The 57,671-nt window shown below is 63.1% G+C and carries 46 protein-coding genes and 1 other RNA gene (1 of these 47 only partly in view); 8 read left to right on the top strand and 39 right to left on the bottom strand.

The features are described 5' to 3' along the window. Positions 1–222: 222 nt before the first annotated feature. Both pip and K9B37_RS02850 read left to right on the top strand, forming a co-directional pair. On the top strand, positions 223–1,176 hold the full coding sequence (pip, locus tag K9B37_RS02855) for a prolyl aminopeptidase (protein ID WP_224311295.1): 954 nt from the start codon (positions 223–225) through the stop codon (positions 1,174–1,176). A 122-nt stretch (positions 1,177–1,298) separates the two neighbouring features. Further along, positions 1,299–3,119: an aminopeptidase P family protein gene (locus tag K9B37_RS02850; protein WP_224311294.1), complete on the top strand. Its 1,821-nt coding sequence runs from the start codon at positions 1,299–1,301 to the stop codon at positions 3,117–3,119. 169 nt (positions 3,120–3,288) lie between these two features. Here K9B37_RS02850 and K9B37_RS02845 read toward each other — a convergent pair whose 3' ends face one another. From K9B37_RS02845 to K9B37_RS02725, 25 genes are all read right to left on the bottom strand, one after another. Beyond that, complete coding sequence (locus tag K9B37_RS02845) at positions 3,289–3,588, bottom strand: AzlD family protein (protein WP_224311293.1); 300 nt, start codon at positions 3,586–3,588, stop codon at positions 3,289–3,291. Beyond that, positions 3,585–4,295 (bottom strand): AzlC family ABC transporter permease, encoded by a 711-nt coding sequence (locus K9B37_RS02840; protein ID WP_224311292.1) that lies wholly within the window; start codon positions 4,293–4,295, stop codon positions 3,585–3,587. Before K9B37_RS02840 ends, K9B37_RS02845 begins: the two co-directional genes overlap by 4 nt. A gap of 63 nt (positions 4,296–4,358) precedes the next feature. Beyond that, entirely contained in the window at positions 4,359–5,225 is an 867-nt protein-coding gene (locus K9B37_RS02835) for an AraC family transcriptional regulator (RefSeq protein ID WP_224311291.1), read from the bottom strand. 47 nt (positions 5,226–5,272) lie between these two features. Continuing rightward, entirely contained in the window at positions 5,273–7,429 is a 2,157-nt protein-coding gene (gene ligA, locus K9B37_RS02830; RefSeq protein ID WP_224311290.1) for an NAD-dependent DNA ligase LigA, read from the bottom strand. A 77-nt stretch (positions 7,430–7,506) separates the two neighbouring features. Next, complete coding sequence (recN, locus tag K9B37_RS02825) at positions 7,507–9,180, bottom strand: DNA repair protein RecN (RefSeq protein WP_224311289.1); 1,674 nt, start codon at positions 9,178–9,180, stop codon at positions 7,507–7,509. Between the two features lie 12 nt (positions 9,181–9,192). Further along, complete coding sequence (locus K9B37_RS02820; RefSeq protein WP_439651679.1) at positions 9,193–10,035, bottom strand: outer membrane protein assembly factor BamD; 843 nt, start codon at positions 10,033–10,035, stop codon at positions 9,193–9,195. Positions 10,036–10,281: 246 nt separating this feature from the next. Further along, on the bottom strand, positions 10,282–11,229 hold the full coding sequence (lpxC, locus tag K9B37_RS02815) for a UDP-3-O-acyl-N-acetylglucosamine deacetylase (protein WP_224311287.1): 948 nt from the start codon (positions 11,227–11,229) through the stop codon (positions 10,282–10,284). 272 nt (positions 11,230–11,501) lie between these two features. Then, complete coding sequence (gene ftsZ, locus K9B37_RS02810; RefSeq protein ID WP_224311286.1) at positions 11,502–13,229, bottom strand: cell division protein FtsZ; 1,728 nt, start codon at positions 13,227–13,229, stop codon at positions 11,502–11,504. Positions 13,230–13,334: 105 nt separating this feature from the next. Then, positions 13,335–14,657, bottom strand: a complete 1,323-nt coding sequence (gene ftsA, locus K9B37_RS02805; RefSeq protein WP_224311285.1) for a cell division protein FtsA — start codon at positions 14,655–14,657, stop codon at positions 13,335–13,337. Next, entirely contained in the window at positions 14,654–15,634 is a 981-nt protein-coding gene (locus K9B37_RS02800; RefSeq protein ID WP_224311284.1) for a cell division protein FtsQ/DivIB, read from the bottom strand. Before K9B37_RS02800 ends, ftsA begins: the two co-directional genes overlap by 4 nt. After that, positions 15,601–16,524 carry a D-alanine--D-alanine ligase gene (locus K9B37_RS02795; RefSeq protein WP_224311283.1) on the bottom strand — a complete coding sequence of 308 codons (924 nt, stop codon included), beginning with the start codon at positions 16,522–16,524 and terminating at the stop codon, positions 15,601–15,603. The genes K9B37_RS02800 and K9B37_RS02795 overlap by 34 nt, the downstream gene beginning before the upstream one ends. Positions 16,525–16,583: 59 nt before the next feature. Beyond that, positions 16,584–17,498, bottom strand: coding sequence for a UDP-N-acetylmuramate dehydrogenase (murB, locus tag K9B37_RS02790; RefSeq protein WP_439651671.1), 915 nt, complete (start codon positions 17,496–17,498; stop codon positions 16,584–16,586). Then, a complete protein-coding gene (gene murC, locus K9B37_RS02785; protein ID WP_224311282.1) occupies positions 17,498–18,913 on the bottom strand; it encodes a UDP-N-acetylmuramate--L-alanine ligase in 1,416 nt (471 codons plus the stop codon). The genes murB and murC overlap by 1 nt, the downstream gene beginning before the upstream one ends. Continuing rightward, positions 18,910–20,025 carry an undecaprenyldiphospho-muramoylpentapeptide beta-N-acetylglucosaminyltransferase gene (murG, locus tag K9B37_RS02780; RefSeq protein WP_224311281.1) on the bottom strand — a complete coding sequence of 372 codons (1,116 nt, stop codon included), beginning with the start codon at positions 20,023–20,025 and terminating at the stop codon, positions 18,910–18,912. Before murG ends, murC begins: the two co-directional genes overlap by 4 nt. After that, on the bottom strand, positions 20,022–21,167 hold the full coding sequence (locus tag K9B37_RS02775) for an FtsW/RodA/SpoVE family cell cycle protein (protein ID WP_224311280.1): 1,146 nt from the start codon (positions 21,165–21,167) through the stop codon (positions 20,022–20,024). Before K9B37_RS02775 ends, murG begins: the two co-directional genes overlap by 4 nt. Positions 21,168–21,169: 2 nt before the next feature. Next, complete coding sequence (murD, locus tag K9B37_RS02770; RefSeq protein ID WP_224311279.1) at positions 21,170–22,564, bottom strand: UDP-N-acetylmuramoyl-L-alanine--D-glutamate ligase; 1,395 nt, start codon at positions 22,562–22,564, stop codon at positions 21,170–21,172. Between the two features lie 4 nt (positions 22,565–22,568). Further along, complete coding sequence (mraY, locus tag K9B37_RS02765) at positions 22,569–23,654, bottom strand: phospho-N-acetylmuramoyl-pentapeptide-transferase (protein WP_224311278.1); 1,086 nt, start codon at positions 23,652–23,654, stop codon at positions 22,569–22,571. Positions 23,655–23,657: 3 nt separating this feature from the next. After that, complete coding sequence (locus K9B37_RS02760; RefSeq protein WP_224311277.1) at positions 23,658–25,091, bottom strand: UDP-N-acetylmuramoylalanyl-D-glutamyl-2,6-diaminopimelate--D-alanyl-D-alanine ligase; 1,434 nt, start codon at positions 25,089–25,091, stop codon at positions 23,658–23,660. Beyond that, on the bottom strand, positions 25,088–26,560 hold the full coding sequence (locus tag K9B37_RS02755) for a UDP-N-acetylmuramoyl-L-alanyl-D-glutamate--2,6-diaminopimelate ligase (RefSeq protein ID WP_224311276.1): 1,473 nt from the start codon (positions 26,558–26,560) through the stop codon (positions 25,088–25,090). The genes K9B37_RS02760 and K9B37_RS02755 overlap by 4 nt, the downstream gene beginning before the upstream one ends. Further along, positions 26,557–28,320 (bottom strand): peptidoglycan D,D-transpeptidase FtsI family protein, encoded by a 1,764-nt coding sequence (locus K9B37_RS02750; RefSeq protein WP_224311275.1) that lies wholly within the window; start codon positions 28,318–28,320, stop codon positions 26,557–26,559. Before K9B37_RS02750 ends, K9B37_RS02755 begins: the two co-directional genes overlap by 4 nt. A gap of 4 nt (positions 28,321–28,324) precedes the next feature. Beyond that, positions 28,325–28,720 (bottom strand): cell division protein FtsL, encoded by a 396-nt coding sequence (ftsL, locus tag K9B37_RS02745; RefSeq protein WP_224311274.1) that lies wholly within the window; start codon positions 28,718–28,720, stop codon positions 28,325–28,327. Next, complete coding sequence (gene rsmH / locus K9B37_RS02740) at positions 28,717–29,766, bottom strand: 16S rRNA (cytosine(1402)-N(4))-methyltransferase RsmH (protein ID WP_224311273.1); 1,050 nt, start codon at positions 29,764–29,766, stop codon at positions 28,717–28,719. The genes ftsL and rsmH overlap by 4 nt, the downstream gene beginning before the upstream one ends. Continuing rightward, positions 29,763–30,260, bottom strand: a complete 498-nt coding sequence (gene mraZ / locus K9B37_RS02735; RefSeq protein ID WP_224311272.1) for a division/cell wall cluster transcriptional repressor MraZ — start codon at positions 30,258–30,260, stop codon at positions 29,763–29,765. Before mraZ ends, rsmH begins: the two co-directional genes overlap by 4 nt. Positions 30,261–30,571: 311 nt before the next feature. Next, positions 30,572–30,947, bottom strand: an RNA gene (gene rnpB / locus K9B37_RS02730) — RNase P RNA component class A. Between the two features lie 128 nt (positions 30,948–31,075). Beyond that, positions 31,076–31,696, bottom strand: a complete 621-nt coding sequence (locus K9B37_RS02725) for a lytic transglycosylase domain-containing protein (RefSeq protein ID WP_224311271.1) — start codon at positions 31,694–31,696, stop codon at positions 31,076–31,078. Positions 31,697–31,990: 294 nt separating this feature from the next. On the opposite strand from K9B37_RS02725, the gene K9B37_RS02720 reads away from it, so the two are divergent. From K9B37_RS02720 to K9B37_RS02695, 6 genes are all read left to right on the top strand, one after another. Beyond that, the gene (locus K9B37_RS02720) at positions 31,991–32,269 is read left to right on the top strand and encodes a YMGG-like glycine zipper-containing protein (protein ID WP_224311270.1); all 279 of its coding nucleotides are present in this window, start codon (positions 31,991–31,993) and stop codon (positions 32,267–32,269) included. A gap of 82 nt (positions 32,270–32,351) precedes the next feature. Further along, a complete protein-coding gene (locus K9B37_RS02715) occupies positions 32,352–33,077 on the top strand; it encodes a molecular chaperone DjiA (protein ID WP_224311269.1) in 726 nt (241 codons plus the stop codon). Between the two features lie 4 nt (positions 33,078–33,081). Then, on the top strand, positions 33,082–33,852 hold the full coding sequence (locus tag K9B37_RS02710; protein WP_224311268.1) for an N-acetylmuramoyl-L-alanine amidase: 771 nt from the start codon (positions 33,082–33,084) through the stop codon (positions 33,850–33,852). Positions 33,853–33,891: 39 nt separating this feature from the next. Further along, positions 33,892–35,361 carry an RND family efflux transporter gene (locus K9B37_RS02705; RefSeq protein WP_224311267.1) on the top strand — a complete coding sequence of 490 codons (1,470 nt, stop codon included), beginning with the start codon at positions 33,892–33,894 and terminating at the stop codon, positions 35,359–35,361. A gap of 10 nt (positions 35,362–35,371) precedes the next feature. Further along, positions 35,372–36,088, top strand: a complete 717-nt coding sequence (locus K9B37_RS02700; RefSeq protein ID WP_224311266.1) for an ABC transporter ATP-binding protein — start codon at positions 35,372–35,374, stop codon at positions 36,086–36,088. Further along, complete coding sequence (locus tag K9B37_RS02695; protein ID WP_224311265.1) at positions 36,085–37,317, top strand: ABC transporter permease; 1,233 nt, start codon at positions 36,085–36,087, stop codon at positions 37,315–37,317. Before K9B37_RS02700 ends, K9B37_RS02695 begins: the two co-directional genes overlap by 4 nt. Before the next feature lie 59 nt (positions 37,318–37,376). On the opposite strand, the gene K9B37_RS02690 is transcribed toward K9B37_RS02695, so the two are convergent. The 14 genes from K9B37_RS02690 to K9B37_RS02625 form a co-directional block, all read right to left on the bottom strand. Next, positions 37,377–37,916: an ATP-binding protein gene (locus K9B37_RS02690; protein ID WP_224311264.1), complete on the bottom strand. Its 540-nt coding sequence runs from the start codon at positions 37,914–37,916 to the stop codon at positions 37,377–37,379. 64 nt (positions 37,917–37,980) lie between these two features. Further along, positions 37,981–41,736: a methionine synthase gene (gene metH / locus K9B37_RS02685; protein ID WP_224311263.1), complete on the bottom strand. Its 3,756-nt coding sequence runs from the start codon at positions 41,734–41,736 to the stop codon at positions 37,981–37,983. Positions 41,737–41,832: 96 nt separating this feature from the next. Further along, positions 41,833–42,738 carry a methylenetetrahydrofolate reductase [NAD(P)H] gene (metF, locus tag K9B37_RS02680; protein WP_224311262.1) on the bottom strand — a complete coding sequence of 302 codons (906 nt, stop codon included), beginning with the start codon at positions 42,736–42,738 and terminating at the stop codon, positions 41,833–41,835. Further along, a complete protein-coding gene (locus K9B37_RS02675) occupies positions 42,738–43,751 on the bottom strand; it encodes an ArsR/SmtB family transcription factor (RefSeq protein WP_224311261.1) in 1,014 nt (337 codons plus the stop codon). Before K9B37_RS02675 ends, metF begins: the two co-directional genes overlap by 1 nt. A 289-nt stretch (positions 43,752–44,040) precedes the next feature. Further along, positions 44,041–45,519 (bottom strand): AMP nucleosidase, encoded by a 1,479-nt coding sequence (locus K9B37_RS02670; RefSeq protein WP_439651670.1) that lies wholly within the window; start codon positions 45,517–45,519, stop codon positions 44,041–44,043. Between the two features lie 107 nt (positions 45,520–45,626). Continuing rightward, on the bottom strand, positions 45,627–46,313 hold the full coding sequence (locus K9B37_RS02665) for an SDR family oxidoreductase (protein ID WP_224311260.1): 687 nt from the start codon (positions 46,311–46,313) through the stop codon (positions 45,627–45,629). 5 nt (positions 46,314–46,318) lie between these two features. Beyond that, positions 46,319–47,971 carry an energy-dependent translational throttle protein EttA gene (gene ettA / locus K9B37_RS02660; protein WP_224311259.1) on the bottom strand — a complete coding sequence of 551 codons (1,653 nt, stop codon included), beginning with the start codon at positions 47,969–47,971 and terminating at the stop codon, positions 46,319–46,321. Between the two features lie 254 nt (positions 47,972–48,225). Continuing rightward, the gene (locus tag K9B37_RS02655) at positions 48,226–49,572 is read right to left on the bottom strand and encodes an erythromycin esterase family protein (protein ID WP_224311258.1); all 1,347 of its coding nucleotides are present in this window, start codon (positions 49,570–49,572) and stop codon (positions 48,226–48,228) included. 112 nt (positions 49,573–49,684) lie between these two features. Next, the gene (locus tag K9B37_RS02650; protein ID WP_224311257.1) at positions 49,685–51,430 is read right to left on the bottom strand and encodes a M14 family zinc carboxypeptidase; all 1,746 of its coding nucleotides are present in this window, start codon (positions 51,428–51,430) and stop codon (positions 49,685–49,687) included. Beyond that, complete coding sequence (locus K9B37_RS02645; RefSeq protein ID WP_224311256.1) at positions 51,427–52,284, bottom strand: ABC transporter permease; 858 nt, start codon at positions 52,282–52,284, stop codon at positions 51,427–51,429. Before K9B37_RS02645 ends, K9B37_RS02650 begins: the two co-directional genes overlap by 4 nt. Before the next feature lie 5 nt (positions 52,285–52,289). Continuing rightward, positions 52,290–53,210, bottom strand: coding sequence for an ABC transporter permease (locus tag K9B37_RS02640; RefSeq protein WP_224311255.1), 921 nt, complete (start codon positions 53,208–53,210; stop codon positions 52,290–52,292). 106 nt (positions 53,211–53,316) lie between these two features. Then, positions 53,317–54,840, bottom strand: coding sequence for an ABC transporter substrate-binding protein (locus K9B37_RS02635; protein ID WP_224311254.1), 1,524 nt, complete (start codon positions 54,838–54,840; stop codon positions 53,317–53,319). Positions 54,841–54,867: 27 nt separating this feature from the next. Then, positions 54,868–56,748, bottom strand: a complete 1,881-nt coding sequence (locus K9B37_RS02630) for an ABC transporter ATP-binding protein (RefSeq protein ID WP_224311253.1) — start codon at positions 56,746–56,748, stop codon at positions 54,868–54,870. 167 nt (positions 56,749–56,915) lie between these two features. Beyond that, positions 56,916–57,671, bottom strand: partial view of an aminopeptidase gene (locus K9B37_RS02625; RefSeq protein WP_224311252.1) — the 3' portion only. Its footprint extends 510 nt past the window's final position; 756 of the gene's 1,266 nt are visible here — the last part of the coding sequence; its start codon lies beyond the right edge, outside the window; its stop codon occupies positions 56,916–56,918.

Raw genomic sequence — 57,671 nt, 5'->3', positions numbered from 1 at the left:
TGACGTTTTTGCAGTTCAAAATAAGTAAAAGCCACCCTGTATGCATCACGTGCGCAAATCGGGTGCAATTCGCGTCATGTTTAGGCATTCCCGACAGAGGATTGCCTTAAAGACTTCCACGCAGACCGGGACTTGGTTTTTCTTGAGAATGCCTGCATTGCGCTGAGCATCACGAAATCTCCCGTTCACGAGCCGGTAGAGAGGCTTCCGAGGTTCTAGACCATGCCCTATCTATATCCGCCCATCGAACCTCACGAATCAGGCATGCTCGATGTCGGGGATGGCCATCGCATCTACTGGGAGACGTGCGGAAACCCAGGTGGAAAGCCGGCCCTCGTCCTCCATGGCGGACCTGGCTCCGGCTGCACCGTCAATGCACGCCGGTACTTCGATCCAGAATCCTACCGCATCGTTCTGTTCGACCAGCGCGGGTGCGGACGCAGCACGCCTCATGCAAGCCTTCCGAACGCCGACCTCAGCGCCAACACCACGCCTCACCTTCTCGCCGATATCGAACGGCTGCGGCAGAGCCTCGGCATCGAACGATGGCTGGTGTTGGGCGGATCCTGGGGCTCGACCCTCGCCCTCGCTTATGCCGAACGCCATCCAGACCAAGTGAGCGAGCTGATCCTCTTCAGCGTCGCCACCACCACCGCCTGGGAGATCGACTGGATTACCCGCGGGGTTGGAGTCTTCTTTCCAGGGGCCTGGGCGCGCTTTCGTGACAACCTGCCCGAGGCAGAACGCACAGGCAGTCTCGTCGAAGCCTATCACCGCCTCCTCATGCATCCGGCCCCCAACATCCACGAAAAGGCGGCACGGGATTGGTGCGATTGGGAGATGGCGCTCGTCGCGGTGCATCCCGATCACAAACCTCACCCCCGATACGAGGATCCGGCCTTTCGGCTCGGCTTCGCGCGGCTGGTGACCCATTACTGGCGCCACAAGGGATGGCTCGAGGATGGAATCCTGTTGCGGGAGACAAACCGCCTGGCAGGGATCCCGGGATTTCTGATCCATGGCCGGCTGGACATCGGCGGCCCCCTCATCGTGCCCTGGCAGCTTCAGCAACACTGGCCCGGCAGCGAATTGATCGTCGTCGGCGAAGCCGGACATGATGCACGAGACCCTGGCATGACCGAGTGCATCGTTGCCGCGACGAGCCGCTTTGCGTGAAACGGCCCCACCGACCAGCCGAAAAAATCCGTGATGCGGCAACCGCGACCAGTTCCGTTGCGGTTGAAACCGCTCTAGCGTGTCGCCCGCCTGTATTCTCCAGAGATCGGTTTTCGTATCGTATGGCCCGCTTCCAGAGTTTTGACGATTCCACCTCTCCCGCCCAAGGTCCCGAGCGGATCGCGAAGTTGCGCACGGAGCTGTCGCGCCGCGGCTATGACGGCTTCATCGTTCCACGCGCCGACGAGCACCAGGGCGAGTATGTGCCGAAAAGTGCCGAGCGGTTGGCCTGGCTCACCGGCTTCACGGGCTCTGCCGGCACGGCGATCATTCTCCAGGACAAGGCGGCGCTCGTGATCGACGGCCGCTATACCGTGCAGGCGGCGGAGCAAGTCGATACCACGGTCATCACACCCGTTCCCTTGGCTGAGACCTCGCCCGAGGACTGGCTGGCCGAGAACCTACCGGCGGGTGCCGTTTTTGCCTACGATCCGTGGCTTCACACCAGCGACGGCCTAAAGCGGCTAAAGCAGGCCGTTGCCCGTGCTGGCGCCAAGCTCGCCCCGGTCGAGATGAATCTCGTGGACGTGATCTGGATCGATCGCCCTGCCCCGCCGCAGGCGCACGTCCGGCCGCACCCCCTCGCCTATGCCGGCGAAACCGCCGAGGCGAAACTTGAGCGCGTGCGTGCCAAGATGGCGGAAGCCAAGCTCGACGCCCTCGTCATTTCCGACCCTCACAACCTCGCCTGGACGTTCAATCTCCGCGGCGGCGATGTCGGCCATACGCCTCTCCCGCTCGGCTACGCCATTCTGCCGAAGAAGGGCCGCGCCCAGCTCTTCTTCGATCCGGCCAAGATGACGAACGAGGCTGGCGCGGCCGTCGGCGATCTTGCCGATTTCGTCGACATCAAGGATTTTCTCGGAGCCCTCGATACGCTCGGCACGGACAAGGAAAAAGTCCGCATCGATGCCGCAACGGGCGCGGTTGCGCTGATCAGGCGGATCGAAGCCGCAGGCGGCACGGTCGATGTCGGTGCCGACCCGATCAGCCTCATGAAGGCCGTGAAGAATCAGGCGGAAATTGCCGGTTCACGCTCGGCGCATCTTCGCGACGGTGTCGCGGTGGCACATTTCCTCGCCTGGCTCGACCGGGAGGCCCCGAAGGGGAAGCTGACAGAAATCGACGCCGTCGAGGCGCTCGAAGCCTTCAGGGCCGAGACGGGCGCTTTGAAGAACGTCTCCTTTCCGTCAATTTCCGGAGCAGGGCCGAACGCCGCCCTGCCTCATTACCGGGTGACGAAGTCGAGCAATCGCCCGATCGCGATCAACCAGATCTTCCTGATCGATTCCGGCGCGCAATACGAAGACGGCACGACGGACATCACCCGCACGATCATCGTCGGCGAGCCTACCGCCGAAATGAAGGACCGCTTTACGCGTGTCCTGAAGGGCCATATCGCCATCGCCCGCTGCGTCTTCCCGAAAGGGACGAGCGGTGCGCAGATCGACTCGTTCGCCCGTCAGCCTCTTTGGGAGGCGGGCCTCGATTTCGACCACGGGACCGGCCACGGCATCGGCAGCTATCTGTCGGTGCACGAGGGCCCGCAGCGCATCGCCAAGACGGGAACCACGGCTCTCGAGGCCGGCATGATGTTGTCCAACGAACCGGGCTTCTACAAGAAGGGCGATTACGGTATCCGCATCGAGAACCTGATCCTCGTGGAGCCACGCACGATTCCGGGCGGCGACCGGGAGATGTTCGGCTTCGAGACGCTGACCTTCTCGCCCATCGACCTGCGCCTCATCGAACCGTCGCTGCTGACCGCCGATGAGGTCGCGTGGCTCGACAACTATCATGCGCAGGTCCGCGAGAAGATCGGCCCGCAGCTCTCGGGCGAGACGCGGGATTGGTTCGAGCAGGCGACGAGGCCTCTGAACTGAGGCTTATCCCGACACTACCGTCATTCCGGGTTGCCTTTAGGCAAGCCCGGAACCCATAACCACTGGCTTAGCTGGATAGAATGCAGCGGTTACCGTTGCGATCTATTCTGGACGGCTGGCGATTATGGGTTCCGGGGGCCGCTACGCGGCCCCGGAATGACACGCTGCATCACATGAAATGTCGCAGCACCACGACGGACACGACGCCCACGATGATTGTCGCGAGAAGCGGCAGGCGGAAGGCTACGAAGGCCGTGATCGCTGCAGCCAGGGCCTCCGCCCATCCGGTCGTGAGCGCGGTCGGCGCAATCACGGCGACGAGCACGGCCGGTGGAATGGCATCGAAAGCGGCCTTGGCACGACCGGTCAGCGCCAGTCGATCCGCAACCAGCAGACCTGCGACACGGGTGAAGTAAGTCACCACCGCCATGGCGAGGATGGCGAGAAGGGTGGTCGTATCCATGCTCATGACCGAGCATCCTTCCCGGCCGCCAGATAGGCGGCGGCAATTCCCGCAAGCGCACCGGAGGCCACATGCCAGGGTGCGCCGATGAAATGATGGACAAGGGCCGAGACCGCGGCGCTGACGCCCACCGTCACCAGCGTGACCCGGCTGCGCCCGAAGCCCGCGACGAGGCCGATAAAGAGCGCCGTGAAGGCGAAATCCGCTCCGAACCGCGCTGGATCGCCCAGGAAAGAGCCGAGGACGGCTCCAAGCGTCGTCGAGACGACCCAGTTCGCATAGAGCGTGACCGCCATCGCTGCCCAATAGGCGCCGGTCACCGGCCGGTCGAGGGCTCGACGCTCCGACAGAGCCCACGACTCGTCCGTCATGAAGAAGAAGCCGACGAATTTCTCGGTTCTACTCAGCCCTATCTTGGGAGACAGCGAGGCTCCCATCAGCACGTGCCGCACGTTGATGAGGAACGTGCCGAAGGCAAGCGCAAGAATCGGCGCCGGACTGACCCAGCTCTCGATGGCAGCGAATTGCGCCCCGCCCGCGAAGACAAGCGCGGACATCAGCGCCACCTCGGCCGGAGAAAGCCCCTTGGTGATAGCGACGGCGCCGAAGAGAAGGCCGATCGGGATGGCGGCGATCGCTGCGGGCGCAATGTCGCGCAGCCCCGCCCTGGCGTCGCGTCGATAGGAGGTCTTGAGAGGATTGGGTTGATCCATGGTCGTATCCGTTTCGGCCCTTATGCCGGAAAGGACACGGCGCGTCTTGGATGAAAGTCTCGTTCAGGCGGCCCGGTAGGCGCCCGGCGTGATGCCCATGCGGGCCTTGAAGACCCGATTGAGATGACTCTGGTCGAAAAAGCCGCAGGTGGCTGCAACGGCGCTCGGGATCTCGCCCCGCTCCAGCAGACGCCGCGCCGCGCGGAATCGCCGGTCGAGAAGATAGGCGTGCGGCGTCAACCCGGTTTCCTTCTGGAAGGCACGGATGAAATGACTGCGCGACAGCCCCGCCATGACCGCCAGGTCCGAGAGCTCCGCCTCCTGCCCAAGGTGGGCGTCGAGATAGTCCCGAACCCGGGCAATACCCTTCGGCCCATAGCGGGCCGGCCGAGGCGCATCGACATCCGCCCATCGGGCGATGAGGACGGAGAGGTATTCCACGAGCCGGACGTCCTGCTCCATCTCCGACGTCCGCACATCGTCGTGACACAGGCAGGCATGAAGCTGCGCATGGGCCTGGGCCAATTCCGGATCCGGAATAACTGCCCGGGCGAACCAAGGCGGGGAGAAGATCGGTCGGCCGGTCACGTCCTCGGCAATCTCTCGCATCAGCTCCGCGGACGGATAGAACGTCCTGTATTCGAAACCGTCGCCGTAGGGCGCACCATCGTGGATCTCGTCGGGGCAAACCACCGCGACCGTGCCGGGGGCGGCATAGTGTTGCTCGCCCCGGTAGTAGAACGTCTCGCAGCCGGACGAAACCGCCGCGATCGCATAGGTCTCGTGGCTGTGGCGGGCATAGGCATGGCGCCGGAAGATCGCGCGCAGGCATTCGAGGCCGCGATGGCGCGGCACCCGCCAGAAATGCGTCACGTCGCCTGCGGCACGCTGATCAGGATCGAGCGAATACTCCGGACTGATGACCGTCATGGCTCATATTCTGCCACAGGTAGCCCGTCCCGTCTTGTACAGGAGTCTCAAGGACGTCCGACCAGTTCAAACCAGCCGTCCTCGTCGAGGACCTGGACGTCGAACTCCTTGGCCTTGTCGAGCTTCGACCCAGCCCCGGGCCCAGCCACCACGATGTCGGTCTTCTTGGACACCGAGCCTGCAACCTTGGCCCCCAGGCGCTCCGCCATGGCCTTCGCCTCCTCGCGGGTCATCTGCTCGAGCGAGCCGGTGAAGACCACGGTCTTGCCGGCCACGGGAGAGCTGGTCGCCGCCGCCTCGATCGGCACCGTCGTGACCTGCGCAAGAAGGGCGTCGAGCATCTCCTCGTTATGCTTTTCCTTGAAGAACTCGACGATGGCTTCGGCCACCACCGGGCCGATTCCGCCGATGGCGGTCAGTTCCGCATGCGCCTCCGAGGTCGGGTCGGCGGCAGCCTTCGCGGTTTCGCGCAGCGCCTCGAAGGTTCCGAAATGGCGAGCCAGGATGCGGGCCGATGTTTCGCCGATATGCGGCATGCCGAGAGCGAAGATGAAGCGGTTAAGCGGAATCGTCCGCCGCGCCTCGATGGCTGCGAAGAGGTTCCTGACGCTGGTCGCGCCCCACCCTTCCCGGTTCTCCAGCCTCTGAAGGCTGCGGGCATTGCGGGCTTCCAGGGTGAAGATATCCTGCGGCCCCCGGATCAGGCCCTCGTCGTAGAACTCCTCGATCCGCTGCCCGCCCAATCCCTCGATATCGAAGGCATTGCGGGAAACGAAATGCTTGAGCCGCTCCCGCGCCTGCGCCGGGCAGATGAGGCCGCCGGTGCAGCGGCGAACCGAATCCTCCTTGCCGGTCCGCGGGTTGACCTCGCGCACGGCATGGCTGCCGCAGGCGGGACAGATCGTCGGGAAATGGTAGGGCTTGGCGTTCGGCGGGCGCTTGTCGAGCACCACGTCGAGCACCTTCGGGATCACGTCGCCAGCGCGCAGCACCACGACCGTGTCGCCGATACGGATATCGACCCCGTTGCGGATCGGCTGGCCGTCGCCACCGATGCCCTTGATGTAATCCTCGTTGTGGAGGGTGGCGTTCGAGACGACGACGCCGCCGACGGTGACCGGCTTCAGCTTGGCGATAGGGTTGAGGGAACCGGTGCGCCCGACATTGATCTCGATATCCTCCAGCACCGTCACGGCCTGCTGTGCCGGGAACTTATGGGCCAGCGCCCAGCGGGGCGAGCGCGACACGAAGCCGAGCCGCGTCTGAAGCCCGAGGTCGTTCACCTTGTAGACGACGCCGTCGATGTCGTAGCCGAGATTGGCGCGGTCCGTCTCGATGGCGTGATAATGCGCCAGCAATTCCTCGACGCTCGCGCACAGGCGCGTCAGTGGATTGGTCTTGAACCCGAAATGCTGGAACGCCTGGATCATGCCATACTGCGTGTTTGCCGGCATGGCGCTGATCTCGCCCCATGCATAGGCAAAAAACCTGAGCGGGCGTGACGCGGTGATCGCCGGATCGAGCTGACGCAGGCTGCCAGCAGCCGCGTTGCGGGGATTGGCGAAAAGCGGCTTGCCGGCAGCTTCCTGGCGCTCGTTGATCGCCGCGAAATCCTTGTGAGAGAGATAGGCCTCCCCCCGGACCTCGAAGACATCCGGCACCTTTCCGTCCTTCAGGATGTGCGGGATATCGTGAACCGTGCGGGCATTGGCCGTCACGTCCTCACCGACGGTGCCGTCGCCGCGAGTGGCCGCGCTGACAAGCCGCCCTTCCTCGTAGCGCAGGCTCAAGGACAGGCCATCGATCTTCGGCTCTGCGGTGAACAGCAATTCCGAATCGGGCTTGAGATGGAGAAAGCGCCGGATCCGCTCGACGAACTCGACAATCACTTCGTCTTCAAAGGCATTGGCCAGCGACAGCATCGGCGCGCGGTGCCGCACCTTGGCGAATTTCTCCGATGCTTTCGCGCCGACCTTCTGCGTCAGGCTCTCGGTGGTCGTCAGCTCCGGGAACTGCGCTTCGAGGGCCTCGTAGCGCTTGCGCAGCGCATCGTACTCCGCGTCCGAAACCGTCGGTGCGTCCTCCTCATAATAGCGCCTGTCGTGCTCGGCGATTTCGCGCCCGAGTTCCTCGTGCTCGGCCTGAGCCTTCACGAAGGAGAGTTGATCGACGGGGGTGTCCGAGGAGGTTTTTTGCCAGGCCATGTTCGAATCGACGTGAGAGACGATGAAACCATAGCGCCCCCGGCGAGAGTCTCCAGGGGAAGCGCGATGTGAAGAGGCTAATGCACCGCCGCTGCGAGCAGGCGGGCTGCCGCCGCGCGGGCTTCCTCGGTGATGGTGGCGCCGGCGAGCATGCGGGCGATCTCCTCGCGGCGGGGACCATCGTCGAGGGGAATGACCCGCGTCGCGACACGATCGGAGCCGCGCACGCCTTCCTTCGCAATCAGGAAGTGGCTGCCCGCCCGGGCGGCGACCTGGGGCGCGTGCGTGACTGCCATGACTTGAACGCCCTGTGCCAGCCGGGCAAGGCGTTGCCCGATCGCATCGGCGACGGCGCCGCCGACACCCGTGTCGATTTCGTCAAAGACCAGGGTCGGAGCCGATCCCTTGTCGGCAAGGACGACCTTGAGGGCCAGCATGAAACGGGACAGCTCACCGCCTGACGCGACCTTCATGAGGGGACCGGGCTTGGTACCCGGATTGGTCTGCGCCCAGAATTCGACCCGATCGAAGCCGTTCGGATCACGGCTTTCCTCGTCTGTCTGAATTTCGGTGATGAAGCGGGCCCGCTCCAGCTTCAGGGGCGGCAATTCTGCCTGGACTGCGGCATCGAGAGCTTTGGCGGCCTTGCGACGGCCGGCTGTGAGAACTTTTGCAGCCGCCACATAAGCCTGCTCGGCCGCCTTGAGGACGGCCTCAAGATCCACGAGTTTTTCCTCGCCCGCATCGATGGCCGCCACATCCTCTACGAAACGGGCGCGCAAGGCGGCGAGATCATCGGCAGGGACGTCGTATTTGCGGGCAGCGGCGCGCAGGGCGAAAAGGCGCTCTTCCGTCTGCTCCAATTCGCGCGGATCGAACTCGGCGGCGCGGATCGCCTCCTCCAGGGCCGCACGTGCCTCGTCGATGGCCACGAGGGCGGCATCCAGGGCGCGGACGCTCGGGTCGACTAGGGACGGAGCCTGGGCGCTGCGCCGCTCCAACTTGCGCACGGCGGCCGAAAGCGTCGGCACGGGCGACGACGATCCGGCAACGGCGTCGAACGCCTCGTTGAGGTCGGTCGCCACCTTTTCTGCCTGCATCATGAGGATACGCCGCTCCGACAGCGCCTCCTCCTCCCCTGCCTGCGGTGCGAGCTTGCTCAGCTCCTCGACAGCGTGACGTAGGAAGTCGGCCTCCTTGCGGGCCTTGTCGATCCGGGCGCGATGCTCCTGCAATGCCTGCCGGGCATCGCGAACCCGGCGGGCAGCTTCGGTGACGGCCTGAGCCTCGCCCGAAAGGTTGCCGAAAGCGTCCAGAATGGCCCGATGGGTCACCGGATCGACGAGCGCCCGGTCATCATGTTGGCCATGAATTTCGACCAGGGCGGTCCCGATGGCTTTGAGCACCTGCACGCTGACCGGCTGATCATTGACGAAGGCGCGTGTCCGGCCATCCGCCACCTGGACCCGACGAAGAATCAGATCCCCGTCGATATCGATATCCGCCTGGGCAGCGATCCGACGCGCTGGATGATCCATGGGGCAGTCGAAGACTGCCGTGACTTGGCCTTGCGCCTCGCCGTGCCGGACGAGGCTGCCATCGCCTCTCCCGCCGAGCGCCAGCGCAAAGGCATCGAGCAGGATGGATTTTCCTGCTCCGGTCTCACCCGTGAGGACGCTGAGGCCCTCACGGAAGTGGAGCTCGAGCTTGTCGATGAGGACGATGTCGCGAATCGCCAGCTGGATGAGCATGGAAGATGAGGCTTACCCCGCCCGCTGACCGACCTGGGGAACGCCGCGGAAGGCCTTGCTGATCCAGGATTCGGAATTCTCGCGCGGCTCGACGCCGCCCTTGGTCAGCAATGCGTAGGCGTCCTTGTACCAGGGACTGTCAGGGAAGTTGTGTCCAAGAACCGCAGCGGCTGTCTGCGCTTCGTCGACGATACCCATGGCCATATAGGCCTCGGCGAGACGTTCGAGCGCCTCCTCCACATGGCGAGTGGTCTGATATTGCCCCACGACCGTGCGGAAACGGTTGATGGCGCCGGAATAATTACGCTTCTGGAGATAGAAGCGGCCGATCTCGACCTCCTTGCCGGCCAGCTGATCGCTGGCGACCTGGATCTTCTTCTTCGCGTCCGCCACATATTCCGACGTCGGATAACGCTGGATCAGCTCCTGCAGAGCGAGCAGAGCGCGCTGCGACTTCTCCTGATCGCGGGTGATATCCGGAATTTGGTCATAATACGACGATGCCAGGAGATACTGCGCATAGGCCGCATCCGGTGTGGCCGGATGCATTTGCAGATAGCGCTTCGAGGCCGTGATGGATTCCTCGTAGAGGCCGCCCTCGTAATTGGCATAGGCCTCCATGATCAGCCCTTTGCGGGCCCAATCGGAGAATGGGTACTGCTTGTCAAGGCTCGAGAACTTCTTAGCCGCGCCCTCATAGTCCTTCTTCTGAACGCGGGCGAGACCGTCGTTGTAGATCTGCTCGGCGGGCGCCGTGGCCACAACTTCCGGCTTGTATTTTTCGCTGTTGTCGAACGGATTGAACGACGAGAGGGTATCGCAGCCCGCAACGGCCAAGCCGCAGACGCCGAACATCAGCGCGCGAACAGCGCCATCTTTCAATCCTGAATAAGCCTTCGCGAAAGACATGCCTCGCGGTCCTCCGAAAATAGTGCCCGGGTTGTAACGGTGCATCGAAGGCTCTTTAACCTATGAGCAGGCAAAGCGCCAACCCTTCCGTCAGGCTTTACCCAGGCGGCTTGGGGAACATGCACTAAAATCCTGCGGCCAAAGGGCGCCGTTCGCCGGAACGACGCCAAGATCGCAGGAGCAACTTTAAGCTTAGTGAACGTCGGGAGCGAAAGCCGGCATAGCAACGCCACTGCCAAGCTCGGCATACCCCGTCTCCCGCCGCACTCCGCCATCCACGATGGCGTAGTTGGAGCGGCTCGAGAACAGAGCCTCCAGAACGGAGAAGTTCAGGCGGTGACCGCCGCAATAGGAGCGATAGGTGCCGAGCAGCGGGAAACCGGCGAGGGAGAGGTCCCCGACCGCATCGAGGATCTTGTGGCGCACGAACTCGTCGCCATAACGCAGCCCCTCGGGATTCATCACGCCGTCATCGCCGATGGCGACCGTATTCTCCAACGAAGCGCCGAGGGCGAAGCCTGCGCTCCACAGCTTCTCCACGTCCCGCATGAAACCGAAGGTGCGGGCGCGGGAGATGTCCTTCCGGAAGACCGCTGGCGACAGATCGACAGCCTTGCGCTGACGGCCGATGACCGGCGTCGGGAAATCGATCTCGACGTCGAGACGGAAGACCCGGTCATTGGGAAGGAGCTCGGCAAAGGCCTTGCCCTGATTGACGCGGACCGGCTTGAGAACCTTGAGATATCGACGGGCCGAGGACTGGACCACGAGGCCGACCTGATCGATGGCATCGATGAAGGGAGCGGAGCTGCCATCGAGAATCGGCACTTCCGGACCATCGATCTCGACCAGGACATTGTCCACCCCGAGGCCGGACAGGGCGGCCATCAGGTGCTCGATCGTCGCCACGGCGCCACTTTCACGATCACCGATCACCGTGCAGAGCTCGGTGGCGGTCACCGCCAGATGGCGCGCATCGATCAGACGCTCTAGCCCTCCGGGAAGGCCGGTACGCAGGAAAGCGATGCCATGATTCACCTCCGCCGGATGGAGAACGATCTTAACTTCGTCTCCGGAATGGACACCGGCTCCGGTGAGAGCGACGGCGGCACGCAGCGTGGTTTGTTGGCTCTGCTTCATCTTCACTCAACCTCGAGCGTCTCGACGTCGGCGGTGTTCCGCCTTGGCGTCGAGCGCCCGCTGTTACTGTTTCTGACCCCCGCAGGCTTCTGACGAATCCCGCTTTGAACTGAAGGGAACATAGGTCGCAGGCTAGGCTAGGCCAAATCACGCTTTTTTACCGTCTGTTACAAACTCGACAATTCGCAAGTCTTTGAAAAGTAAACAAATTATTAAAAAGCCCCCGGCCGCTGTCGGCCGGGGGCTCCGATTTGTTAACAGTAATGCGCTGGCTAGTTCGCCTGGCGGCGGAGGAAGGCCGGAATTTCCAGCTGATCGTCCTCGGCGCTCCGCGGCGCGGCCGGCATACGCGGCTGGTCCGGATGCCCCTGGGCCGTGCGGTAGCCCTGCGGCGCGGCAGGCCGTTTGGCATATTCCGCGTGAACCGGCGACATCTGCTGCCGTGGCCCTTCCGGTGCCTGCCGCTGAGGAGCAGGCTCTGCGACCGGCGCGGAATGCTCGTCCCGACGGCCGAATCCCACCGTGGCCAGGCGCTGGAGCAGGGACATCCGCTTCGTGTCGTGCGGAGCCTCCTCGCCACGGCTGGCGCGGATCTGATTCTGGGCCGGAATCGGCAGCTCGTCGATGCGCGGCATCCGGGCAGGACGCATGGCCCGCTCGGGCTGCGGCGGAATGAAGGCGCCCTGCGCGATCGGTTCGTCGTGATAGGCCGGTTCAACCGCGACAGGTGCCTCGTAGGCCATCGCCTGCTTCGGCTGAGTCGGCGTCAGGACCACGTCGTCGCGGACGACCGGCTGGGGAGCGGGCTCCACGACCGGGGTCGCGAGGGAGGCGTAGGTCGGGGCGGCGACCGGAGCGGGAGCGGTCTCGATGGCAGAGGGAACCGCCTTCACCGTTTCGGCTGGGGCGGTGGCGCGAAAGGTCGGGACGGCTTGGGTCTGCGAAGCCCGGGCGCGGGCCTCGGCGCGCAGGCGCTCGGCCACTTCCGAAATCCGCTGCTCCGTCGATGTCAGATCGACAGCCGTGGGGGCCTGGACCTGGTCGATGCCGGTCGCGACCACCGACACGCGGATGATGCCCTCGAGGCTTTCGTCGAACGTCGCGCCCAGGATGATGTTGGCGTCCTGATCCACTTCCTCGCGGATGCGCGTCGCCGCCTCGTCGAGTTCATAGAGGGTCAGGTCGTTGCCGCCCGTGATGGAGATCAGCAGGCCGCGGGCGCCCTTCATCGACACGTCGTCGAGGAGCGGGTTGGCGATCGCCGCCTCCGCCGCCCGGATGGCGCGCTTCTCACCGGACGATTCGCCCGTGCCCATCATCGCCTTGCCCATGCCGCGCATGACCGAGCGGACGTCGGCGAAGTCGAGATTGATCAGGCCTTCCTTCACCATCAGGTCGGTGATGCAGGCAACGCCCGAATAGAGCACCTGGTCCGCCATCGCGAAAGCATCCGCGAAGGTCGTCTTCTCCGTCGCGACGCGGAAGAGATTCTGGTTGGGAATGACGATGAGCGTGTCGACCGATTGCTGCAGCTCGTTGATGCCGGCCTCTGCGAGACGCATGCGGCGAACGCCTTCGAACTGGAAGGGCTTCGTGACGACGCCGACGGTCAGGATGCCGAGTTCGCGGGCAGCACGCGCCACGACCGGAGCAGCACCGGTGCCGGTGCCGCCGCCCATGCCGGCGGTGATGAACACCATGTGCGAGCCGGCGAGCTGATCGCGGATTTCGTCCATCACCTCTTCGGCGGCCGCGCGTCCGACTTCCGGTTGCGAGCCGGCGCCCAGGCCTTCCGTTACCTGAATGCCCATCTGAACGATGCGGTCGGCCTTCGACGAGGCGAGAGCCTGCGCATCGGTGTTCGCAACCACGAACTCGACGCCCTGGAGCCCAGACTCGATCATGTTGTTCACAGCATTGCCGCCAGCGCCGCCGACGCCGAACACCGTGATGTGTGGCTTGAGTTCCCGGATATCCGGAGCTTGCAGATTGATAGCCATGACCTGTTTGCCTCTTTGGCCTTATTTACCACAGCGTTCGGCCGACGCTTACCCTTGGTTAACTTGAACTCTAGGCGATGGCCGCCGCGCCACCGCCTTACGCATCTAAAAACTATCGCGAATCCAGCGGCCCACGCGGGAGATGTAGCCGTCGGTTCCCGTACTCTGAAACAAGCCGCCGGAGCGCGGCTCGAAATACTCGATATGTGCCACCTGCGGATAAACCAGCAGGCCGACCACCGCCGAAAAGGCAGGCCCCTTGGCAGCTTCGGGCAACCCCTTGATGCCGAGCGGACGCCCGACACGGACCTGACCCTGAAGGATGCGCCGCGCCGTTTCCGGCAATCCGACGAGCTGGCTCGCGCCACCTGTCAGCACGACGCGCCGACCGGCCTGCGCGGCGAACCCCGCCGATTTAAGCCGGTCACGGGCGAGTTCGAGGATCTCCTCGACCCGCGGCTTGATGATCCTGACCAAATGCGACTTCGGCAGATGGTTGGGAACATCACGTTCGTCTTCATCGACCTGCGGAACGGCGATCATGTCGCGATCGTCCGCGCTCGATGTGATCGCCGAACCATAGAGCGTCTTCAGTCGCTCCGCGGCCGACACGCGCGTCGTCAAGCCGCGCGCGAGATCCATGGTCACATGGTGTCCGCCGACTGCGATCGCGTCGGTATGCACCAGATGGCCGTTCATGAAAATACCGACGCTGGTCGTTCCGCCGCCCATGTCGACGACGGCGCAGCCCATATCGGCTTCATCGTCGACGAGAGCCGACAGACCGGCCGCATAGGGCGTTGCGATGACGGCTTCAACACTGAGATGGCAACGCTCGACAGCGAGCATCAGGTTGCGCGCCGCAGCAGCCTCGGACGAAACCACGTGCAGATCGACGCCCAGACGCTCACCGATCATGCCGGCCGGATCGACGATATGATTCTGCGCATCGAGCGAGAATCCCGTCGGAAGGGCATGCAGGACCGCCCTGCCCCGCCGCGGATCATAGCTGCTTGCAATGTCGAGAACCCGATGCACATCGCCGGGGCCAACTGCACCGCGCACCGGAACGTGCGCTTCGAAATGCTCCGAGGCGAGCCGGCCGCCCGTGAGATTGACGATCACGGACTGAATCTCGACTTTCGCCATGCGCTCGGCTGCATGCACCGCCTGGCGGATCGAGGTCTCGGCAGCCTCCAGATCGACGATCACGCCACCCTTGAGTCCAACGGAGCGCTGGTGTCCGATTCCGAGAATGCGCGCCACATGGGTGCGGCTGCGCAAGGCCTCAATCTCGTCGGCGGGCTTCAGCTCCGCCACGACGCACACGACCTTGCTGGTCCCGATATCGAGGACCGACAGAATGGCACTCTTGCGCGCGGACAACGGCTTCATGCGCGGTGTCAGACCATGACCCGAGCGACTCATGTTTCGACTCCCTTGCCGCGCACCGGCTTCTTCTTCAAGGCTTCGGCCCGTGCCGAAGCCGCCTCCTCGGTCAGACGGACGACAACCCGATCGGCCATGCGCAGATCGACCGCCAGCACATCCTTTTCCAGGATCCTCTGCTCACGCTCGAGCTTCACGAGCCGCGCCACCGCGTCCGCCGCGCCGAGTTCCGGCAGGCTCACGTCCATGCCGTTGTCCATCTTCAAATTCCACCGGCGCCCGGCCACCATCATGCCCGCGCGGATGCGGCCCTTCAGGGGACCTGCGGCTTCGAGCAGCGCCACATAGTCTTTGCTCCGCTTGTTCGCCTCTTCGCCGACGACGAAGGGAAGATCGGCGTAGCGCGCATCCTGCATGAGGTCGATGACCGTCCCGTCCGCCGCGATGACGAAGAGCTCGCCCTTGAGCTGCCAGATCGCATACGGCTCGCGCTCGGTCAGTCCAATCACGAGCTCGTTCGGGTAAAGCTTGCGCACGGTGGCGCTCTTGACCATCGGTACGCGCTCGAGACGCTCGCGCACTCCGTTAACGTCGAGGAAGACCAGGGACAGCTTGGAGTCGAGACCGGCCGCCGCAAGCACTTCCGACTCCCGCATCTGCGAGATTCCAGAGATGGTGATCTGCTCGAGGCCAAGCCCGAAGAAGCGTGCGAGGGCATGATGCGGCTCGCCGTTCTGGCGAATGAAGTCGTTGAGGTGGCCGCCTTGCCAGAGACCGGTCACGGCCACGGCACCAAAGAATCCCAACGTCAGCACGGTGCCGAGATACCGTGGGATGCGGCGCTCGATCGGCTGACGACTGCCGCGGCGCCTGACGCTGCGGCTAGGGCGAAACTTGCTGAAGAAACCGAATCGCGAGGCGCCCGGCCTGCGCGATTCGGCGGCTGTCGCGCGCGCAACCGGAGAGCCGGCCCGGTAGGCCGTCATCGGTTGCAGGTAGCGTCCTCCACCATCCATTGCACAAGCTCGCCAAACGAATAGCCCGCGTGGGCTGCCAGTTCTGGCACCAAGCTCGTCTCGGTCATTCCGGGTTGCGTGTTGACCTCAAGGACAACGAGTTCCCCGGTTCCACCGGGTGTATCGTCATACCGTAAGTCGGCGCGACTGATTCCCCGACAGCCGAGCGCTTGATGCGCCGTTAACGCCAACTCTTGAACCTTTTGGTAAATATTCGGTTTAATTTCTGCCGGGAGGACGTGAATGGAGCCCCCCTTCGCGTACTTTGCGTCATAGTCATAGAAGACGCCCGTAGCCGGCCGGATATCGATGACGCCGAGGGGTCTGTCGCCCATGACGGCGCAGGTGAGTTCGCGGCCCGCAACGTATGATTCGACAAGGACTTTCTCGCCGAACGCCCAGTCCTCCCGAAGCAGCTCCTGAGGCGGGTGGCTGCGCTCCTCGCGCACGATGATGACCCCGACCGAGGAGCCCTCGTTGACCGGTTTGATCACATAGGGAGCCGGGAGCACGTGGCTCCGCGCCGCATCCAAACGGTTAACGACGACACCGTGCGGAACCGGCACGCCGGCAGCAGCCATGACGACCTTTGCGCGATCCTTCTGCATGGCGAGCGCAGAGGCGAGGACTCCAGAGTGACTATAGGGAATACGAAGGATTTCGAGCAGGCCCTGGATCGTCCCATCCTCGCCGACGCGCCCGTGAAGCGCATTGAAGACCACATCCGGCGCCGTTGCCTGCAGAACGGTGGCGATGTCCGGCTGCACGTCGATGGGGGTGACCTTGTAACCTCGCTCCTCGAGCGCCTTGGCGCAGGCGCGCCCGGAGGCCAGGCTGACCTCCCGCTCCGCCGACCAGCCGCCATAGAGAACCGCAACGTGCTTGGCCATGACATGCTCCCCTCGCCGCCGCTGATCTCCAGCAGGCCCGACGATGATTCGGCCTGACGCTAAGGACGCCCGACCCGTTTGATTTCCCATTCCAGCGTGACGCCAGAGGTCGCAAGCACCCGCTTGCGCACCTCTTCGCCCAGCGCCTCGATGTCGGCGGCGGATGCCGAGCCATGGTTGATCAGGAAATTGCAATGCATCTCGGACACTTGTGCATCGCCGATGCGCAACCCCCGGCACCCGGCTGCATCGATCAGCTCCCACGCCTTGCGGCCTTCCGGATTCTTGAAGGTCGAGCCGCCCGTCCGGGTATTGACCGGCTGCGTCGAGGATCGCGCCTCGGTGATGTTGTTCATCTCCGCCAGGATCGCATCGCGGTCGCCGGCGCGGCCCTCGAACAGAGCCTCGGTGAAGATAACATCATCAGGCACGGCCGAATGGCGATAGGTGAAGCCCATATCGGCGTTGGAATAGACCACCTTCTCGCCAGACCGGGTGATGGCCCTCGCTTCGACGAGAACGTCTTTCGTCTCGCCCCCATACGCGCCGCCGTTCATCCTCAATGCGCCGCCGATCGTGCCGGGAATGCCACGCAGAAAGGACAATCCCGCGATTCCAGCCTCCGCCGCCGCGCGTGCGACCTTCACGTCGGGTGCGGCCGCACCGGCGCGGATCCGGTGGTTTTCCTCGACCGAGATCTCGGCAAAGGATTTGCCGAGCCGGATCACGATCCCTTCCCAGCCCTGGTCGCGAATCAAAAGGTTCGAACCGAGCCCGACGACCAGGATCGGAAACGCGCGGTCCAGCCTCGCGAGAAAATAGGCAAGATCATCCTCGTCCGCAGGCGTGAAGAGCACCTTAGCCGGGCCGCCGGTGCGGAACCACGACAGCGGCGCCGTCGGCGCATTCGCTTCGAGCTTGCCACGCAGATCCGGCATCTGCGCCTTCAGGGCGGGCGTCAGATCGGCAAACATCAGGCTGCCTTTTCGCCGAGGGTCTCAAGTTCACCGGGAAGCGCATAGGCCCATTGCGTGATGTTGCCGGCGCCGAGGCAGATCACATAATCGCCGGGCTTCGCAAAGCCCTTGATCAGACCGGCGAGGTCTTCCGACTTCTCGAGGGCCATCACGTTCCGGTGCCCACGTGCCTTGAGGCCGGACACGAGACTGTCGCGGTCCGCGCCCGGGATCGGCTGCTCACCCGCCGCATAAACCGGCGCGACGATCACTGCGTCCGCGTCGTTGAAGCAGGTGCAGAACTGATCGAACAGGGAGGAAAGACGCGTATAGCGATGAGGCTGCACGACGGCGATGACCTGTCCCTCCGTCGAGGACCGCGCGGCCTTGAGCACGGCGGCGATTTCGATGGGATGGTGGCCGTAATCGTCGAAGATCGTCACGCCGTTCCACTCGCCCGTGCGCGTGAAGCGGCGCTTCACGCCACCAAAGCCGGCAAGGGCCTTGCGGATCGCATCCTGCGAGACACCAAGCTCGTGCGCGACGGCGATGGCAGCCGTCGCATTCAACGCGTTGTGCGCTCCGGGCATCGGCAGCACGAGATCTTCCAGCTCGAGGCGGAAGCCCGGACGGCGGTCACGGATCATGACGCGGAAACGGCTCTGGCCGCCGCGGGGATCGACATCCATCAGACGCACGTCGGCCTGCGGGTTTTCACCATAGGTGATGATGCGCCGATCCTCGATTCGCCCGACGAGGTCCTGAACCGTCGGATGATCGATGCACATCACCGCGAAGCCGTAGAACGGAATCGAATCGATGAAGGACCGGAAGGCGTCCTTGATGGCGTCATAGTCGCCGAAATGATCGAGATGCTCCGCATCGATATTCGTGACGATGGCGACGTCAGCGGGCAGCTTGAGGAAGGTGCCGTCGGACTCGTCGGCCTCCACCACCATCCACTGGCCTTCGCCCATGCGGGCATTGGTGCCATAGGCGTTGATGATGCCACCGTTGATGACCGTCGGATCGAGACCGCCCGCATCGAGCAGGGTCGCAACGAGCGAGGTGGTCGTGGTCTTGCCATGGGTGCCAGCAACAGCGACGCAGGACTTGAAGCGCATCAGTTCGGCCAGCATCTCGGCCCGCCGCACGACGGGCAGCCGCTTTTCGCGCGCGGTCGTGAGTTCCGGGTTGTCGCGCTTGATGGCCGTCGACACCACGACGATTTCCGCTCCGTCGACGTTCTCGGCCTTGTGGCCGATGAAGGTCTTGATGCCTTTCTCGGCAAGGCGCTTGACGTTGTAATTGTCGGCAGCGTCCGACCCTTGCACGGTGTAGCCGAGATTGTGCATCACCTCGGCGATGCCCGACATGCCGATGCCACCGATGCCGATGAAATGAATAGGGCCGAGTTTCGGCGGCAACTTCATAGGTTTTTTTCCTTCTTGTCGGGGGACGCGAGCTGGAGGACGGCCTGCGCGAGGCGCTCCGCAGCGTCGGTGATGCTGGCGCTATGTGCAGCGGCGGCGGCCCGCGTCAAGCGGTCCGGCTCGCGCAGATATGCACCGATTTCGGCAGCGAGCCGCTCAGGAGTGAACTCGGACTGTGGAAGCACGATGGCAGCCCCGAGGTCTCCGAGGGTTCGTGCATTGGCGGCCTGATCCTGATCGATGGCCCCCGGGAGCGGGACGAGGATCGACGGACGGCCGATGACCGCGAGTTCCGCAACCGTCGAGGCCCCGGAGCGGGCAACGACCAGATGGGCTTCAGCCATGCGCCTCGGTAGGTCCTTGAAGAAGGGCTCGGCCTCGAACGAGATCCCGAGACGTCCATACTGGGCGCGTACGCGCTCGAGATCTTCCCCACGCGCCTGTTGGCAGACCGCGATCCGGGACCGCTCGCCGGGCGACAGACATTCAATGGTGGGCGGCACGACATCGCTCATCACCCGCGCGCCCTGGCTGCCGCCGACGACGAGAAGGCGGAGGGTTCCATTTACCGGCAGCGACGGGTAGGCAACCTTCGACGCCTCCAGAACAGCAGGCCGGATCGGATTTCCCGTGTGAAGCGTCCTGCCGGCGCTGTTCGGGATTCCCTTGATGGCTTTGAAGCCCGTCGCGACCATGGACGCGCGGCGCGCCAGAAGCCTGTTGGCGCGCCCCATCACTGCATTGGCCTCGTGGATGACGGTCGGAATACCGAGCAGGGATGCAGCCATGACGGGCGGGACGGTCGGATAACCGCCGAAACCGACCACAGCTGCAGGCCTCAGGCGGCGGAGACTGCGCATGGCCGAAAGCGTCCCGCGTCCGAGCACGAACGCGGCTTTCGCCATCTGCAGCGGCGAACGTCCCGATGGTGTCGCAGAGAGAATCTCGATGATCTCATCGGCCGGAAACGAGCCGGCATAGGCATTGGCGCGCTTGTCGGTCGCCAGCACGACGCGTGCACCCGCCGCCTTCAAGACATTGGCGAGCGCTTCGGCGGGAAAGAGGTGTCCGCCTGTGCCGCCGGCTGTCAGAACAATGAGCGGCCCCGTCATGAGTGCTGCGCACCCTGTACAAAATAATCCATCGTCTCGGCACGGGGGCGCCGTCGCGTCAATGCGATGAGGAAGCCCATGCTGAGCGCAAGCGAGAGAAGCGACGAGCCGCCATAGGAGATGAATGGCAGAGTCATGCCCTTGGCAGGCATGAGGTGCACGTTCACCATCATGTTGATGGCGGCCTGGAGGCCGAACATCATGATGAGCCCGGTCGCCGCCAGCCGGCAGAATGTGTCCTCGTTGCGCCGGGCCAGCGTCAGACCGCGCAGAACGATGAACGCGAAGAGCACGAGCAGACCGATGCAGACAACAACGCCGAACTCTTCCGCGGTGACCGCGAAGATGAAGTCCGTATGAGCATCCGGCAGGATGCGCTTGACCGACCCCTCGCCCGGACCACGCCCGAGCCAGCCTCCGCGCGCGAAGGATTCCATCGCCATATCGACCTGGAACGTGTCTCCCGACGACTTGTCCATGAAGCGTTCGATGCGGGCGCGCACGTGCGGCAGGAATTCATAGGCCGCCACGACGCCGATCAGACCTGCCCCTCCGAGCCCCATCACCCAGAACCAGTGCAGGCCTGCGACGAAGAACAGGCCGCACCAAACGGTGGTGATCAGCATCGTCTGCCCAAAATCCGGTTGGAGAATGAGCGGAACGATGGTGGCGGGAAGGATGAGGAACGCAAGCAACGCACCGGGCATATCCTTCCGCTTGGCGCCTTCGGAGAAGGCCCAGGCCGCGAGAATGACGAATGCGGGCTTCACGAACTCCGATGGCTGAATCCCTAATGGACCGATCATGATCCAGCGATGCGCTCCCTTGATCTCGGGTCCGAACTGGAACGCGAGCAGGATGAGCCCCATGCCGACGAAATAGATCAGCAGAGCGAGACGCCGTATGTGTCTCAGCGACAGGAACGAAACCGGCAGGAGGATAGCCAGAGCCGGGATGAGGAACAGGACCTGCCTGTTTACGAAATGAAATGTCGAAAGGCCGAGACGCTCAGCCACCGGCGGACCGCCCGCCATGAGAAAGACGAGCCCGGCCAGCGATAGGATCGCCAGGGACGCAAGCAGCAAGCGATCGACGGTCCACCACCAGTCGCCGAAAGCCGAACGTTCTGCGCGTGACACCATCGTCAGGCTCCCATGGTCGGATTGATGCCGGGCAAGGCTTTAACGAGTTCGCGGAAGTGATTTCCGCGCACTTCGTAATTCGGAAACTGGTCGTAGGACGCGCAGGCCGGAGACAGCAGCACGACCGCCGGCGCATTCATAGCCGCCGCATCGCGTGCAGCCTGCTCGACGGCGCGATCGAGCGTCGTCGCTCGGACGGAAGGGACGTCGTCGCCGAGAGTCGCGGCAAATTCGTCGGAAGCGGCACCGATCAGGTAGGCCTTTCGGATCTTTGGGAAGTACGGCCGCAGGGATGTGATGCCACCCTCCTTCTGCTTCCCCCCCAGGATCCATAGAATGTTATCGAAGGACTTGAGCGCTTTCTCGGTGGAATCCGCGTTGGTCGCCTTCGAATCGTTGATGAAGAGCGTCGCGCCGATGCGGCCGACTCCCTCCATTCGATGCGGCAGTCCCGAGAAGGTCCTCAGACTCGACTGGATGTCGTCGGCAGAGACACCCATGGCGAATGCCACGGCAATGGCAGCTGCCGCATTCTGAGCATTGTGTTCGCCCCGGAGGGAAGGAATGTCGGACAAGTCGGCAACTGGTATGCTGCCGGACGACGTCACATGCAACACGCGCGGTCCCTCTGTCAGGAAGCCGAAACCGTTCAAGCGCCTGGTCGAGACGGGCGTGACATCGATTCCTTTCGCGATGCAGGCCTCCGCGATGGAGCGGCTCCATGCGTCATCGACGCCGACGATGGCCTTCTCGGATTGGGCGACGAGCCTCTCCTTGATGGCCGCGTAATTCTCCATCGTCCCATGCCGGTCGAGATGATCCGGCGAAACGTTTAGATGAACACCGATCGTCGGCGCCAAGGACGGCGCCAGATCGATCTGGAAGGACGAGCATTCGACTACGTGGACGCGGCTGTCCGAAGGCGGCTGGAGCAAGAGAATGGCCGTGCCGATATTCCCGCCCAACTGCACGTCGTAACCGGCCTGCCGCAGGATATGGGCAATGAGAGCGGTAGTGGTGGATTTGCCGTTGGTTCCCGTGATCGCAATGAAGGGAGCCTTCGGAGCGATCTTTGCGCGCTCGCGGCAGAACAGCTCGATATCGCCGAAGATCTCGACGCCCGCGTCTTTCGCACTCTTCGCCGACCAGTGCGGCTCCGGATGTGTCAGCGGCACGCCCGGCGACAGCACGAGGGACGAAAAGCGCGACCAATCGGCCTTGCGCAGGTCTGCCGTCTCGACGCCCTTGGCCTCGGCTTCCGCCATCTTCGCCGGGTTGTCATCGCAAGCAATGACATAGGCCCCACCCTCTTTCAGAGCGAGCGCGGTCGCCAGCCCCGATCCGCCGAGACCGAAGAGTGCGACTGTCTGACCGGCGAAGGTGGTGACGGGTGTCATGCCTTCACCGGAGCTTGAGGGTCGAGAGGCCGACGAGGGCCAGAACCACGGCGACGATCCAGAACCGGATCACCACCTGGGGTTCGGTCCATCCGAGCTGTTCGAAATGATGGTGGATCGGCGCCATCTTGAACACGCGCTTGCCGGTGAGCTTGAAGGAGGTGACCTGGATGATCACCGACATGATTTCGAGAACGAAAAGACCACCGACGATGGCGAGCACGATCTCGTGCTTCGTTGCCACCGCAATCGTTCCCAGCAAGCCTCCGAGCGCGAGCGACCCGGTATCACCCATGAAGATCTGAGCCGGCGGCGCGTTAAACCAGAGGAAGCCGAGACCTGCTCCCATCAGGGCACCGCAAATCACGGCGAGCTCGCCTGTGCCGGGCACGAAATGAATCTGGAGATAGTTGGCGAAGACCGCATTGCCCGCGAGATACGCGATGAAGCCGAATGTGCCTGCGGCAATCATCACCGGCACGATGGCCAGACCATCGAGGCCATCCGTGATGTTCACGGCATTGCCGGCGCCGACGATAACGAAGCCGCCGAAGATGATGTAGAACCAGCCGAGATTGAGGATCAATTCCTTCGAGAACGGCAGCGCCAGTTTGTTGGCGAGGCCGGGCGTCGCCATGTAGGAGATAGCAATGCAGGCGACCGCCGCGATCAGCGCCTCGATGGCGAGGCGCGAGCGACCGGAGAATCCCTTATGGGACTGCTTCGTCACCTTGAGATAATCGTCATAGAACCCGATAGCGCCGAAGCCCACGGTCACGAACAGCACGACCCAAACGTAGTGGTTCGCAAGATTCGCCCAGAGCAACGTGGAGACCAGCACGCCGGCCATGATCATCAGCCCGCCCATGGTGGGCGTGCCGCGTTTGGTCAGAAGGTGTGACTGCGGCCCATCCTCACGGATCGGCTGCCCCTTGCCCTGGCGGACGCGCAGGAGGGAGATGATCGCAGGACCGAACAGGAAGACGAAAAGCAATGCCGTCGCGGTCGCACCGCCGGTGCGAAACGTGATGTATCGGAAAATATTGAGGGGAGTGAAATAGGGGCTGAGATCAGCCAGCCAGGTCAACATCGATTATCCTTTCAGCGCTTGGCCGGTCTGGCCAGCGCCGTAACGATCTTTCAGGGCTTTGACAACCAAAGCCATCTTCATGCTCAGCGAGCCCTTGACCATGACGGCGTCACCCGGCCGCACGCCGGCACAGACCGCCTCGACGAGATCGGCCGAAGTCGGCACATGGACGGAAATCTTGGCCTTGGGCAGTTTTCGGACCAGATTTTCCATGAGTGGCCCGGCCGCGAAGATATGGTCGACCCGGTTCGCTTCGATGGCCTCCGCCAGCCCCTCGTGGAGTGCGGGCCCGGTCTCTCCCAGCTCCTTCATGTCGCCGAGCACCGCAATCCGGCGGCCCTGGCGGGAGAGTTCCACCGCGCCCAGATTGGCCAGCGCCGCCCGCATGGAGGCGGGGTTCGCGTTGTAGCTCTCGTCGATCAACAGGGCCTCCCCGTCCTTCAAGGACAGGACGGTCCGCTCTCCCCGGCCGACAGGCGGCTTGAGCTCGGACAGGGCGAGGGCCGTGAGGGCAAGGTCAGCGCCGATCGCATGAGCGGCGGCAAGGACGCTCAGGGAATTGAGGGCGATATGCCGCCCCGGGGTACCGATCCTATAGGTAAGCGGTTGCCCGAACACCCGGGCCTCGACCACCGAGAGATCGGGCTTCACAATGATGCGTTCCGCCCGGATATCAGCCGCCTCGGCCTCACCGAAAGTGAGAACACGCCCGGCCCGTGATGCCAGTGCATGAGCGCGCAGGCGTTCGAAATACGGGCTGTCCCGGCCGATGACCGCCGTTCCGCCCGGCTCGAGACCCGAGAAGATCTCGCCCTTCGCGTCGGCGATGCCCCAGATCGAGCGAAAGAACTCGATATGGACCGGCTCCACCGTGGTGATCACTGCGACATGGGGACGAACCATTCTCGTCAGCGGAAGGATTTCCTCGGCGTGATTCATCCCGATTTCGAAAACGCCGAACTCGGTGTCGCGCGGCATGCGGGCGAGCGTGAGCGGTACACCCCAATGATTGTTATAGGAAGCGACGGAGGCGTGCGTCTTCCCTTGGCGGCTCAGGGCGATCCGCATGGCTTCCTTGGTACCGGTCTTGCCGACGGAACCGGTGATCGCGACGATCTTGGCCCCAGTGCGGGCCCGAGCGACGCGGCCGAGCTGGCGCATCCCCTCCAGAACGTCGGGAACGATGACGAGACGATCCGTGCCCTTCAGGACCTGAGCTTTTTCCTCCGACACAAAGGCCGCCGCGGCACCCTTCTCGAGGGCTGCCGGGACGAAATCATGCCCGTCGTGCACATCCCCCTTGATGGCGAAGTAGAGATCGCCAGGTTCAAGCGTACGCGTGTCGATGGAGGCCCCGGAAGCCGCGCGGACACCCGCGCCCATGCGCGCACCGGTCGCCGCCGCTATTTCCTCAAGGGTCCATAAGGGGTCCGTCATCCCTGCCTCTCCGCAATGGCCGCCCGAACCTCGTCATGGTCCGAGAACGGCAGGGTCCGGTCGCCGATGATTTGGCCCGTTTCATGGCCTTTGCCCGCCACGACCAGCACATCGCCCGGCCGAAGCTGATTTACGGCCGTCCGAATGGCGAGAGCGCGGTCGCCGATCTCCGTGGCGCCGGGCGCCCCTTTCAGCACCTCAGCCCGGATCGCCGCCGGGTCCTCTGAGCGAGGATTATCGTCCGTGACGATAACGACATCCGCCTTGTCGATTGCGATGCGCCCCATGACCGGCCGCTTGCCCCGGTCCCGGTCGCCGCCGCAGCCGACGATGCAGATCAGCCGTTCCCTTGTGAACGGCCGCAGGGCATCGAGCACATTGGCGAGAGCGTCCGGTTTATGGGCGTAGTCGACGATGCAGAGCGCCCCATCGATCTCCCCGACCCGCTCCAGCCGTCCGGAGACACCTTTCAGCCGCGCGAAGCCCGCCAAGACTTCGCCCGCATGTTGCTCACCCTCGACAGACAGCACGAGGCCTGCGGCGACGAGGGCGTTCTCGACCTGGAAGCGGCCGAGGAGTGGCAATCGGGTCTCGAAGGTGCGCCCGAAAGCGTCGACCGTCAGGATTTGATCGAACCCTTCCTGCCGCACATCGGAAAGCCTCAACATGGTGCCGGTGCTGCCGGTCGTCAGAAGGGCTCTTCCGGCGCGCCGAATGCCTTCCATGAAGACGTCGGCATAGGGTCCGTCGGCATTGACGATGGCGGGGCTGCCATTCGGCAGGAGCGTATCGAAGAGGCGCAGCTTCGCGGCCGCATACTCCTCCGTCGTTCCGTGATAATCGAGATGATCCCGGCCGAGATTGGTGAAACCGGCAGCGCTCAGAATTACGCCGTCGAGACGCCTCTGGTCGATGCCGTGAGAGGACGCCTCCATCGCGAGGCGGGTAATCCCATCCTGTGCCAAACGATCGAGCGTCTCGTGCAGCGAGATCGGATCAGGAGTCGTCAGCGAGCCGTAGGCGGCCCCGTCCGATGTCATTACGCCGAGAGTGCCGAGGCTTGCCGATTTGTGACCGAGAACGGCGAAAAGTTGACGCGAGAAATCCGCAACGGAGCTCTTGCCGCTTGTCCCCGTGACGGCGACGATCTTCTTAGGCTGACGCGGGAAGAAGCGGGAAGCGGCCAAGGCAAGCGCTTGCCGCACGTCCGGCACTTGAACGAAGACAATGTCCGACGGCAGACCTGCAGGACGTTCCGCTTCGCCGACGATAGCGACCGCGCCCGCCGCCACGGCCTGAGGAACGAAGCTCATGCCGTCTGCCTTCGTGCCGGGCACGGCGAAAAAGACCGAGCCTTGTCCGACCTTGCGGCTGTCCGACGCGATCCCCGTGACAACCAATGAAGCGCCGGCTTCGCCACGCGCTTCCGGCAGAAGATCGCCAAAGTGAACAAGTTTCGTCGGCATCATTTCGTGCCCCAGGCGCCGAGGCGCGACATCAGCGGGAAGGGTTGCGCCGGCGGCTCGAAACGGGGTGGAACGCCGAGCATCGGCGCAACGCGTTCGATGATGTTGCCGGTGACGGGGCCCGCGTTCCAGCCGGCCGTGGAGAAGCCATAAGTGCCTTCCACCGCCTGCGGTTCGTCCATGATCGTCAGGAAGACGTATTTCGGCTTGTCGGCCGGCAGGATCGCCGTGAACGTCGTGAAGTTCTTGTTCTTCGAATAACGCCCGTTGATGACCTTTTCGGCGGTACCTGTCTTGCCGCCCACGAAGAAGCCGGCGATCGCCGCCGCCGAAGCCGAGCCTGCCGGGTTCGAGGCGTTGAGCCGCATGACATAGCGCAATGCTTCGCTGGTCTCCGGCTTGAGTACCTGCAGCGCATTCTGGCGCGCCGTCGCCTCATCCCGCTTCAGGAAGGTTGGATTGATCATCACGCCGCCATTGACGAGCGCACCAACTGCCATCAGCGCCTGGAGTGGCGCAACCGCGAGACCATGGCCGAAGGCGATGGTCATGGTGTTGAGCTCGCCCCAGCGCGGCGGAACGATCGGCTCCGCGTTTTCGGGCAGTTCCGTCTTGAGGCGCGTGAGCTGGCCCATCTTGCGCAGGAAAGCCTTGTGTCCCTCGACACCGATCCCGAGCGCCATGCGCGCCGTTCCGATATTCGAGGAATGGATGAAGACTTCCGGCACGGTCAGCACGCGGTGCGTGGCGTGATAGTCGCCGATGGTGAACTTGCCGTAACGCAAGCCCGATCTGGCATCGAGCGTGGAGTTGATGTTGAACTTGCCGGAATCGAGCGCCATGGCGGTGGTGAGGGCTTTGAATGTAGAGCCCATCTCGAACACGCCGACATTGATGCGGTTGATGCGGTCAGCCTCAAGAGCGTCGACAGGGTTGTTCGGGTCGAAATCGGGAAGCGAGACAAGGGCGATGATCTCGCCCGTATTGACGTCCATGATGGCGCCGGCCGTCGCCTTCGCTTTAAATTTAGCCATGCCTTTGGAGAGCTCGTCGCGCAGAGCGTGCTGCACCCGCAGGTCGATCGAAAGCTGCACCGGCTTGAGATCGGCGGCCGAGATGGCAAATCCTGCGCCGTTCAGATCCTGAAGGCCCTGGTTATCGATGTACTTCTCGATTCCGGCGATGCCGACATTGTCCACGTTCGCGAAGCCGAGCACGTGGGCGGCAGCTTCCGCATTGGGGTAGATGCGCTTGTTTTCCGGCAGAAAGCCGACGCCCGGGATGCCGAGGCGATGGACCTCGGCCTGCTGACGCGGCGTGATCTCGCGCTTGACCCACACGAAGCCCTTCTTGGTTCCGAGCTTGTTGCGAAGGTCCGTTGCATCAAGATCCGGAAGAACAGCGGTCAGAAGCTCGACGGCTTCATCCTTGTCGATGATGTTGCGCGGCTCAGCGAAGACCGACACCATCTTCACGTCGGTCGCCAGGATATTTCCGTTCCGGTCAATGATGTCCGGACGTGCAGCGGAGATTTCCAAGGACGCGGCGCGTCGCACCTCGCTTGACGTATCGCTCGTCATCGCAAGAAAGACGAGACGTCCCCCGATGACGCTGAACAGCGTCGCGAAGCAGAGTGCCGTAAAACCGACGCGCGAAGTGCTCTTGTCCACACGCAGGCGGAACAGTTCGCGCACATAAGCGAAAACGCTGCGTTTTGGAGCAGCGCCCTGTCCGATCAGATCCGGGTCGAACTTCTGCAGCACGGGCTTATCTTCTCGGGGTTTGCGTGGTCGGAGTACGGGCGTCGTTGCTCTTGTCCTTTGGCGTCGAAGTCGGCCCGAACAGTCCGAGCGCCTCAAGCTTACGGCCGATCTCGTCCTCCCGGTCCGGCCTGTTCGGCAGATCCGACAGGCGGGCGAGTTGTTGGATTTTCATGGGCTGGAGATCGAGATGCTGATCGGCTGCCGCCTGCAGGCGGTCCGGGCGATCGAGATATTGCCACTCGGCCTGGAGCACCGCGATGGCATCCCGCTCGCGTTGGACCTTCGCTTTGAGCTTCGCCACCTGCTCGACGTAGTACAGCGTCTCGTACTTGACGGAATATGCATACCCGGCAGACGCGATGAGGATCGTAATGGCGATGATGTGCAAGAGACGGATCACCGGCGCCCTCCCCTTTTGTCGGCAGTCTGCGGAAGTTCCGCGAGCATCGTGATGGCACTCAAAAGTTCCTGTGCCGGCGTTTCCGTCCGGCGTCCGGCGCGCAGCTTCGCCGACCGGGCCCGAGGATTGCGTGCAACCTCCTCGTCGCTCGGCGCGACCGGGCCCCGGGTAATCGGCTCGAAGGTCGGTTTCGGCGCCACATGCCCCGGCAAATGACGTGAGCTCCCGGGGCTGCGTCCCGTACGGACGGCAAAGAACTGCTTCACGATCCGATCTTCAAGCGAGTGGAAGGTCACCACTGCGAGGCGTCCGCCGGGCCTCAGAATCCGCTCGGCTGCGTGCAACGCACGGACCAGCTCTCCGAGCTCGTCGTTGACCGCGATGCGCAACCCCTGAAACACACGCGTTGCAGGATGAATGCCGCCTGGCTCCTGTCGGATCAGGGACGCAACGAGGTCGGCGAGCTGCCCCGTCGTCTCGAATGTTTGCCGGCGACGGACTTCGACGATGGCGCGCGCAACGGCACGTGCGCGACGCTCCTCGCCATAATGATAGAAGATGTCCGCGAGTTCTGCTTCGGAGGACTCGTTCACGAGATCGGCAGCACTCGGGCCATCCCGCTCCATGCGCATGTCCAGCGGACCATTGCTGCGAAACGAGAAGCCCCGTTCCGCCTCGTCGAGCTGCATCGACGACACGCCGATATCAAGCACGACTCCATCGACATGCTCGTGACCTTGAGCCTGTGCGATCTCGTCGAGCTGGCCGAAACGGCCCTGCACGAGCGTGAGCCGGCCCTTCATACGTGAAACGAGTGCGGCACCGCCCGAGATCGCATCGGGATCCCGGTCGATAGCAATGACGGTGTTGTGGCTGTTTGCTTCTAGGATAGCGCGGGTGTAGCCGCCGGCCCCGAACGTACCGTCCATGTACGTTCCAGCCTGCTCCGCTTCCAGCGCCGTGCAGACCTCTTCCAGGAGCACGGGAACGTGACGGGCCGGTCCGCCAGCGGCTCCGGCGCCTGGGCCGTCGCCGCGTCCCATCATCGCCCCCGTACTCCTGGTGAGATGTCCTGCATCGAACGCTGCTCCATGACCCGGTTGCCCAAGACCTTTTTCAGATCCCGCACTTTCGTACGCGCCTCCTCCAGATGCGCACGGAAACGCTCGGGTTCCCAAATCTGGAACTTGTGACCGAGTCCGACGAACGTCACTGAGTCCGCGATCCCGGCATGCACCTTCACTGAATCCGTCAGGATGACACGCCCCTCCGGATCGACCTTCAGAATCTCGCTGGTTCCGAACAACGCCGTCGACAGCTGATCTCGTTCGTCCGAATAGGGCGACAGCGTCGACAAGAACGCATCGATTTCGTTCAGAAGCACGTTGCCGCCTGCGTCCAGGGCCGGCGCATCCAGCGCCGGATGAACGTAGAGCCCCTCGAACCCATCCGCCGCCAACACTGCGCGGAAGGATGCGGGGATCGAGACCCGACCCTTCGAATCCAACTTGTTGGTGAAATTGGACACGAAGCGGTTCATGGGCCGCGGCTCGCGCACTCCTGATTGTCAGCCCCCCGGCAGATTTTGCGGATCTGCCGCCACCCAGCGCCGATGTAGACGCCTCATTCTGAACAATGGCGCCAGATCCTTGCGTGGACCTGACCATCCCTTCAGAAGACATCGTCGACGGGATGATTTGGGATAACATGGGAGGATATGGGCGTCAACGAAATGGGGTTGGAACGGCGGCTTGTCGGCATGCAACCGCCATCAGAATTGTTTAGGGTTAATGAATCGTAAGCAGAGCAACGGTTTGCCACCGTTTTCTCAAATTTCATCCTGTGGAAAAGGTTGTCAGCCGGCCTGTAAGCCGGGTTCTGTAGGGCCCAAGGCGCGAACCTTGAACGTGGCGACCATTCCTCTGGGACGGCCATTGCTGGCCGCCTCAAGCAACCAACCCGGACGACGAGGCTGGAAACAAGCCTGGCGCGAACGCCTGTCGTCCCTATTCGGTTTTGCTCCTGGTGGGGTTTGCCGTGCCGTCCGCATTACTGCGTCCGCGGTGCGCTCTTACCGCACCCTTTCACCCTTACCTCGCGAAGCGAGGCGGTCTGCTTTCTGTGGCACTTTCCCTAGGGTTGCCCCCGCCGGACGTTATCCGGCACCGTGTCTCCATGGAGCCCGGACTTTCCTCTCCGCGAACGGAGCGGCCGCCCGGCCGGCTGACACAGTGGATGTGGAGGAACTCGAACCTCTTCGTCAAGTGTCCGATGCCCATCTTTTGAGCAATGCTTCGTTCACAGTGAACGGAGATCGTATCAGCGAAACATCAAAGCAACGCTATCGCATAATGACTAGTCAGCTTTTGCGGTAAGAGTCTTCACCTTCGCGCAATAGACGCGCGAAGCGCGCGTCATGGTCTGGGTGCGGTGTCCGAATTGATAGCGCAGGATCGTCCCGCAGGTGTCGCCTCCGGCGAGCCTATAGGCCTGCGCCAGATATTTCAGCCCGAAGCGAAGATTGGTCTCGGCATCGAGCAGGCCCGCAGCATTGCCTTGATAGCCGAGGGACTGGGCGGTTCGAAAATTGATCTGCGTCAGGCCCATGTTCGGGCCGTTCCGGACGATCGGATTGTAACGGCTCTCGATACGGATGACCGCATCGGCCAATGCATAGGGAAGATCGTGCTCAGACGCATAGCGCTCTACGAGCGGCCGAAGGGACTCCGCCCGAACCGCATCGGCGATCTTCGACTTGACGCGAACAACCGGGGCGATGGAAGCGGTCGTAGCCGGCCTCTCCTCTACAGCAGCGGGAGATGTGCGCTCCGCCGAAACGGCCGCCTGGGTCACCGCGTCAGGCGGGACAACGCCTGATCCTTCTCCACCTTCCGCACGTGCCTGTTGAATGAGAGCAAGAGCAGCAACACCGAGCATCGCAACAACGATCGTCCTGAAGAAATGCTGCAAAGTCATATCGATCTCCGAGAGACAAACGGCTGCGATCATTCGCTCGGTGAGGCCGAATTAGGGCAAAGATGTGACACGGCAAGACGCAATGTTGTTCGAGATTTGCTTAAGCTAGACAATAAGAAGTGCCAGATCTGCACTAGATCTTATGGATTATAGCCTGCAAGAATTTGGAAAGGATTTTCTACAGATAATTCCGTGGGCGAGGAACTGTTTGCCTCTCCAAGAGTTGGCCTCGGCGTAAGGTCAAGCTAAGTAGGCCTGGGCGGTCCGAAGCCCACTTAAGACAGGGAAGCTTCCATGAAAAAGATCATCACAGCCATCGCAGCTGGCGCTCTCACCCTCTCGATGGCGGCCTGCAACACTCCTGGTGAGCGTGCAGTCGGTGGTGCAGCTATTGGCGGCCTGGCAGGCGCAGCGATCGGCGGCGCGGCTACGGGCCGTGGGAGCGGCGCGCTTGCCGGCGCAGCCATCGGCGCGGCTGGCGGCGCGATCGTCGGCGCAGCGACCACTCCGTCGCGTCCGGCCTGCCCCTATGGCACCTACCAGGACGTCTACGGCAATATCTATTGCCGCTAAGCGATCTAACGCGAATTTTAGGGGTCGGACAGCGTCCGGCCCCTTTTCTTTTGCCCAGAGTTGCGCGTACCACTCGACTACGATGATTCAGTCGATTTGGGGCAAATTAGGTGGTGCCGGCATCGGTCTCGCTTTGGGCGGGCCGCTCGGCGCACTTCTTGGCGGTGTGGCCGGACATGTGCTGATCGATCGCGAAGGCGCGATCTTCGGACGCCCGCCGCGCGACGTCGTCTTCACCATGGGCCTCGTGGCCCTGGCAGCCAAAATGGCAAAGGCGGACGGCGTCGTCGTGGAGCGCGAGGTTGCGGCCTTCGAGCAGATTATCGAAGTTCCCGCCGGCGAGCATGAGCGCGTGAAGCGCTTGTTCGACCTCGCCAAGCAAACGCCGGACGGTTTCGAAGCCTATGCACAGCAGATCGGCGATATGTTCAAGGACGAGCCGGCTCTTCTCGAAGATGTCCTCGATGGTCTGTTTCATATCGCCAAGGCAGACGGAGCCGTGCACGAGGCGGAATTCGCCTATCTGCGCGAGGTCGCGAGCATTTTCTCGTTCGCCGATTCCGAGTTCGCACGCATCGCAGCGCGCCACGTGCAGCGAGCCGACGATCCCTATCTGATCCTCAACGCCGATCGCCACATGAGCGACGATGCGCTGAAGCGTCACTATCGCCAGCTCGTCGCCGAGAACCATCCCGATCGGGAAATAGCCCGCGGTCTGCCGCCCGAAGCGGTGAAGATCGCAACGGATCGCCTCGCCGTCATCAATGCCGCTTGGGAGCGTATCGCAGCTGAGCGGAATCTCCGGTGAGACGATGAGTACATCCCTTTCCCCCGAGAGTGCCGTCGCAGCGAAGGTCTTTCCGTCGCCGAACCATGGGGAAAGGAAAGGCGGACAGCGAGCCGACATGCTGATCCTGCACTATACGGGCATGCCGGACGAGGGCGAGGCGCTGCAATGGCTCTGCAATCCGATCTCGCAGGTCTCGGCCCATTATTTCGTCTTCGAGGACGGCCGCGTCCTCCAAATGGTGCCGGAGGCGCGCCGCGCGTGGCATGCGGGGGCTTCCTATTGGGACGGCGAGACCGATATCAATTCCCGTTCTATCGGCATTGAAATTGCGAATGCCGGGCATCCTGGCGGGCTTCCGCCCTTCCCGCAAATGCAGATCGACAGCGTCATCGCTCTCGCGCGCGATATCGTCTCCCGCTGGCGAATCCCTTCCACCCGTGTGCTCGCGCATTCGGATGTCGCTCCCGGCCGGAAGGTCGATCCGGGCGAGTTGTTTCCCTGGCGGAATCTGCACGAGGCAGGCGTCGGGCACTGGTCCCCTCCCGCTCCGATCAGGGATGGACGATTCTTCGCTCGGGGCGACGAGGGCATGCCCATCGAGGCGCTTCAGGCGATGCTCTCCATGTACGGCTACGGCCTCAAGATTAACGGGACCTTCGACGAAAATACGGAAAAGGTCGTCGCGGCCTTCCAGCGCCATTTCCGGCCCGAACGGGTCGACGGGGTCGCCGACGCCTCAACCATTACGACTCTGCGGGATTTGATCGCCCAGCGACCGCAGCGAGACGTATGACAAAGAGTTAACTCGAAACAGGCCGGAAAATACGCCACAATGAGCCGGCAAGTAACAGGGCTTGAAAGGTTTTTCGGCGTGCGGCGGGTCTGGATCTGGGCGGTCGGCATTGTGGCGGTGGCAGGTATCACCGGCTTCTTTTTATGGCGACCAGTAGGCGGCAACGCGTCCGATGCCGGCTATCGGCTTGCTGCCGCGGAACAGGGATCGATCACCGCGAGCGTACGGGCCACGGGCACGCTCAATCCGGTCACCACGGTCCTGGTCGGCTCGCAGCTTTCCGGTCAGGTGGTCGAAATCCTCGCGGACTACAACACCCCGGTGAAGGAGGGCCAGATCGTCGCTCGCCTCTATTCCGAGCAGATCAAGTCCAGACGCGATGCGGCCTTGGCGGACCTTGCCCAGTCAAAAGCCGACCGCGACACGAAGAAGGCGCAGATCGACAAGGCGAAATCCATGCTGGACCGCTCGGAGGCGGTCGCGGCGGACATCGCAGCTCAGCGCGATCGGGCCCAGGCCCAGCTTGCCGAAGCGCAGCGTAACTTTGAGCGAGCCACAGAGCTGGTCGCCCGCGCCGCCGGCACGCAGAACGCGCTCGACCAGGCAAGGACGCAGCTCGACATTCAGAAGGCGACGCTTGTCTCAGCCCAGGCGCAGATTGCATCCAACAAGGCGGAGACCGAAGGCCTGCGGGCGGATCTCGCCCTGGCCGATGCGGGCTTGAAATCGGCGGAGGCGATGATCCTGCAGCGGGAAGCCAAGTTGAAGGATATCGAGATCGATCTCGCCAGGACGGATATTCGCTCGCCGGTCGACGGCGTGGTGGTGAAGCGGGACATCGAGCTCGGCCAGACCGTCGCCGCATCGCTGTCGGCACCGACCCTTTTCACGATTGCGCAGGATCTTCGCGAGATCGACATCTATGCCAATATCGACGAAGCCGATGTCGGCCGACTGAAGCCTGATCAGGCTGTCAGCTTCACGGTCAATGCCTACCCCAATCGCAACTTCTCAGGCCGCGTGCGTCTGGTGCGCCTCGGAGCGCAGACTGTTCAGAACGTGGTGACCTATACTGCGGTGATCGGGGTGAAGAATGCGGACATGGCTCTTCTGCCTGGCATGACAGCAAATCTTCAGATCGTCACGGACGAGCGCGACAACGTCTTGCGCGTCCCCAATGCAGCACTGCGGTTTCGCCCGCCGGGCGCGGCAGTCGTAGCGAGACTTCCAGCAGCGGAAAACAAACCGGAGCAGCAGGGACGCAGGAGGGTCGCGGCAAGGCCAGCGGCGGACGAGGGAACCGATGGCCGCGTCTACCGTCTCGTCGACGGCAATCCGGAACTCGTGCCCGTCCGGCTTGGAGCGACGGATGGGAGCTATACGGAGGTGCTGAGAGGAAGCCTCAAGGAGGGCGATCCGATCATCGTCGGAGGTGGGGGACGCGGCAGCACGCAGGATGCGGATCCGTCCAAGCCCGCATCGCGGCCACGGCCGCCCCGCATGTTCTAGGACATAGAACGTGGCACTGATCGAAACCCGCGGCCTGCGACGTGTCTATGATCTCGACGGCGGGCGCGTCGTCGCGCTGGATCATGTTGACCTTGACGTGGAGAAGGGCGACTTCGTAGCCGTCATGGGTCCGTCAGGATCCGGCAAGTCGACCTTCATGAATCTCATCGGCTGTCTCGACAAGCCGACGGAGGGGCACTACCGGCTTGCAGGCAACGCGGTCGAAGCGCTCGATGCCGATGGCCTTGCACGAATGCGCAACCGCGAGATCGGATTTGTCTTCCAGCAGTTCAACCTGCTTCCGCGCGTCGACGCCATCGGCAACGTGGAACTTCCAATGGTCTATGCGGGCGTCGATCGCCGTGCTCGCCACGAACGTGCTTTGAGTGCGCTCAAGCGCGTCGGTCTTGCCGAGCGTGCGCACCACCGCCCCATGCAGCTCTCCGGCGGACAGCAACAGCGCGTTGCCATCGCGAGAGCGCTCGTCAATCGTCCGAGCCTCCTCCTGGCCGACGAGCCAACCGGCGCCCTCGACAGCCGCACAGCGGAGGAAATCCTGGCGCTATTCCAGGAATTGAACCGCGAGGGCGTCACCATCGTGCTCGTGACGCATGATGCCGATGTGGGGCGTCATGCGCGACGCCTAGTCCGATTCAAGGACGGTCGGGTCGTCGAGGATGTGCGCCAAACGCCCGCCGAAGCGGTGCGCGAGAAGGTGAACGCATGAGGCTGATCGAGGCCATCCGTTCCGCCCTCTCGGCCATCATGGCGAATGCCCTGCGCAGCCTGCTGACCATGCTCGGCATCGTGATTGGCGTCGCGGCCGTCATCGCCATGGTGGCCATCGGCTCGGGCGCCCGCAATCTCGTCGATCGGCAAATCCGGTCCCTCGGCGCGAACCTCGCCATCGTTACGCCCGGCAACGTCACGCAGGGCGGCGCACGCCTTGGTGCGGGCGCCGCTTCGTCCCTGACGGACGAGGACGCGCAGGCGATCAAGAAGGAAATCGACGGCGTCATCGCGGCGGCTCCCTTCGTGCAAGGCGGCACCCAGGTCGTTGCCGGCGGCAACAACTGGGCAACGCGCATCTACGGCATCGACAACGACTGGTTCGAGGCGCGGGAATGGGACGTCGCCTCGGGCAGAAGCTTCGACCCGGAGGAGGTTCGGCGCGGTGACATCGTCGTCATTCTCGGCCAAACGGTGGCGCGCAACCTTTTTGGAGAAGATGACCCCATCGACCAGACCGTACGCGTGCGCAACGTCCCGTTCCGCGTGATCGGGGTCATGGCCCCGAAAGGGCAATCGGCCTTCGGCCAGGATCAGGACGATGTGATCTTCGTCCCGCTCGATGCGGGCCGTCGCCGCGTGATCGGCCGCAACTATGCGAAGGACGGCTCGGTCGGATCGATCTTCGTGAAGTTCGACCGCGAGGAGGATATCGATCCCGGGATCGAGCTGATGACCCGGCTCCTTCAGCAGCGCCATCGCATCATCGGCGATCAGGAGGACGACTTCTCGATCCGCAACCTGACGGAAATTGCCAATACGGCCGCGGCTTCCGCCAACACGCTGTCGATGCTTCTCGCCGCCGTCGCCGCTGTCTCGCTGCTGGTCGGCGGGATCGGCATCATGAACATCATGCTCGTCTCGGTCACCGAACGCACCCGCGAGATCGGCCTGCGTCTGGCGGTGGGCGCGCGACCGCGGGACATTCTCAGCCAGTTTCTCATCGAAGCCACGACCCTGTCGACGATCGGCGGAATCCTCGGAATCGGCCTCGGTGCGGCGACCGCTTATGCCGTCGCGCGGCTCGCCGGCTGGCCGTCTCTCGTCTCCTCCGAAGCGATCTTGATTGCCGTAGGCTTCTCCGCTCTGGTCGGCATATTCTTCGGCTTCTATCCCGCCCAGCGCGCAGCCAGACTGGACCCGATCGAAGCGCTGCGACGGGAGTGAGATCGCGCTAATGGTGATGCCAAGCCGCTGTAATCGCCTCAAGGCAGTCAGCGCATGGCTCAGCTCGACAAGCGAAACGCCCCGCTCTCCAAGGCCTCGATCACCGCACTGAGAGTTTGCTGCCGATCGTTCCCATCGGTTTTGAGAACATGCCGCTCAAGCTCTCCAAGCGAAGAGAATTGTCGATGGAGTTCCGCAATGTATCCGGGATCAGTCAGCGTCTCGCCACCTCGCTCGCGACAACGCCTGATCGCCGTTTCGAGCGAAGGGCGGAGAGCGATGTAGTGGAGCGGCACTGTCAGCGCCTTGAACGCCGGCAAGAACCAGGGTCCGATGATGCCATCCACAATGACGAAATAACCGCCCTTAGCGTAACGCTCAGCGGCTCTCGCAAGGACGTCGATGACCACGCCGTTCTGTTGATGAGCTTCGGGCAGATAGGGGGCAACTGCTCCATTCTTGATGAAATGCCAGAAATCATCGGAATGAAGGTGTACCTTGGGCGACCCGGTGCTACCAGCAAGGAGCTGTGCCGTCGTCGTTTTTCCCGACCCTGGTGGGCCTGTCAGAATGAAAACGTCGCCTGCGAGGTTCGTCATAGCGACAGCTTATGTGCCAAGCCCCGCTCTGTCCAACACCACTCCAGAAGGGGCGGCAGATCCTCTACTCTGCCGCCATCACATTGTAAGATGCTGGATCGTAGTTGAGGATCGGCGAGAGCCAGCGCTCAACCTCCTGAATGCTCATGCCTTTGCGCAACGCATAATCCTCGACCTGATCGCGCTCCACCTTGGCGACGCCGAAATAATAGGCGTCCGGATGAGCAAGATAGAGACCGGATACGGAGGAGCCGGGCCACATGGCATAGGATTCCGTCAGCACCACACCGATGCTCCGCTCCGCGCCGAGCAGCCTGAAGAGCGTGTCCTTTTCCGTATGATCAGGCTGTGCCGGGTAGCCGGGCGCCGGGCGAATGCCGCGGTAATCCTCGCGGATCAGATCCTCGTTCGTCAGCGTCTCGTCTGCCGCATAGGCCCAGAACTCCTTGCGCACCCGCTGATGCATGCGCTCCGCGAAAGCCTCGGCCAGGCGATCGGCAAGTGCCTTCACGAGGATCGAGCGGTAATCGTCATTTGCACGCTCGAAACGCTCGGCGATGCGGACCTCCTCGATTCCGGAGGTGACGACGAAGCAGCCGACATAATCGGCCTTTCCGCTCTCGCTCGGGGCGATGAAGTCGGACAAGCAGAGGTTCGGCTTGCCGTCCCGCTTCGAGAGCTGCTGGCGCAACCCATGGAACGTTGCAAGTGTCTCCTGGCGGCTTTCTCCGGTATAGAGCCTAATGTCGTCGCCGACCGCATTTGCCGGCCAGAAACCGATGACTGCCTTCGGGTTGAACCAGCGCTCCTCGACCAGCTGCTTCAGCATGGCCTGCGCATCCTCGTAGAGTTGCCGCGCGGCGGCACCCTGCTCGGGATCGTCCAGAATGGCCGGGAACCGTCCCTTGAGCTCCCAGGTCTGGAAGAACGGCGTCCAATCGATGTAAGGAACAAGCTCGCCGACATCGTAGCTGCGGAACACGCGTGCGCCGGTAAAGGTGGGCTTGGGCGGCTGGTATGATGCCCAGTCGATCTTCAGCGCATTCGCACGGGCCTTTTCAAGGGAAAGCCGCTGCTTGTCGGCCTCGGAGCGCTTATGCGCGTCGGCGACCCTGCGATATTCCGCTTGCAGGGTGTCGATGTAGTCGTTCTTCGCTTCGGGCGAGAGAAGCGACGAGACCACACCGACAGCGCGGCTCGCATCCGTCACATAAACCGCCTGCCCTTTTTGATAATTGGGGTGAATCTTCACCGCCGTATGCACCCGGCTCGTCGTCGCACCACCGATGAGAAGCGGGATCTCGAAGCCTTCACGTTCCATCTCGCTGGCCACATGGACCATTTCGTCGAGGGAGGGTGTAATGAGGCCCGAGAGGCCGATGATATCCACCTTCTCCTTGCGCGCCGTATCCAGGATCTTCTGAGCCGACACCATCACACCGAGGTCGATCACCTCGTAGTTGTTGCAGGCGAGGACCACGCCGACGATGTTCTTGCCGATGTCGTGCACGTCGCCCTTCACGGTCGCCATCAGGATCTTGCCCGCAGCGGAACGCACGGTGCCTTCGCCGTTTTCCTTCTCTGCTTCCATGAAGGGCATGAGATAGGCGACAGCCTGCTTCATCACGCGGGCAGATTTCACGACCTGCGGCAGGAACATCTTGCCCGCCCCGAACAGATCGCCGACCACGTTCATGCCGGCCATCAACGGCCCTTCGATAACGTGAAGCGGACGTGCTGCTCGCTGGCGCGCCTCCTCCGTGTCCTGATCGATGAACTCCGTGATGCCGTTGACGAGCGCATGCTCGAGACGTTTCTCGACGGGCCAGGATCGCCATTCGAGATCGGCAGCCTTGACGGCGCCGCTGCCATCCCCCTTGAACTTGGGGGCCGCTTCGAGCAGCCGCTCCGTGGCATCGAGCCCGCGATTGAGAACGACGTCCTCGCAGAGCTCACGCAGCTCCGGATCGATCTCGTCGTAGACGGCGAGCTGGCCCGCATTCACGATGCCCATGTCCATGCCGACCTTGATGGCGTGGTACAGGAACACGGAATGCATCGCCTCGCGGACAGGTTCGTTGCCGCGGAAAGAGAAGGACAGGTTCGAGACGCCACCCGAAATATGGGCGTGCGGCAGCGTCTCTCGGATGATGCGGGTCGCCTCAATGAAGGCAACGCCATAGCCGTTATGCTCCTCGATGCCGGTGGCCACCGCAAAGACGTTCGGATCGAAAATGATGTCTTCCGGTGGAAAGCCGACGTCCTCGGTGAGGATCTTGTAGGCCCGCGTGCAGATCTCGACCTTGCGCTCCAGCGTGTCCGCCTGTCCCTGTTCGTCGAAGGCCATGACGACGACAGCTGCGCCGTAGGAACGGCAGATCCGCGCGTGCTCGATGAAGGATTCAACGCCCTCCTTCATCGAAATGGAGTTCACGATGGCTTTGCCCTGAATGCATTTCAGGCCGGACACGATCACGTGGAACTTGGAGGAATCAACCATCACCGGTACACGGGCAATGTCGGGCTCCGCCGCCACGAGGTTGAGGAACTCCACCATCGCCTTCTCGGAATCGAGAAGTCCTTCATCCATATTGATGTCGATGACCTGCGCACCGTTGGCGACCTGATCGCGCGCCACATCGAGAGCAGCCGCGTAGTCGCCGTTGGTGACGAGCTTGCGGAACTTGGCCGAGCCGGTGACGTTCGTGCGCTCGCCCACGTTCACGAAAGGAATGTCGGGCGTCAGCACAAAGGGCTCAAGTCCGGCGAGCCGCATCATCGGCTTCACGACGGGCACCTGCCGCGGCGCCTTGCCGGCGACGGCTTCCGCGATCGCGCGGATGTGGTCCGGCGTCGTGCCGCAGCAGCCGCCGACCACGTTGACGAGACCCGCATCGGCGAACTCCGCCAGCATGCCGGCGGTCGCTTCAGGACGTTCGTCATAGAGGCCGAATTCATTCGGCAGTCCGGCATTGGGATAGGCGCAGACGAGGGTATCGGCAACCTTACCGATCTCCTGGATATGCGCCCGCATCTCGCGTGCGCCCAGCGCGCAGTTGAGCCCGATGGAAAACGGCTCCGCATGGCGCACCGAATGCCAAAAGGCGGTCGGCGTCTGGCCGGAGAGCGTGCGTCCGGACAGGTCCGTGATGGTGCCGGAGATCATGACCGGGAGTTTTACACCACGTTCTGCAAAGACCTGATGCGTGGCGACGATGGCGGCCTTGGCGTTGAGCGTGTCGAAGATGGTCTCGATAAGAATGATTTCGGACCCGCCGTCGACGAGTCCCCTCACCTGCTCCGCGTAGGCATCGCGAACCTGATCGAACGTGACCGCACGGTAGCCGGGATTGTTCACATCCGGCGAGATCGACAGCGTGCGGTTGGTCGGCCCGATCGCGCCTGCGACGAACCGACGGCGCCTATCTTCCTTCTGCGCTTGAAGCGCCGCTTCGCGCGCCAGACGCGATCCATGGAAGTTCAGCTCGTAGACGAGCTCTTCCATGCCGTAATCGGCCTGCGCGATCGAGGTGCCCGAGAATGTGTTGGTTTCGACGATGTCGGCACCGGCCCGGAAATAATCGAGATGCACCTGCCGAACGGCATCGGGCTGGGTCAGGATCAGAAGATCGTTGTTGCCCCTGACGTCCTGCTTCCAATCCTTGAAGCGCGTACCTCTGAAATCTTCCTCCGAGAACCGCGAGCGCTGCAACTCCGTTCCCATGGCGCCGTCGAGCACGAGAATGCGCCGAGATGCGATCTCGCGAAGCGCCCGGGCAACTTCAGCGCCATTGGCGGGACAGGAAACATCAGTCGTCATCGTCTCATCTTTCGTCCGCCCTGCAAACTCGCTGGGGCCTTCCGCCTTTCGGCAGAACTATCAAAAGCCTGGCCTGAAGGCCGGGCGCAAATTCGATCAGGCGGCCACCCTCTCGGCCTGGCTGCGCAGGCCCAGAAGACGGCAGATCGCGTAAACGAGATCCGCGCGGTTCATGGTGTAGAAGTGAAACTCGTTGACGCCGCGGTCGACGAGATCGATCACCTGTTCAGCTGCGACCGCAGCCGCAATGAGCTTGCGCGTCTCGACATCGTTATCCAGACCCTCGAAGCGTGCCGCCAGCCATTCAGGAATGCTTGCGCCGGTCTTCCTGGCGAAATTCGCGGTCTGCTTGAAGTTCTGCACCGGCACGATGCCGGGGATGATCGGGATATCGATGCCACGCGCCCGCACGCGATCGAGATAGCGGAAATAGACGTCGTTGTCGAAAAAGAACTGGGTGATGGCGCGATCCGCGCCACAATCCACCTTCTCCTGCAGCACGTCGATATCCGCCTCCAGGGACGCGGCCTCCGGATGCTTCTCCGGATAGGCGGACACGGACACTTCAAAATCGCCGATGGCCTTGATACCGGCGACAAGGTCACATGTCCGCTGATAGCCTTCCTGATGCGGCGCGTACGCTGTGCCGAGCCCGCCGACCGGATCGCCACGCAGCGCGACCACATGGCGGACGCCTGCGTCCCAGTAGGACTGCACGACGTTGTCGACTTCGGCCTTCGTCGCGGCGACACAGGTAAGATGGGCTGCCGGCTTGAGATGCGTCTCCCGCACCAGGCGCGCCACGGTGGCATGGGTCCGCTCGCGGGTCGAACCGCCCGCGCCGTACGTCACTGACACGAAATGCGGATCGAGAGGTGCCAGCCGCTCGATCGACGCCCAGAGAGTCGCTTCCATCTCCTCGGTCTTCGGGGGAAAGAACTCGAAGGAAACCTTGATCGGGCAGGAAGCCTGACGGCTTGGGCGATGCGCGAGCGGCAACATCAGGCGACCTCTCTGTCATGTGCGGTAAGCGGCCAATCGGTCGCGACGCGACGATCCTGGCCCAGCCAAAGGGAAACGATCAGTTGCTCGTCGCCCTTCTTGGACGGGGCAATCTGTCGGTTGAGGGTACAGTCGAGCCCAGCCTCGTCGAGCCAATCGGCAACCTGCTCGGGCGTGAAGCCGAGCCGTCGATGGGCCTGGGTCTCGCGCAGAAACTCAAGGTTATGCGCAGCGAAATCGACCACCAGAATTCGCCCGCCCGGGGCCACGAGCCGCGACGCCTCGCGGATCGCACGGGCAGGATCATCGAGGTAGTGCAGAACCTGGTGAATGACCACGAGGTCGAACGTGTCGCGCGGGAACGGCGGGGCATAGATGTCGCCCTGCCGCAGCTCGATGCCGCGCAGACCGGCCTTTTCCAGATTGGCCCGAGCCACGGAAAGCATGGCATGGCTTGCATCGAGCCCAACGGTGCGCAGCGCCCGTGGGGCAAGGAGCTGCAGCATCCGACCCGTTCCCGTGCCGAGATCGACGAGGTTGCGGATCGGCTTATCGCCGAGCACGTCGAGCACCGCCGCCTCCACCGTGGATTCGGGAGCGTGCAGGGACCGGATCCGGTCCCATTCGGGAGCGAGCCGTGAGAAGAAGGCCTGGGCGGCATGCGAGCGCTGGCTCCGCACTGCCTCAAGGCGCGTGCGGTCATCCAGGAGAAGAGGGTCCGAGCGGTTGAGACCGTCGAGCATCGGCCGGATGATCCGGGAGGCATCGCTCCGATCCGTCAGGCGGAAGAATGCCCACGCGCCCTCCCGATGACGCTCGACGAGCCCCGCCTCCACCAGAAGCTTGAGATGGCGGGAGATCCGCGGCTGCGACTGTCCCAGGATGTCCGTGAAGTCTGAAACCGACAGCTCACCTTCCGTCAGCAACGCGAGGATCCGCAGGCGCGTCTCCTCTGCCGCAGCCCGAAGGATGGCCAGGGTCAGATCCAGCGATGGGGATGCGGCGTCCGGCACGGCTCAAAACTCGCTCTCACATATAAAGATATATTTATATCTTCTTTGAGCGTGGAGACAAGTTAAAACCTTCATGGCGCCTACGGTCAAGCTCTTGGCGAACGACGGCGCGCCCCAAGGGCATGCAAGCTGCACCTCCGCGCGATCCCCCTTGCGGCGAGGATGAGCGTCATTTTAGACGGTTGAGCGAGCGGCACGGCATCCTGAGCCGGGCCCCAGTCCTGGCTCCGACGCGGCGAACCTGCCTGACAGACGTTTAGCTTCGGGAGAGATCTCTTCCGAAATAGAATCAGCGGAAGGGAGGCTCGTCGAAGCTGCGCAGTTTTCGTGAATGGAGGGAGGTGCGTTGGTCGCGGAGGATATCGAGGGCCGCAAGGCCGATCATCAGATGCTCACCGACGGCACGCTCGTAGAAGGCGTTCGCGGCTCCGGGCAGCTTGATCTCGCCGTGCAGGGGCTTGTCGGAGACGCAGAGAAGCGTGCCGTAGGGAACGCGCAGCCGATACCCTTGGGCCGCGATGGTCCCGCTTTCCATGTCGACCGCGATGGCGCGCGACAGGTTGATCGGGCGCCGCTCCTGGCTCCACCGCAGCTCCCAGTTCCGGTCGTCGTAGGTCACGACCGTTCCGGTGCGCAGGCGGCGCTTGAGTTCCTCGCCCCGCTCCCCCGTCACCCTGCCGGCCGCGTCCTGAAGCGCGACCTGTACCTCGGCAAGCGCCGGTATCGGAATTTCCGGCGGGACCGCATTGTCGAGAATGCGGTCGCGGCGCAAATAGCCGTGGGCGAGCACGTAATCCCCGATGGACTGCGACTGGCGCAGGCCGCCGCAATGGCCGACCATGAGCCAGCAATGGGGGCGCAGGACGGCCAGGTGATCGGTGATGTTCTTCGCATTCGAGGGTCCGACACCGATATTCACCAGGGTGACGCCGTGACCGTCACGGCGGGTCAGGTGGTAAGACGGCATCTGGAATCGATGCCAGGGTGAAGAGCCGATTAGCTCCGCGACCGTATCCTCCGGCAACCCGCTCTCGATGGTGACGCCCCCCGGCAGGATGAGCTTCTCGAACGGGCTGTCGGGATTGGCGAGTTCGCTCACCGCCCAGCGCACGAATTGATCCACGTAGCGATGGTAGTTCGTCAGGAGAATCCAGGGCTGCACGGCCCGCCAGTCGCTGCCGGTATAGTGAACGAGGCGGCGCAGGGAATAATCCGTGCGCGACGCGTCGAAGAGCGAGAGCGGACGTGGCGCGTTCTCGCGGAACTCCCATGTTCCATCGGCGATTTCATCGCCGACCGTCGCCAGGAGCGGCGTCGGAAAGAACTGCGCAAGTTCCGCAGCGGAATGCGCGCCGCGACCGAGTTCATCGCCACGCTCGAACACGTAAGGATATGGGATTTCCTGGCGGCTCACACCGACCTTGAGTGTCACGCCATAGTCGCGGACGAGATGTCTCAGCTGCTCCAGAAGATAGTTCCGGAAAAAGGCCGGCTGCGTAACGGTCGTGGCATAGGAGCCCGGACCCTGCAGCTTCGCATAGGCGCGCTGCTTGACCGGCGGGAGAGAGGTCGCCTTGTAGACCACCCGCAGCTCCGGATAGCGAAAGCGCGCCCTCTCTTCCGGACTGGGAGGCGTTTTGGTGGCGAAAAAATGCTCCAGGGCATGGCGCTGCGCCTCGATGGCATCGTCATAAAGCAGCGTCAGCTTCTCGACGGCTTCTTCAGGCGAGGCAACGGCGTGGGAGGCATTCATCTCATCAGCGGGCACGGCGACATCTTCAAAAGAGTTCTCGTGCCTCAAGGGTCTTACACCGTTTCAGGCGGGAACCCAACCCGGCTTCGTGAAAAGAGGTTCACTCAGCCTTCGGCCCATCGTCAGAAAGGCAATTCTTCGCCCTGCCAATCGAAAAAGCGACCGCTGTCGGAAGCGGAAAGGCGATCGCTCAAAGCAACGATGCCGGCTGCACTCTGCTCGACGGAAATGTCTGCGCCGGTGCCTCCCATATCCGTGCGGACCCAGCCTGGATGAACGGAGACGACAATCATCCCTTCAGGTGCCAAATCCGTTGATAGGCCCTGTACCACCTTGTTCACGGCGGCTTTCGAGGCGCGATAGGCGATGCGGTCGGACTTGGCATAGGCCATGGAACCCATGCGGCTGCTGATCGTCAGAATCTTTGGATGCTCTGCCTTGCGCAAATGTGGCAGGAATGCCTGGACGATGTGGAGAGGCCCAAGCGTATTGACCTTCAGCGTATCGAGGAAACCATCGAAGTCCATGTCGAGCGTGGATTGACGTTTCGGCCCGATAACGCCCGAATTGTTGACGAGAACATCGATCGCTTCGTCCACGGAACGCGCAGCGTCCGCAATCGATTTCTCGTCGAGGATATCGAGCCTGACAATCTTGAGATGCCCGGTCTCCTGAAACCCCTGCCAATCCGCCGGCAACTGCGCTCGGTCCCGCACAGTGCCGATTACCCGATCCCCTCGAGTGAGAAGGACGCGGGCGAGAGCTCGCCCGATCCCGCGTCCGATTCCCGTGATCAGGTAGGTTCCCACGACAATTACCGTGCGAACTTCTTGTACTTGATCCGGTGCGGAATGGTGGAATCCACGCCGAGGCGACGCTTCTTGTCCTCCTCGTAATCGGCGAAGTTGCCCTCGAACCATTCCACGTGGCTGTCGCCCTCGAAGGCGAGGATATGCGTCGCGATGCGGTCGAGGAACCAGCGATCGTGGCTGATGATGACGGCGCAGCCGGCATAATCCTCCAGCGCCTCTTCGAGCGCCCGCAGGGTGTCCACATCGAGGTCGTTGGTCGGCTCGTCGAGGAGCAGCACATTGGCGCCGGACTTCAGGATCTTGGCGAGGTGCACGCGGTTGCGTTCACCACCGGAGAGCACGCCGACCTTCTTCTGCTGGTCCGAGCCCTTGAAGTTGAATGCGCCGCAATAGGCACGGGCATTAATCTCGCGCTTGCCGAGATAGAGCACCTCGTTGCCACCTGAAATTTCCTCGTAGAGGGTCTTGTTGGCATCGAGCGTATCGCGGCTCTGGTCCACATAGCCGAGCTTGACGCTCTCGCCGACCTCGATCGTGCCTTCATCCGGCTGCTCCTGGCCGGTGATCATGCGGAACAGAGTCGTCTTACCGGCACCGTTCGGGCCGATGACGCCGACGATGCCGCCTGGCGGCAGCTTGAACGAAAGGCCGTCGATGAGGAGCTTGTCGCCAAAGGCCTTCTTCAGACCGTCGAACTCGATGACATTGTTGCCCAGGCGCTCGGCGATGGGGATGATGATCTGCGCCGTGGTCGGGCCCTTCTCGGATGCCTTGGCGACGAGGTCCTCGTAGCGCTGGATACGGGCCTTCGACTTGGCCTGGCGAGCCTTCGGCGAGGCGGAGACCCATTCGCGCTCGCGCTCGATGGTGCGCTGGCGCGCCTCCTCCTCACGGCCCTCCTGAGCGAGGCGCTTCTGCTTCTGCTCAAGCCAGGAGGAGTAATTGCCTTCGTACGGAATGCCGCGGCCGCGGTCGAGCTCGAGAATCCAGCCGGTCACGTTGTCGAGGAAGTAGCGGTCGTGGGTGACGATCAGGATCGCACCGGGATAGGTCCGCAGGTGGCCTTCGAGCCAGGCGGTCGTCTCGGCATCGAGATGGTTGGTCGGCTCGTCGAGGAGCAGGAGTTCCGGCTGTTCCAGCAGGAGGCGGCAAAGAGCCACGCGGCGACGCTCGCCGCCCGAGAGCTTGTCCACGGCCCAATCGTCCGGCGGGCAGCGCAGGGCGTCCATCGCCTGGTCGACCTGGGAATCGAGATCCCAGAGGCCTTTGGCCTCGATCTCGTCCTGGAGGCGGGTCATCTCATCCGCCGTCTCCTCGGAGTAATTCATGGCGAGTTCGTTGTAGCGGTCGAGGATCGCCTTCTTGGCGGCGACGCCCTCCATCACGTTCTCGCGGACGTTCTTGGTGGGATCGAGCTGCGGTTCCTGAGCCAGATAGCCGACCCGGGCACCCTCAGCCACCCAGCCCTCGCCAGAAAAATCGGTATCGATGCCGGCCATGATGCGAAGGAGGGTCGACTTACCGGCACCATTGACGCCGAGAACGCCGATCTTCGCGTCGGGGTAAAAGGACAGGTGAACGTTATCCAGAACCTTCTTGCCGCTCGAGAAGGTCTTGGTAAGCCCACGCATGTGGTAGATGAACTGACGGGACACGGAAAAACCTGCTGAATATGATCGTGTTCGGGGAGTTGCAGGTCAGTTAGCAGGGGCGGCCTGCCGGGGCAAGGCGGGCAAGGTCGCCGGGTGCCCGTCATTCCGGGACGGCCCTCTGGGCCGGGCCCGGAACCCATAGACACAGTCGCCATGGGATAAGGCGCAGCGGCTGCCATGATCCCCGTTCTGTAAAGCTCACGATTATGGGTTCCGGGCCTGGCCCTTTGGACCATCCCGGAATGACAGCGAATTCCTCAAAGCCCGAACGGATAAGTTTCGGGCATTCCTTCTCCATGGGCCGCCGTGAGCGGCGTGACGGCCTTGGTTTCCTCGAACCAGACGAGGGCATCGAACTGCTCGGGCAGGATCGCCTCGAAATAATGGCTGTAGAGCTCGGTTTCCGGCCGGTAGATCACGCCGATCGCGCGCTCCAGGCGCGGCCGTGAGAGGGCCTCGCGCAGGCTCAAGCGGTCATTCCCGCGCCAATCGGTTAGGAAGCGGCCAAGACCGGCGTCGCGGAAGATTCGCTCATGGCTGTCGGACCGCGCCGGACGCACATCCATGATCTCCATGGCGGCATCCCAGTCGCTCGCCGCCGCGACCGTGCCGCGATCCGTCCCGAAGCCGATCAGCACCGCCTCGTCCCGATAGGCCGTCCGGCAGAGTTCGCCGATGTTGAACTCGCCCTGCCAGCCCATGGCCGTCGCGGCCGCGTTACCGATATGGGAATTGTGCGCCCAGACAACCGCCCTCGCCTTCGTCCCACGCCGGTCGAGCAGGTTCTGGAGTGTATCGAACATGTGCCGGTCGCGCAGGTTCCAGGACTCCGTCGCACCCTCGTACATGATCCGGTAATAGTGCTCCGCCGCATGCACGATCTTGGCGTTCTGCACGGCGTCGAAGAAAGCCTCGCCCCCATCGGCCTTGAGGTACTCCAGCCTTTTGTCGAGCATGTCCTGAAGCTGCGTGAGGAGCACCTGATCGCAAGGCTTTTTCTGTCCCTTGAGAACTGCGCGGCCATAACGTGCCGGATCCGACTGCCAGGGGCTGAGGCAGCCATAGCGCGCCCTCGCCTCCTTCGCAGCTTCTGGATCGACCTTATCGAGATAATCGAGAACGGCCCCGATCGAATTGTTGAGGCTGTAGACGTCGAGACCGCGGAATTCGGCACGTTCCTGCTCCGGCGCGTCCCTGTTGTGGTCACGCAGCCAATTGACGAAATCGGCCACCTCCTCGTTGCGCCACATCCAGGAAGGAAAGCGCTGAAATGCGGCATCGTCGCCTTGAGGAACGTGGCGGTGCCGCGCATAAGCGTCGATGCGGGCAGCATCCGGCCAGTCCGCCTCGACGGCAACGATGGTGAAGCCATGGCGTTCGATCAGCCGACGCGTGATGGCCGCGCGGGCCCGGTAGAATTCCGAAGTGCCATGCGTTGCCTCGCCGAGAAGCACCACTTTCGCGTCTGCGAAGCGGTCGAACATGGCCCCGAAGGCCTCGATATCCTCCAGATGCGGCAAAGGTTCAGCGCTCGACCTGACGGCTCGGATGGTTTCTTCGAGCGTTGCATCGCTCTCGCGCTGCTTCCAGGAAAGGCCGGCCATGATCCGTCTCCGCGAGGTGCGGGCCGGAGCGACGGTGGCGTCCGGCCTTTTCAATCTCTAACGGAGGGTCAATCAGCCTGTTCCGACCAAAATGCCGCACATAACGCCGCGATCAGACGGTCTGCGCCATTAGCGCAGCGAACGCCTCCTCCGCAGCCAGGACGGTCGTCATCTGTACCGTATGAGCGAAGCGGTAGGGATCGCCGTAGATCGTCTCGTCCGGGAATTCTGTGATGAGCGTCAACGGGGTCGGATGACGTTCCTCGGCGGTGATGAGGCAGGGGATGTCGTTGATGATCTCGTAGGGCTTTCCGCCGGAATGGATCACACAGATCTCGATCTGGCGCCGATTGAACTCGGGCAGTCCCGGGATGGCCTGAAGCTGCTTCGTCACCGCCTCGATGAGCGCGCGCGCGGTCTCGCTCCAGGACGGATGATGGCGCATGATCAGGAAGAAGCCCTTCGGGATCGCCCAGAGCTCGAATCCGCGCGGCAGATAGCCAGTGAACGGCCGCGTCCACTCATGCGCCGGATAGCCGTGGAGATTGACGTGAAGCTGCGCGCCCGACAGCTCCAGCGCCTGCAGTCGGGCACCGATCTCGTAAGTCGGATTGCCACGATCGAACTCCACGTCGCTGCCGAGGGAGGTATAGCGCGCCGCGTGATGCATATGGCGCGGATTGGCCATGCAAAGACGGCCGTGGAGCGCATAACCGTCCGGATTCTCCACCGCGATCAGCGCGAGATTGGCCTCCGGATCGGCGAGAAGACGCCGCGCGGCCCGCAATGCACCGACAGGCGCCGAGGTTTCGTTGGCATGTTGTCCGGCAGAGACCAGCACGGCCGGGCGCGATCCTGCCCGATAGACGCCGCGCACCGGCCGCCCTTCCCGAGAAATCCCCTCGAAGGTCTCGCCTGGAAGGCTTGCCAGTTCGCGGTAGATCTGCGGCAGCCCCGGAGCCGAGTCAGCCGTCTCAAGCACCTGCTCGCGCCGCTCTGGATCCTGCGGGCGCGCGAACGCCTGCAGCGAGACACGCACACGGGCGTCGCCCTCGCCTGCCCTGATGTCCGGCACGATCTGGCCAGGCTGCACGCTGCGATCTTCCGGCGGTCGTCCCGACTTGTGCTTGAAGAACTCAAGCAGGGAAAAGTAAAAATCCTCGTGTAGCGCCTCGCGCGTGCTCATGACCTCGTCGTCATAGCCGAGGGAGCGCTCAATTCCTCCAATGCCCACGTCGATGACGAGGCTTTCGGCATAGGGCTCTTCCGCCGGCCAGGCATGAGCTGCAACGGCCTGCATGACTTTGAGGAAAACCGTCTCGATCTCGGTTTCCACGGCCTCGTCAATGTCCGGTCGGCCCGGGCAGCCCGATGCCTTGATCCAGCCGGTCGGGCACAGATCGACGAGGTCCAAGTGATTGGGACGAAGACGGTTCGGCGCGAAAACTTCGTGCTCGACCGTACGGCCGTCGCGATATGTGGCGACGACCTGGTAGGCCAGCGTATCATCGCCGGGCGTAAAGACGGTCTCGATGCCGTCGAGCATGGCCGCCAGGGGATAGGCCTCCGACAGAAACCGGATTTTGTCTGCCTGCGGATGAACCGGATATTTCACCTCCACACGCTGGAGGCCCGCCGTTTCGATCTCCTCGAGAAACGCATGCACCAAAGGCTTGTAGGCGCTGCGGAAACGCGCGGTCACGCCGGCCTCGGCGAGACGAGTCTCAGCATCGCGCCGCGCCGCTTCGTCCTCGAACACCCAGACATCGAGCAGCGCCCCGCGCCTGTCCTGCGCGGACCATTCGGCCACAAGAGCATCGAGAGTCCGCGGCACCCGTTCGTCGAGCAGAATGGTCATTTCGTGGCTTGTCCTGTGGGATCGAGATAGTCGCGCAGCCAGTCACCGAGGAGGTTGAGGCCGAGCACCGTGAACATGATGGCGAGACCCGGAAACACGCTGACCCACCAGGCCGACTGAAGATAGGTGCGGCCGTCGGCGAGCATGCCGCCCCAGCTCGGGATCAACGGATCGACGCCGAGCCCAAGGAATGTCAGGCTGCTTTCGAGAAGGATGTTGTTCGCCACGTTGAGCGTCATGAGGATAACGATCGGGCCCAGGACATTGGGCAGGATGTGCTGGAAGATGATGCGTCCATTGCCGACGCCGATGGCACGGGCGGAGAGAATGAACTCCCGGTCGCGAAGCGCGAGCACGGAGCCGCGCACGAGGCGGGCGTATTGCACCCATTGCGCGACGATCATGAAGAAGATCACCTTGTCGACCCCTGTGCCGAGGATCGCCAGGAACATGATCGCGATGAGGATGAAAGGCAGCGCGAGCTGGATGTCCGCGAAGCGCATCAGCACGATCTCGGCGATGCCGCGATAATAGCCCGCCACGAGACCGACGAGCGTTCCCAGCACGACGGCTCCCATGACGGAGAGCACGCCGACGGTCAGCGAGATCCGTCCGCCGACGATGACGCGCGCCAGCACATCGCGCCCCAGTGGATCGGTTCCAAGGAGATGCGCCGGATTCTCGAAGGGCGGCAGAAGCCGCGCCATCAGATCCATGCTCTCGCCGCCGTCCGGGAACAGGAAACCGGAGAAGAGGACCGCGAGCGTCATGCCGCCGGTCAGGATGACGCCGAGAACGAGTTCGAAGGATCGAAACCGCCGACGCGAGGCAGGTGCGGCCTGGGCTACTGCCATGAGCGTCACTCCGTCCGGATGCGCGGATCGATCAGCCCGTAGGCGATATCGACCAGGAGGTTGATGAGAACGATGAAGAGCGCGAGAACCGTGATCGATCCCTGCAGGACCGGATAGTCGCGGGCGGAGATCGCGTCGAAGGCCAGCGTTCCCATGCCGGGCCAATTGAAGACCCGCTCGACGATGACGATACCACCGATGAGGCTGCCGAACTGAAGCCCGATATAGGTGACAAGGGGAATCGCCGAATTGCGCAGGGCATGCTTGTAGAGCACGACCCAGTCCTTCAGCCCCTTCGAGCGGGCGACCATGATGTATTGCTGGGAGAGCGTCTCGAGCATCGAGGTGCGCACCAGCCGCACATTGGTGGCCGTGAGGATGATCCCCATGGTCAGCGCCGGCATGATGAAGCTCTCGGGCCCCTCCATGCCGCTCGGCGGCAGGAGTCCGAGTGTGATGGAGAAGAACAGCACCATCATGATGGCCAGCCAGAAATTCGGGAACGACAAGCCGACGAGAGAAAGAATGCGGATGAGTTGATCCGGCCAGCGGCCACGGTTCACGGCGGCATGGACGCCGAGCGGCACCGACAGGACGATGGAAAGCAGGAGCGATGCAAAGGCCAGGAGCAACGTCGCCGGAAGCGCCTTGGAAATCAAAAGGGATACAGGCGTGCCGCCCATGAAGCTGCGCCCGAAATCCCCGACCAGCAGGCCTTTCAGGAATGCGAGATATTGGACGTAAAAGGGACGCTCGAGACCAAGCGCCTGGCGGATATTCTGCAGGTCCTTCTCGGTGATGTTGCTGCCGCCGGCCAGCATCACCGCAGGATCGCCCGACAGCCGAATGGCGAAGGATACGATCAGCGTCACGGCGAGAACCACGAAGATCGCCTGCAGCAATCGCTTGAGAATGAAGCCCGCCATGTGGTGATCCGGTTCTTGTTCTTGTCCCGAAGCGGCCCCGCTCGCGCGGGGCTCGCTCTTGTCATTGATCCATGAACGGGGGCGCTAAAGGCCCGCGCTGAGGACCTTACTCCACCGTCGTTTCCGTGAAGCGGAAGCGGCGATCCGCCGGAGCGTCGAAGTTCTTCACCCGCTTGTTCACGCCGTAGATGGTGTTCTGGTTGTAGAGCGGAATTTCGAGTGCTTGGTCGGCCACGTAGCGGGCGATCTCCTGCAGGATCTTCTCGCGCTCCTTCACGTCGTAGATGCCGCGCTGCTTCTCGAGCATCGCATCGAGCTTGGGATCCTTGTCGTAGGGATTCCACTTCTCGCCCGAGTGGTACATCAGGTAGGCCGTGTTGTCGTAATCGAACGTCCAGCCGCCCCAGGCATTGTGCCAGGCTTCGTCGGTCTTGCCGTTCGGGATGATGTCGTTGAGCAGGACCGGCGTCTCGTAGGGCTGGAGCGAGGCCTTGAGGCCCAGGGCCTGGAGATAGCCCGCCGCCGCCTGCGCCACCTCACGGAAGGTCGCGTCGTTGCCGCGGAAGTCGATCTTGATCGGCGCGCCGGCCGCCACGCCAGCCTGCTGGAGCATCTGCTTCGCCTTGGCGAGGTCGAAGGACAGCGGCTTCAGATTCGGATCGTAGCCGAAGGAGAGGTCGGCCTGGAAGCTGGCGATCGGCTTGGCATGGCCGAGCAGCACCGCCTTGATGATGGCGTCGCGGTCGATGCCGGTGATCAGGGCCTTACGGACATTCACGTCCTTGGTGATACCGTTCTTTGTGTTGAGACGCAGCGCAACGACGGTCGGGCCGGTGATGCTGATGAGGCTGAGCTTCGGATCCTTCTCCACCGTTGGCGCAAGGCCGAAGGGGATAAGGGTGGCGACATCGAGCCGCCCCGCCTGGAGCTCGGCGATCTGCGTATTGGCCTCCGCGATCATGCGGAAGACGAGCTTGTCGAGCTTCGGCGCCCCGCCCCAATGGTCCGGGAAGGCTTCGAGGGTCAGGCTGACCTTGGGCTCGTAGCTGACGAACTTGTACGGCCCGGTGCCGACCGGATGCGTGTTGAAGTAGTCGTCGCCCTTCTCCTGAATGTATTTCGGAGGAACGATCATCGCGCCATAGCCGGCGAGCTTGGTGAGCAGCACCGGATCGGGCTGCTTCATGACGAAGTCGACCGTATTGGCGTCGACGACCTCCACATGATCGATGGAGGTGTAGTTCGACTGCTGCGGTCCCTTCTTGCCCTCGTCTCCAAGCAGGCGGTCGAAGGTGAACTTCACGGCATCGGCATTGAAGGGCTCGCCGTTCTGAAACTTCACGTTCTCGCGCAGCTTGAAACGGATGCGGCCGTTGTTGTCGAGGAACTCCCAGCTCGTCGCGAGGCCGGGCTTGAGCTTCATGTCGGCGCCGCGGGCGGTGAGGCCATCGAAGATGTTGTTGGCGGCGGACGACCAGTCGACCACGAAGGTGTCGATCGGATCCCAGCTGCCGGGATCGAGGGCGATGGCGACGCTCATCGTTCCGGCAGCCTGCGCCGGCGCCGCAAGCGGCGCCAGGGCGACCGTGGCCGCGAGGCCGAGCGCCTTGAGGGTGGTCGACATTTTCATTTCTGTTCTCTCCTCTGAAAGTTTTGGTCAGGCGGCGCCGCGGAGCTGATCCGACTCGATCGCAACCCAATGGCCCGGTTCGACTTCCCGCATGCGATGAATCGCAGGCTCCTGCCCGACCGGGCGGACGGGACTCGGGATCTCCCCTTCGATACGGGTTTTCGCCCGCTCCCGCTGCGGATCGGCGATCGGCACGGCCGAAAGCAGCTTCCGCGTATAGGAATGCTGCGGGTTCTCGAACACCGCCTGACGGGTGCCGATCTCGACGATCTGGCCGAGATAGAGTACCGCAACGCGGTGGCTGATCTTTTCAACGACCGCCATGTCGTGCGTGATGAAGAGATAGGACAGGCGCCGCCGCTCCTGCAGCTCCATCAGCAGGTTCACGATCTGCGCCTGGATCGACACGTCGAGCGCCGACACCGATTCATCGGCAATCACGAGCTTCGGATCGCTCGCCAGTGCACGGGCGATGCAGATGCGCTGGCGCTGCCCGCCGGAGAATTCGTGCGGATAGCGCTTGGCGTGCTGCGGCTGCAATCCGACCTGCTCCAGCAGCTCATGGACGCGACGCTCGATGGCCTTGCGGTCCTTGATGAGGCCGTGGACGACGATGGGCTCGGCAATGCTGAAACCGACCGTGTGGCGCGGATCGAGCGAGGCGAAGGGATCCTGGAAGATGTACTGGATCTGCTGACGCAGCCGGCGGCGCTCGGCAGGCGTCATCGCATTCATGTCGCGGCCGTCGAAGCGGACCGTCCCGCCCGTCGGCTCGACGAGCTGCTGCAAGGTCCGGCCGATGGTCGATTTGCCGGAGCCGGATTCACCCACCAGCGCCAGCGTCTCGCCCGGATAGATGTCGAAGCTGACCTCCTCCACGGCATGGACACGATGCGTGACGCGGCCGAAGAAGGTTTTGCCGACGTCGAAGCGAGTGGTGAGCTTCTCGACCTCCAGAATCGGCTTCGCGTAATCGGCCGTATCCTGAATATGGGTCGTGCCTGTCTGCTTCGGCACGCCGCCATCCATCACCGTGACGGGCGTGCGCTTCGGCAGAGGCTGTCCCGTCAGGCTGCCGAGGCGGGGAACGGCGGACAGAAGCGCACGCGTGTAAGGGTGCTTGGGTGCGGCAAAGATCTCGCGCACCGGGGCTTGCTCGACCTTCTCCCCCTTCCACATCACGACGACGTCGTCGGCCATCTCGGCAACTACGCCCATGTCGTGGGTGATGAAGATGACGGCGGTGCCCATTTCGGCCTGGAGGTCGCGGATGATGTTGAGGATCTGCGCCTGGATCGTCACGTCGAGGGCGGTAGTCGGCTCGTCGGCGATGAGGAGCTTCGGACCGCAGGCAAGCGCCATGGCGATCATAACGCGCTGGCGCATGCCGCCGGAGAGTTGATGCGGATAGCGGTCGAGCAGCTTGTCCGCATCGGGCAGCCGGACCTTCTGAAGCAGCTCTCGCGCGCGAAGGCGTGCATCGCGGGCGTTCAACCCTTCGTGGAGGGACAGCGCCTCGCTGATCTGGTTGCCGACGGTGAAGACCGGGTTGAGCGACGTCATCGGCTCCTGGAAGATCATCGCGATATCTTTGCCGCGGATTTCCCGAAGTTTGGCGTCGGATGCATCGACGAGATCGATCGCCGGCCCCGTCGATGGACGAAACAGGATCTCGCCGCCGGCGATGCGTCCGCCCGTATAATCCGTCAGCCGCATGATTGCGAGAGACGTAACGGATTTGCCCGAGCCCGACTCGCCGACAATGGCAAGGGTCCGGCCGGGCTGGACATCGAAACTGACATCTTTCACGGCTCGGAAAGGGCTCGAACCCGAACCGAATTCGACGGAAAGGGAGCGGACCGACAGAAGCGGAGCGTCATGCCGCTGGGAGGAAGATGGGTTATCCATGAATCCTGCTCATCGAAAGGCCGCTCATACCGACGTCGAGCGGCCGTACCTTTTAGATACCTCTCCACTTCGCAGTGACCACCTATCACCGTCAAGCCCGGCAGCCCGGTGGGCGGGCAATAATACGCTCAAATGAGCGAGGTGCGACACCGGGCTCGCTTCGAGCGTTACGCCGTTACCCACTCGCCCCCGCGCATGAGCGGCTCGGAACGGCCATCGGCCGTGATTCCGTCGACATCGACCTGACCGGAGCCGATCATCCAGTCAATGTGAATGAGGCTCTTGTTCGCGCCGCAGGAAGCAAGCTGCTCCTCGCTCATCTGGCCGCCGCCCTTGATGCATTTGCTGTAGGCTTGGCCTAGAGCGATATGGCTCGAGGCGTTTTCATCGAACAGCGTGTTCAGGAAAAGAAGCCCGCTCTGGGAAATCGGTGACGAATTGGGCACGAGAGCGACCTCGCCCAGTCGGCGCGCGCCCTCGTCGGTTTCCAGAACCTTTTTCAGAACCGCCTCACCAGTCCGCGCCTTGCTCTCGACGATCTTGCCGCCTTCGAACCGGACCTGGATGTCTTGGATCAGGGTGCCCTGGTAGGAGAGCGGTTTCGTGCTCGTCACCATTCCGTCGACCCGATCCTTGTGCGGAGTGGTGAAGACCTCCTCGGTCGGAATATTGGCATTGCAGACGATGCCGTTCTTGGCCTTCGCCGAGCCGCCATTCCACTCGTGCCCATCGGCGAGGCCTACTCGCAGATCGGTGCCGGGTCCCTTGAAATGCAGCGCCGCATAGTTCTTGGCATTCAGCATTCGAGTGCGCGTCTGGAGGTTGGCATTGTGCCCCTGCCAGGCCGCGATGGGATCCTTTGCGTCGACCCGGGAGGCGGCGAAGATCGCGTCCCACAGCTTGGCCAGCGCGACATCCTCCGG

The organism is Microvirga puerhi, assembly GCF_020089865.1.
Lineage (GTDB): Bacteria > Pseudomonadota > Alphaproteobacteria > Rhizobiales > Beijerinckiaceae > Microvirga > Microvirga puerhi.
This window is presented reverse-complemented; position numbering and strand designations above follow the sequence as displayed.

Bases quoted from the DNA above. Each gene is read 5' to 3' on its own strand.
- K9B37_RS02695 (WP_224311265.1), top strand. From the start codon at position 36,085: ATGAGGCTGATCGAGGCCATCCGTTCCGCCCTCTCGGCCATCATGGCG.
- K9B37_RS02795 (WP_224311283.1), bottom strand. From the start codon at position 16,524: ATGGCCAAGCACGTTGCGGTTCTCTATGGCGGCTGGTCGGCGGAGCGG.
- K9B37_RS02840 (WP_224311292.1), bottom strand. From the start codon at position 4,295: ATGGATCAACCCAATCCTCTCAAGACCTCCTATCGACGCGACGCCAGG.
- pip (WP_224311295.1), top strand. From the start codon at position 223: ATGCCCTATCTATATCCGCCCATCGAACCTCACGAATCAGGCATGCTC.
- ligA (WP_224311290.1), bottom strand. From the start codon at position 7,429: ATGGCCTGGCAAAAAACCTCCTCGGACACCCCCGTCGATCAACTCTCC.
- K9B37_RS02710 (WP_224311268.1), top strand. From the start codon at position 33,082: ATGAGTACATCCCTTTCCCCCGAGAGTGCCGTCGCAGCGAAGGTCTTT.
- K9B37_RS02775 (WP_224311280.1), bottom strand. From the start codon at position 21,167: ATGGTGTCACGCGCAGAACGTTCGGCTTTCGGCGACTGGTGGTGGACC.
- K9B37_RS02640 (WP_224311255.1), bottom strand. From the start codon at position 53,210: ATGGCGGGCTTCATTCTCAAGCGATTGCTGCAGGCGATCTTCGTGGTT.
- K9B37_RS02760 (WP_224311277.1), bottom strand. From the start codon at position 25,091: ATGACGGACCCCTTATGGACCCTTGAGGAAATAGCGGCGGCGACCGGT.
- murC (WP_224311282.1), bottom strand. From the start codon at position 18,913: ATGAAGTTGCCGCCGAAACTCGGCCCTATTCATTTCATCGGCATCGGT.
- K9B37_RS02725 (WP_224311271.1), bottom strand. From the start codon at position 31,696: ATGACTTTGCAGCATTTCTTCAGGACGATCGTTGTTGCGATGCTCGGT.
- K9B37_RS02630 (WP_224311253.1), bottom strand. From the start codon at position 56,748: ATGGATAACCCATCTTCCTCCCAGCGGCATGACGCTCCGCTTCTGTCG.
- murG (WP_224311281.1), bottom strand. From the start codon at position 20,025: ATGACGGGGCCGCTCATTGTTCTGACAGCCGGCGGCACAGGCGGACAC.
- metF (WP_224311262.1), bottom strand. From the start codon at position 42,738: ATGTTGCCGCTCGCGCATCGCCCAAGCCGTCAGGCTTCCTGCCCGATC.
- K9B37_RS02690 (WP_224311264.1), bottom strand. From the start codon at position 37,916: ATGACGAACCTCGCAGGCGACGTTTTCATTCTGACAGGCCCACCAGGG.
- K9B37_RS02635 (WP_224311254.1), bottom strand. From the start codon at position 54,840: ATGAAAATGTCGACCACCCTCAAGGCGCTCGGCCTCGCGGCCACGGTC.
- K9B37_RS02655 (WP_224311258.1), bottom strand. From the start codon at position 49,572: ATGGCCGGCCTTTCCTGGAAGCAGCGCGAGAGCGATGCAACGCTCGAA.
- K9B37_RS02705 (WP_224311267.1), top strand. From the start codon at position 33,892: ATGAGCCGGCAAGTAACAGGGCTTGAAAGGTTTTTCGGCGTGCGGCGG.
- K9B37_RS02850 (WP_224311294.1), top strand. From the start codon at position 1,299: ATGGCCCGCTTCCAGAGTTTTGACGATTCCACCTCTCCCGCCCAAGGT.
- ftsA (WP_224311285.1), bottom strand. From the start codon at position 14,657: ATGAGTCGCTCGGGTCATGGTCTGACACCGCGCATGAAGCCGTTGTCC.
- K9B37_RS02755 (WP_224311276.1), bottom strand. From the start codon at position 26,560: ATGATGCCGACGAAACTTGTTCACTTTGGCGATCTTCTGCCGGAAGCG.
- mraY (WP_224311278.1), bottom strand. From the start codon at position 23,654: ATGTTGACCTGGCTGGCTGATCTCAGCCCCTATTTCACTCCCCTCAAT.
- K9B37_RS02845 (WP_224311293.1), bottom strand. From the start codon at position 3,588: ATGAGCATGGATACGACCACCCTTCTCGCCATCCTCGCCATGGCGGTG.
- K9B37_RS02800 (WP_224311284.1), bottom strand. From the start codon at position 15,634: ATGGATGGTGGAGGACGCTACCTGCAACCGATGACGGCCTACCGGGCC.
- K9B37_RS02820 (WP_439651679.1), bottom strand. From the start codon at position 10,035: ATGTTCGGCGTCTGCGGCTTGGCCGTTGCGGGCTGCGATACCCTCTCG.
- metH (WP_224311263.1), bottom strand. From the start codon at position 41,736: ATGACGACTGATGTTTCCTGTCCCGCCAATGGCGCTGAAGTTGCCCGG.
- K9B37_RS02835 (WP_224311291.1), bottom strand. From the start codon at position 5,225: ATGACGGTCATCAGTCCGGAGTATTCGCTCGATCCTGATCAGCGTGCC.
- K9B37_RS02720 (WP_224311270.1), top strand. From the start codon at position 31,991: ATGAAAAAGATCATCACAGCCATCGCAGCTGGCGCTCTCACCCTCTCG.
- recN (WP_224311289.1), bottom strand. From the start codon at position 9,180: ATGCTCATCCAGCTGGCGATTCGCGACATCGTCCTCATCGACAAGCTC.
- mraZ (WP_224311272.1), bottom strand. From the start codon at position 30,260: ATGAACCGCTTCGTGTCCAATTTCACCAACAAGTTGGATTCGAAGGGT.
- K9B37_RS02650 (WP_224311257.1), bottom strand. From the start codon at position 51,430: ATGACCATTCTGCTCGACGAACGGGTGCCGCGGACTCTCGATGCTCTT.
- rsmH (WP_224311273.1), bottom strand. From the start codon at position 29,766: ATGATGGGACGCGGCGACGGCCCAGGCGCCGGAGCCGCTGGCGGACCG.
- K9B37_RS02645 (WP_224311256.1), bottom strand. From the start codon at position 52,284: ATGGCAGTAGCCCAGGCCGCACCTGCCTCGCGTCGGCGGTTTCGATCC.
- ftsZ (WP_224311286.1), bottom strand. From the start codon at position 13,229: ATGGCTATCAATCTGCAAGCTCCGGATATCCGGGAACTCAAGCCACAC.
- murB (WP_439651671.1), bottom strand. From the start codon at position 17,498: ATGTTTGCCGATCTGACGCCCGCCCTGAAGGCGCAGATGCCGGATCTG.
- K9B37_RS02715 (WP_224311269.1), top strand. From the start codon at position 32,352: ATGATTCAGTCGATTTGGGGCAAATTAGGTGGTGCCGGCATCGGTCTC.
- lpxC (WP_224311287.1), bottom strand. From the start codon at position 11,229: ATGAAGCAGAGCCAACAAACCACGCTGCGTGCCGCCGTCGCTCTCACC.
- murD (WP_224311279.1), bottom strand. From the start codon at position 22,564: ATGACACCCGTCACCACCTTCGCCGGTCAGACAGTCGCACTCTTCGGT.